This window comes from Enterobacter sp. 04-C-12-SI-ECC, from assembly GCF_047530715.1.
In the GTDB taxonomy this organism is placed as follows: Bacteria; Pseudomonadota; Gammaproteobacteria; order Enterobacterales; family Enterobacteriaceae; genus Enterobacter; species Enterobacter bugandensis.
Genome location: NZ_JBLKDI010000001.1, coordinates 570,398 through 625,891 on the forward strand (window position 1 = coordinate 570,398; position 55,494 = coordinate 625,891).

The 55,494-nt window shown below is 56.6% G+C and carries 58 protein-coding genes and 1 pseudogene (2 of these 59 only partly in view); 19 read left to right on the forward strand and 40 right to left on the reverse strand.

The genetic code is table 11. The features are described 5' to 3' along the window. Window positions 1–60, forward strand: partial view of an aldo/keto reductase gene (locus ACMWL8_RS02765; RefSeq protein WP_045260528.1) — the 3' portion only. 927 nt of this gene lie to the left of the window's left edge; only the last 60 of its 987 coding nucleotides appear in the window; the start codon falls outside the window, past its left edge; the stop codon is at window positions 58–60. A gap of 46 nt (window positions 61–106) precedes the next feature. After that, window positions 107–1,288, forward strand: a complete 1,182-nt coding sequence (locus ACMWL8_RS02770) for an aldo/keto reductase (RefSeq protein ID WP_045260683.1) — start codon at window positions 107–109, stop codon at window positions 1,286–1,288. Window positions 1,289–1,429: 141 nt separating this feature from the next. Here ACMWL8_RS02770 and ACMWL8_RS02775 read toward each other — a convergent pair whose 3' ends face one another. Then, window positions 1,430–2,467, reverse strand: a complete 1,038-nt coding sequence (locus tag ACMWL8_RS02775) for an aldo/keto reductase (protein ID WP_045260527.1) — start codon at window positions 2,465–2,467, stop codon at window positions 1,430–1,432. Window positions 2,468–2,849: 382 nt separating this feature from the next. Between ACMWL8_RS02775 and ACMWL8_RS02780 the strand changes: the two genes are divergently transcribed. Further along, a complete protein-coding gene (locus ACMWL8_RS02780) occupies window positions 2,850–3,293 on the forward strand; it encodes a PACE efflux transporter (RefSeq protein WP_045260526.1) in 444 nt (147 codons plus the stop codon). A gap of 99 nt (window positions 3,294–3,392) precedes the next feature. Continuing rightward, window positions 3,393–3,764 carry a VOC family protein gene (locus ACMWL8_RS02785; RefSeq protein ID WP_028013164.1) on the forward strand — a complete coding sequence of 124 codons (372 nt, stop codon included), beginning with the start codon at window positions 3,393–3,395 and terminating at the stop codon, window positions 3,762–3,764. A 57-nt stretch (window positions 3,765–3,821) separates the two neighbouring features. On the opposite strand, the gene ACMWL8_RS02790 is transcribed toward ACMWL8_RS02785, so the two are convergent. Then, on the reverse strand, window positions 3,822–4,577 hold the full coding sequence (locus ACMWL8_RS02790; RefSeq protein ID WP_045260525.1) for a DeoR/GlpR family DNA-binding transcription regulator: 756 nt from the start codon (window positions 4,575–4,577) through the stop codon (window positions 3,822–3,824). An 86-nt stretch (window positions 4,578–4,663) separates the two neighbouring features. Here ACMWL8_RS02790 and ACMWL8_RS02795 point away from each other — a divergent pair, with 86 nt between their 5' ends. Then, window positions 4,664–5,248, forward strand: coding sequence for an NUDIX domain-containing protein (locus ACMWL8_RS02795; protein ID WP_045260524.1), 585 nt, complete (start codon window positions 4,664–4,666; stop codon window positions 5,246–5,248). Between the two features lie 83 nt (window positions 5,249–5,331). Further along, window positions 5,332–6,090 carry a trans-aconitate 2-methyltransferase gene (gene tam, locus ACMWL8_RS02800; RefSeq protein WP_045260523.1) on the forward strand — a complete coding sequence of 253 codons (759 nt, stop codon included), beginning with the start codon at window positions 5,332–5,334 and terminating at the stop codon, window positions 6,088–6,090. A gap of 6 nt (window positions 6,091–6,096) precedes the next feature. Here the strand turns inward: tam and ACMWL8_RS02805 are convergent, their stop codons facing one another. From ACMWL8_RS02805 to ACMWL8_RS02830, 6 genes and pseudogenes are all read right to left on the reverse strand, one after another. Continuing rightward, window positions 6,097–7,287, reverse strand: coding sequence for a cytochrome c biogenesis protein/redoxin (locus tag ACMWL8_RS02805; protein ID WP_045260522.1), 1,191 nt, complete (start codon window positions 7,285–7,287; stop codon window positions 6,097–6,099). A gap of 136 nt (window positions 7,288–7,423) precedes the next feature. Then, window positions 7,424–8,722, reverse strand: a complete 1,299-nt coding sequence (locus ACMWL8_RS02810; RefSeq protein ID WP_045260521.1) for an ATP-binding protein — start codon at window positions 8,720–8,722, stop codon at window positions 7,424–7,426. Continuing rightward, window positions 8,719–9,459 carry a response regulator gene (locus ACMWL8_RS02815; RefSeq protein ID WP_028013158.1) on the reverse strand — a complete coding sequence of 247 codons (741 nt, stop codon included), beginning with the start codon at window positions 9,457–9,459 and terminating at the stop codon, window positions 8,719–8,721. Before ACMWL8_RS02815 ends, ACMWL8_RS02810 begins: the two co-directional genes overlap by 4 nt. A 44-nt stretch (window positions 9,460–9,503) precedes the next feature. Then, window positions 9,504–10,504: pseudogene (locus tag ACMWL8_RS02820) on the reverse strand (alpha/beta fold hydrolase). A 143-nt stretch (window positions 10,505–10,647) separates the two neighbouring features. After that, a complete protein-coding gene (locus ACMWL8_RS02825) occupies window positions 10,648–11,088 on the reverse strand; it encodes a GNAT family N-acetyltransferase (protein WP_041909975.1) in 441 nt (146 codons plus the stop codon). Window positions 11,089–11,100: 12 nt separating this feature from the next. Next, window positions 11,101–11,571 carry a GNAT family N-acetyltransferase gene (locus tag ACMWL8_RS02830; RefSeq protein ID WP_045260519.1) on the reverse strand — a complete coding sequence of 157 codons (471 nt, stop codon included), beginning with the start codon at window positions 11,569–11,571 and terminating at the stop codon, window positions 11,101–11,103. 144 nt (window positions 11,572–11,715) lie between these two features. On the opposite strand from ACMWL8_RS02830, the gene ACMWL8_RS02835 reads away from it, so the two are divergent. Beyond that, a complete protein-coding gene (locus tag ACMWL8_RS02835) occupies window positions 11,716–12,264 on the forward strand; it encodes a GNAT family N-acetyltransferase (protein WP_028013154.1) in 549 nt (182 codons plus the stop codon). Here the strand turns inward: ACMWL8_RS02835 and ACMWL8_RS02840 are convergent. The 8 genes from ACMWL8_RS02840 to sad all read right to left on the reverse strand — a co-directional run bounded on the left by ACMWL8_RS02840 (window position 12,252) and on the right by sad (window position 21,117). Then, complete coding sequence (locus ACMWL8_RS02840) at window positions 12,252–13,166, reverse strand: bestrophin family protein (RefSeq protein ID WP_045260518.1); 915 nt, start codon at window positions 13,164–13,166, stop codon at window positions 12,252–12,254. The genes ACMWL8_RS02835 and ACMWL8_RS02840 overlap by 13 nt on opposite strands. Before the next feature lie 199 nt (window positions 13,167–13,365). Then, window positions 13,366–14,817 carry a tagaturonate reductase gene (locus ACMWL8_RS02845; RefSeq protein WP_045260517.1) on the reverse strand — a complete coding sequence of 484 codons (1,452 nt, stop codon included), beginning with the start codon at window positions 14,815–14,817 and terminating at the stop codon, window positions 13,366–13,368. Window positions 14,818–14,933: 116 nt separating this feature from the next. Then, entirely contained in the window at window positions 14,934–15,461 is a 528-nt protein-coding gene (locus tag ACMWL8_RS02850; protein WP_045260516.1) for a GNAT family N-acetyltransferase, read from the reverse strand. Between the two features lie 83 nt (window positions 15,462–15,544). Further along, window positions 15,545–16,510: a sensor domain-containing diguanylate cyclase gene (locus ACMWL8_RS02855; RefSeq protein WP_028013150.1), complete on the reverse strand. Its 966-nt coding sequence runs from the start codon at window positions 16,508–16,510 to the stop codon at window positions 15,545–15,547. 170 nt (window positions 16,511–16,680) lie between these two features. Further along, the gene (locus ACMWL8_RS02860) at window positions 16,681–17,043 is read right to left on the reverse strand and encodes a DUF4186 domain-containing protein (RefSeq protein ID WP_045260515.1); all 363 of its coding nucleotides are present in this window, start codon (window positions 17,041–17,043) and stop codon (window positions 16,681–16,683) included. Next, window positions 17,043–17,969 carry a glutaminase B gene (gene glsB / locus ACMWL8_RS02865; protein WP_028013148.1) on the reverse strand — a complete coding sequence of 309 codons (927 nt, stop codon included), beginning with the start codon at window positions 17,967–17,969 and terminating at the stop codon, window positions 17,043–17,045. Before glsB ends, ACMWL8_RS02860 begins: the two co-directional genes overlap by 1 nt. Before the next feature lie 62 nt (window positions 17,970–18,031). After that, window positions 18,032–19,621: a methyl-accepting chemotaxis protein gene (locus tag ACMWL8_RS02870; protein ID WP_045260514.1), complete on the reverse strand. Its 1,590-nt coding sequence runs from the start codon at window positions 19,619–19,621 to the stop codon at window positions 18,032–18,034. Between the two features lie 107 nt (window positions 19,622–19,728). Next, complete coding sequence (sad, locus tag ACMWL8_RS02875) at window positions 19,729–21,117, reverse strand: succinate-semialdehyde dehydrogenase (RefSeq protein ID WP_045260513.1); 1,389 nt, start codon at window positions 21,115–21,117, stop codon at window positions 19,729–19,731. 98 nt (window positions 21,118–21,215) lie between these two features. On the opposite strand from sad, the gene ptrR reads away from it, so the two are divergent. Next, complete coding sequence (gene ptrR / locus ACMWL8_RS02880) at window positions 21,216–22,094, forward strand: putrescine utilization regulator PtrR (protein WP_028013145.1); 879 nt, start codon at window positions 21,216–21,218, stop codon at window positions 22,092–22,094. Here the strand turns inward: ptrR and ACMWL8_RS02885 are convergent. The 3 genes from ACMWL8_RS02885 to ACMWL8_RS02895 form a co-directional block, all read right to left on the reverse strand. Next, a complete protein-coding gene (locus ACMWL8_RS02885) occupies window positions 22,048–22,530 on the reverse strand; it encodes a GNAT family N-acetyltransferase (protein ID WP_045260512.1) in 483 nt (160 codons plus the stop codon). The genes ptrR and ACMWL8_RS02885 overlap by 47 nt on opposite strands. A gap of 90 nt (window positions 22,531–22,620) precedes the next feature. After that, window positions 22,621–23,415 (reverse strand): PhzF family phenazine biosynthesis protein, encoded by a 795-nt coding sequence (locus ACMWL8_RS02890; RefSeq protein ID WP_045260511.1) that lies wholly within the window; start codon window positions 23,413–23,415, stop codon window positions 22,621–22,623. Window positions 23,416–23,441: 26 nt separating this feature from the next. Then, window positions 23,442–24,230 carry a PhzF family phenazine biosynthesis protein gene (locus tag ACMWL8_RS02895; protein ID WP_045260510.1) on the reverse strand — a complete coding sequence of 263 codons (789 nt, stop codon included), beginning with the start codon at window positions 24,228–24,230 and terminating at the stop codon, window positions 23,442–23,444. 177 nt (window positions 24,231–24,407) lie between these two features. Between ACMWL8_RS02895 and ACMWL8_RS02900 the strand changes: the two genes are divergently transcribed. After that, entirely contained in the window at window positions 24,408–25,604 is a 1,197-nt protein-coding gene (locus ACMWL8_RS02900) for a sugar transporter (RefSeq protein WP_414751544.1), read from the forward strand. A gap of 46 nt (window positions 25,605–25,650) precedes the next feature. On the opposite strand, the gene ACMWL8_RS02905 is transcribed toward ACMWL8_RS02900, so the two are convergent. Beyond that, on the reverse strand, window positions 25,651–26,316 hold the full coding sequence (locus ACMWL8_RS02905; RefSeq protein WP_041909999.1) for a MarC family NAAT transporter: 666 nt from the start codon (window positions 26,314–26,316) through the stop codon (window positions 25,651–25,653). A 256-nt stretch (window positions 26,317–26,572) separates the two neighbouring features. Here ACMWL8_RS02905 and marR point away from each other — a divergent pair, with 256 nt between their 5' ends. The 3 genes from marR to marB are packed head-to-tail and all read left to right on the forward strand — an operon-like array spanning window position 26,573 to window position 27,660. After that, window positions 26,573–27,007: a multiple antibiotic resistance transcriptional regulator MarR gene (gene marR / locus ACMWL8_RS02910; RefSeq protein ID WP_028013139.1), complete on the forward strand. Its 435-nt coding sequence runs from the start codon at window positions 26,573–26,575 to the stop codon at window positions 27,005–27,007. Between the two features lie 20 nt (window positions 27,008–27,027). Continuing rightward, window positions 27,028–27,408: an MDR efflux pump AcrAB transcriptional activator MarA gene (gene marA / locus ACMWL8_RS02915; protein ID WP_008502237.1), complete on the forward strand. Its 381-nt coding sequence runs from the start codon at window positions 27,028–27,030 to the stop codon at window positions 27,406–27,408. Window positions 27,409–27,441: 33 nt separating this feature from the next. Continuing rightward, window positions 27,442–27,660 carry a multiple antibiotic resistance protein MarB gene (gene marB / locus ACMWL8_RS02920; RefSeq protein ID WP_045260509.1) on the forward strand — a complete coding sequence of 73 codons (219 nt, stop codon included), beginning with the start codon at window positions 27,442–27,444 and terminating at the stop codon, window positions 27,658–27,660. Window positions 27,661–27,698: 38 nt separating this feature from the next. On the opposite strand, the gene eamA is transcribed toward marB, so the two are convergent. Further along, window positions 27,699–28,598, reverse strand: coding sequence for an O-acetylserine/cysteine exporter (gene eamA, locus ACMWL8_RS02925; RefSeq protein WP_028013137.1), 900 nt, complete (start codon window positions 28,596–28,598; stop codon window positions 27,699–27,701). A 194-nt stretch (window positions 28,599–28,792) separates the two neighbouring features. On the opposite strand from eamA, the gene ydeE reads away from it, so the two are divergent. Next, window positions 28,793–29,986: an efflux MFS transporter YdeE gene (gene ydeE / locus ACMWL8_RS02930; protein ID WP_028013136.1), complete on the forward strand. Its 1,194-nt coding sequence runs from the start codon at window positions 28,793–28,795 to the stop codon at window positions 29,984–29,986. 46 nt (window positions 29,987–30,032) lie between these two features. Here the strand turns inward: ydeE and zinT are convergent, their stop codons facing one another. The 8 genes from zinT to ACMWL8_RS02970 all read right to left on the reverse strand — a co-directional run bounded on the left by zinT (window position 30,033) and on the right by ACMWL8_RS02970 (window position 38,051). Continuing rightward, entirely contained in the window at window positions 30,033–30,674 is a 642-nt protein-coding gene (zinT, locus tag ACMWL8_RS02935) for a metal-binding protein ZinT (RefSeq protein WP_028013135.1), read from the reverse strand. Window positions 30,675–30,726: 52 nt separating this feature from the next. Further along, on the reverse strand, window positions 30,727–31,425 hold the full coding sequence (gene urtE / locus ACMWL8_RS02940) for an urea ABC transporter ATP-binding subunit UrtE (protein WP_028013134.1): 699 nt from the start codon (window positions 31,423–31,425) through the stop codon (window positions 30,727–30,729). 9 nt (window positions 31,426–31,434) lie between these two features. Further along, entirely contained in the window at window positions 31,435–32,232 is a 798-nt protein-coding gene (gene urtD / locus ACMWL8_RS02945; protein WP_045260508.1) for an urea ABC transporter ATP-binding protein UrtD, read from the reverse strand. Next, window positions 32,232–33,305 carry an urea ABC transporter permease subunit UrtC gene (urtC, locus tag ACMWL8_RS02950; protein ID WP_045260507.1) on the reverse strand — a complete coding sequence of 358 codons (1,074 nt, stop codon included), beginning with the start codon at window positions 33,303–33,305 and terminating at the stop codon, window positions 32,232–32,234. Before urtC ends, urtD begins: the two co-directional genes overlap by 1 nt. Then, window positions 33,305–34,879 (reverse strand): urea ABC transporter permease subunit UrtB, encoded by a 1,575-nt coding sequence (urtB, locus tag ACMWL8_RS02955; RefSeq protein ID WP_045260506.1) that lies wholly within the window; start codon window positions 34,877–34,879, stop codon window positions 33,305–33,307. The genes urtC and urtB overlap by 1 nt, the downstream gene beginning before the upstream one ends. Before the next feature lie 24 nt (window positions 34,880–34,903). Beyond that, window positions 34,904–36,175, reverse strand: a complete 1,272-nt coding sequence (gene urtA / locus ACMWL8_RS02960) for an urea ABC transporter substrate-binding protein (RefSeq protein WP_045260505.1) — start codon at window positions 36,173–36,175, stop codon at window positions 34,904–34,906. A 202-nt stretch (window positions 36,176–36,377) separates the two neighbouring features. Continuing rightward, entirely contained in the window at window positions 36,378–37,481 is a 1,104-nt protein-coding gene (locus ACMWL8_RS02965) for a cobalamin-independent methionine synthase II family protein (RefSeq protein WP_045260504.1), read from the reverse strand. A 150-nt stretch (window positions 37,482–37,631) separates the two neighbouring features. Continuing rightward, window positions 37,632–38,051: a rhodanese-like domain-containing protein gene (locus ACMWL8_RS02970; protein ID WP_045260503.1), complete on the reverse strand. Its 420-nt coding sequence runs from the start codon at window positions 38,049–38,051 to the stop codon at window positions 37,632–37,634. 73 nt (window positions 38,052–38,124) lie between these two features. On the opposite strand from ACMWL8_RS02970, the gene ftrA reads away from it, so the two are divergent. Continuing rightward, window positions 38,125–39,132 carry a transcriptional regulator FtrA gene (gene ftrA / locus ACMWL8_RS02975; RefSeq protein ID WP_045260502.1) on the forward strand — a complete coding sequence of 336 codons (1,008 nt, stop codon included), beginning with the start codon at window positions 38,125–38,127 and terminating at the stop codon, window positions 39,130–39,132. Between the two features lie 156 nt (window positions 39,133–39,288). Here the strand turns inward: ftrA and ACMWL8_RS02980 are convergent, their stop codons facing one another. Further along, window positions 39,289–39,651: a hypothetical protein gene (locus ACMWL8_RS02980; protein ID WP_045260501.1), complete on the reverse strand. Its 363-nt coding sequence runs from the start codon at window positions 39,649–39,651 to the stop codon at window positions 39,289–39,291. A gap of 246 nt (window positions 39,652–39,897) precedes the next feature. Between ACMWL8_RS02980 and ACMWL8_RS02985 the strand changes: the two genes are divergently transcribed. Then, the gene (locus tag ACMWL8_RS02985) at window positions 39,898–40,128 is read left to right on the forward strand and encodes a DUF2554 family protein (protein WP_045260500.1); all 231 of its coding nucleotides are present in this window, start codon (window positions 39,898–39,900) and stop codon (window positions 40,126–40,128) included. Here the strand turns inward: ACMWL8_RS02985 and ACMWL8_RS02990 are convergent, their stop codons facing one another. Further along, entirely contained in the window at window positions 40,129–42,093 is a 1,965-nt protein-coding gene (locus tag ACMWL8_RS02990) for a peptidase U32 family protein (protein WP_045260499.1), read from the reverse strand. 80 nt (window positions 42,094–42,173) lie between these two features. Further along, window positions 42,174–42,701 carry a helix-turn-helix domain-containing protein gene (locus ACMWL8_RS02995; RefSeq protein WP_045260498.1) on the reverse strand — a complete coding sequence of 176 codons (528 nt, stop codon included), beginning with the start codon at window positions 42,699–42,701 and terminating at the stop codon, window positions 42,174–42,176. Window positions 42,702–42,793: 92 nt separating this feature from the next. Here ACMWL8_RS02995 and ACMWL8_RS03000 point away from each other — a divergent pair, with 92 nt between their 5' ends. Then, window positions 42,794–43,966: a benzoate/H(+) symporter BenE family transporter gene (locus tag ACMWL8_RS03000; RefSeq protein ID WP_045260497.1), complete on the forward strand. Its 1,173-nt coding sequence runs from the start codon at window positions 42,794–42,796 to the stop codon at window positions 43,964–43,966. On the opposite strand, the gene ACMWL8_RS03005 is transcribed toward ACMWL8_RS03000, so the two are convergent. After that, window positions 43,940–44,812: a helix-turn-helix transcriptional regulator gene (locus ACMWL8_RS03005; protein ID WP_045260496.1), complete on the reverse strand. Its 873-nt coding sequence runs from the start codon at window positions 44,810–44,812 to the stop codon at window positions 43,940–43,942. The genes ACMWL8_RS03000 and ACMWL8_RS03005 overlap by 27 nt on opposite strands. 174 nt (window positions 44,813–44,986) lie before the next feature. Between ACMWL8_RS03005 and ACMWL8_RS03010 the strand changes: the two genes are divergently transcribed. Next, the gene (locus ACMWL8_RS03010; protein WP_045260495.1) at window positions 44,987–45,883 is read left to right on the forward strand and encodes a DMT family transporter; all 897 of its coding nucleotides are present in this window, start codon (window positions 44,987–44,989) and stop codon (window positions 45,881–45,883) included. Window positions 45,884–45,917: 34 nt separating this feature from the next. Here the strand turns inward: ACMWL8_RS03010 and ACMWL8_RS03015 are convergent, their stop codons facing one another. Together ACMWL8_RS03015 and ACMWL8_RS03020 are read right to left on the reverse strand one after the other, a co-directional pair. Beyond that, a complete protein-coding gene (locus ACMWL8_RS03015; protein ID WP_028013119.1) occupies window positions 45,918–46,592 on the reverse strand; it encodes a DUF3313 domain-containing protein in 675 nt (224 codons plus the stop codon). Between the two features lie 134 nt (window positions 46,593–46,726). Then, window positions 46,727–48,322 carry an ABC transporter substrate-binding protein gene (locus ACMWL8_RS03020; RefSeq protein ID WP_045260494.1) on the reverse strand — a complete coding sequence of 532 codons (1,596 nt, stop codon included), beginning with the start codon at window positions 48,320–48,322 and terminating at the stop codon, window positions 46,727–46,729. A gap of 111 nt (window positions 48,323–48,433) precedes the next feature. Here ACMWL8_RS03020 and pepT point away from each other — a divergent pair, with 111 nt between their 5' ends. Further along, window positions 48,434–49,663: a peptidase T gene (gene pepT, locus ACMWL8_RS03025; RefSeq protein WP_045260493.1), complete on the forward strand. Its 1,230-nt coding sequence runs from the start codon at window positions 48,434–48,436 to the stop codon at window positions 49,661–49,663. Here pepT and tehB read toward each other — a convergent pair. Together tehB and tehA are read right to left on the reverse strand one after the other, a co-directional pair. Next, a complete protein-coding gene (tehB, locus tag ACMWL8_RS03030) occupies window positions 49,660–50,253 on the reverse strand; it encodes a tellurite resistance methyltransferase TehB (RefSeq protein WP_028013116.1) in 594 nt (197 codons plus the stop codon). The two genes, pepT and tehB, sit on opposite strands and share 4 nt — an antisense overlap. Then, entirely contained in the window at window positions 50,253–51,254 is a 1,002-nt protein-coding gene (tehA, locus tag ACMWL8_RS03035; protein ID WP_028013115.1) for a dicarboxylate transporter/tellurite-resistance protein TehA, read from the reverse strand. The genes tehB and tehA overlap by 1 nt, the downstream gene beginning before the upstream one ends. 122 nt (window positions 51,255–51,376) lie before the next feature. Between tehA and ydcK the strand changes: the two genes are divergently transcribed. Continuing rightward, window positions 51,377–52,357, forward strand: a complete 981-nt coding sequence (gene ydcK / locus ACMWL8_RS03040) for a YdcK family protein (RefSeq protein ID WP_045260492.1) — start codon at window positions 51,377–51,379, stop codon at window positions 52,355–52,357. On the opposite strand, the gene rimL is transcribed toward ydcK, so the two are convergent. From rimL to ACMWL8_RS03055, 3 genes are all read right to left on the reverse strand, one after another. Beyond that, on the reverse strand, window positions 52,352–52,900 hold the full coding sequence (gene rimL, locus ACMWL8_RS03045) for a 50S ribosomal protein L7/L12-serine acetyltransferase (RefSeq protein WP_045260491.1): 549 nt from the start codon (window positions 52,898–52,900) through the stop codon (window positions 52,352–52,354). The genes ydcK and rimL overlap by 6 nt on opposite strands. A 45-nt stretch (window positions 52,901–52,945) precedes the next feature. After that, window positions 52,946–54,601, reverse strand: coding sequence for a glucan biosynthesis protein D (locus ACMWL8_RS03050; RefSeq protein WP_045260490.1), 1,656 nt, complete (start codon window positions 54,599–54,601; stop codon window positions 52,946–52,948). Window positions 54,602–54,843: 242 nt separating this feature from the next. Next, on the reverse strand, window positions 54,844–55,494 hold the 3' portion of the coding sequence (locus tag ACMWL8_RS03055) for a transporter substrate-binding domain-containing protein (protein WP_025756391.1). It continues 123 nt past the right edge of the window; only the last 651 of its 774 coding nucleotides appear in the window; its start codon lies beyond the right edge, outside the window — the gene reads right to left on this strand; its stop codon occupies window positions 54,844–54,846.

Sequence of the window (55,494 nt, forward strand, 5' to 3'; positions counted from 1 at the left end):
TGTCTCGACGAAATCTGGCCCGGCCCCGGGGGAGAAGCGCCCCAGGCTTATGCCTGGTAATGACCAAATTAATGAATCCTTTCTTCGCTATAGGGAGTTCCAGTTTATGAGCAAGATGATGCATGACCAGCATTCTGCTTCCGTACCCGCTTCCCGGGATCGTCGCAATTTTCTGATCGCCGGCGCCGGTCTGGCGTTGGCCGCTACCACCCTTGGCAGGAGCGGTGCAGTGATGGCGAACCCGGCTGGTCAGGACTCGTCGAACGCCCCTTCGGATGCTGTTCCCGTCCAGAAGGAGACCTTAACCACGCGTAAACTCGGCTCGCTGGAGGTTTCCAGCATGGGACTAGGGTGTCTGCCCATGGTGGGGTATTACGGCGGTGGTCCGCGCGATCGCAAAGCCATGGTGTCGCTCATCCGGGCCGCCTTCGAACAAGGCATTACGTTCTTTGATACTGCCGAGGTGTATGGTCCCCATCTCAGTGAAGAATTTGTCGGGGAAGCACTGGCCCCCGTTCGCGATCGTGTGGTGATTGCCACTAAGTTCGGTTTCGGCGTGGAGGAGGGGAAGCCAACCTCCCTTAACAGCCATCCTGACCATATTCGCCGTGCCGTAGAGGGCTCGCTAAAGCGTCTGAAAACGGACCATATCGATCTGCTTTATCAGCATCGCCCCGATCCGAATGTGCCGATTGAGGATGTGGCGGAAACCGTGAAGGCGTTGATCCAGGAGGGTAAAGTGAAACACTGGGGGTTGTCGGAAGCGAGTGCCAGGACAATCCGCCGCGCACATGCGGTACTCCCTGTGACTGCAGTACAGAGTGAGTATGCCATGTGGTGGCGTGAACCGGAGACGCGGATATTTCCAACGCTCGAAGAGCTGGGTATCGGCTTTGTACCTTACTGCCCGACCGCCCGGAGTTTCCTTGCCGGGGCAGTCAATCCAGATCAGCGGTTCGACAGCACAGATCGGCGGCATAACCTGCCACGCTTCCAGCCCGATGCCCTGGCCAAAAACATGGTACTGCTTGAATTTGCGCAATCGTGGGCCCGCCGCAAAAACACCACTCCGGTTCAGTTCGCGCTGGCCTGGGTGATGGCACAACGGCCATGGATTGTCCCCATCCCGGGTACGACGCAATATCCGCACCTGATAGAAAATAGCGGTGCACCGCAAGTCCGGTTGACGGACAGCGAGTTACGCGAAATCGATGCAGCGCTTGCCAGGATCCCATTGCAGGGCGGTCGAGCAGATCCGTTTACCGAAAGTCAGTTTGATAAAAGTTAAACGGTGATGGCCACCTTTATACTTACTGTCACAGGGAGATTGTTGGTAAAGTCTCCCTGTCTGGCGATCCGACCCGGACATCAAGAGTTGTTCATTGTCACCAACAGCGGAACCGAACCAACGCCGGGCCAGGGTAGGGCATTAACAGTCCTGTATTGCTGAAGGAGGCGTGAGTGAAGGTGGCGTATCCGGAAGCGGGGGAATGATCCCGTCGACGGGGTGCGGCAGATAGCGTGCCTCGAGTTCCATGATTTCGGCGTCGCTAAGTGAAAAGTCCAGCGCGCTGATAGCCGTGGAAAGATGTTCTGGTTTCGTCGCGCCGATGATCGGTGCTGTGATGACCGTTTTTGATAGCAACCAGGCAATTGCAACATGGGCTCTTGGCACATGGTGCTTTTCAGCAATGCTGGCAACAACATCAATAACGGGCTTATCCAGAAGGGCTGCGTTCTCATACATTTTTAACGCAAAGGCATCGTTTTGCGTTCGTCGGGACGTGACACTCCAGTCGCGCGTGAGCCTGCCGCGTGCCATCGGACTCCAGGGGATCACACCAACGCCCTGGTCTTCACACAGGGGCAGCATCTCGCGCTCTTCTTCCCGGTAAAGCAGGTTGTATTGCGGTTGCATCGTAATAAATCGGGTCCAGCCGTTACGCTCTGCCGTATGCTGCATTTTTGCAAAGCGCCAGGCTTCCATAGATGATGCGCCGATGTAACGTACTTTTCCTGATTTAACGAGGTCATGCAGAGCCTCCATGGTCTCTTCAACAGGCGTGGAGTGGTCAAAGCGGTGAATCTGAAAGAGATCCACGTAATCCATGCCTAAGCGCATCAGGCTATCGTCAATAGACTGAAAAATGGCCTTGCGGGAAAGAAACCCGGTATTGGGGGAGTTGCGCCACGGAAAGAAGGTCTTTGTCGCCACAACGATCTCATCGCGTCTGGCCATTTCTCTCAGCGCTTTTCCAGTGATCTCTTCAGAACTTCCGCCCGAGTAGATATTCGCGGTATCAAAAAAATTAATGCCCGCTTCAAGCGCCTGACGAATGAGCGGACGTGACGCCTTTTCATCCAGGGACCAGGGTTGAGGCAAGCGTTCAGGTTCACCATAGCTCATACAACCGAGACAAAGACGGGAGACTTGCAAACCGCTACGACCCAGATTCACATACTTCATTCTGTGTTCCTTCTTTTATTGCCAGCAATTCTGTATGTGAAAGGGTATTGCACTGACATGAAGGGAACCAGCATGCGCCATCGAATGGTGTTATGAGTTTTTTTCACAGATGGGCGTAATCGTCAGTGGGTTTTACATACAAACTGCGTGGCCAACGGTGAATCCTCAAGACTGAGGAGGGATACCTCCTGAGGCACGGCAATAGTCTTATTTAACATAATATACATTATGCGCACCAACGTAATGCCAGTCAAAATCTGCCTTTCTACGGTCGTGATTGCCCCTGGTCATTGATAGCTTGTGAAATCCCAACTTCTACGTTTATCCAATGTTAAAAGACGTTTGATATACTCCTGGCTTTGACCACCGCTGCTGTAGACTTATGGAAATCGAACTCAATAAAAGCTTCAAAGAAAGGATTTTCCACGCTGTCATTTTTGAAGTGACGGCCAACGTTATCATCGCTCTGTCTCTTGCGTGGCTGATGAACGTTTCGGTACTCCAGTCGGGTTCGTTGTCGGTGATTTCTGCACTTACCGCAACGGTCTGGAATTTTGTCTTCAATAAGTTCTTTGACTCCCTTCAGAAAAAACATCAGTTTCAACGAACGTTTCTCGTTCGCGCCATCCATGCAGTTGGGTTTGAAACGGGCCTTATCATCTCCTTAATCCCTGTGGCCATGTTCATGCTGAATTTGACGATCGCGGAGGCATTTTTTGTTGAGATTGGCCTTGTACTGTTTTTCCTGCCATACACGATGCTTTTTAACTGGCTCTATGATTATCTGCGTTGGATATTCGTAGGGAGTAAACGGTCTGCTGTGTAGCGAGTATTGATATCTGTCACATTCGCAACCCCTTGATCGTGTTGGACTCCACTCTCTTTCTATACTTCTCATTTCACCATCACTTTTGAGGAGTCCATAATGTTTGATCATGTAAAATTCGGCGTCAGCGATTATGAGAAAAGTAAAACCTTCTTCCTCATGTCGCTTCAACCGCTCGGTGTCGAACTCGTCGATGAAGGCTCTCCTGACTATGGCGTCGAAATGAGTTCCGGCGATGTTTCTCTTTGCCTTTTTCAGTCGAATGATAAACCCGCTCCGCTTCATCTGGCCTTTGTGGCCACGACACGCCAGCAGGTTGATGACTTTTACCATGCCGCGCTGCGCGCAGGCGGACGCGACAATGGCGCACCGGGATTGCGCTCCTACGGTAAAAATTACTATGCCGCATTTGTCATTGCCCCTGATGGTCATAATATCGAAGCGGTATGCCATGCCCCCGAAGAAAGATAACTTAATTTCACCCGCTTGCGAGTACCCGCGCCAGCCAGTTTTCTGGCTGGCTCACGCTCAGGCCAATACGACCGATACCCCTTTTTCCGATACCGCATTGACCCAGTCGCGGTCGGTATCGCCTTCGACGACAATCGTATTCGCCAGCGCCACATCGCCAATAACAAATGATGACGCCGTATTTATTTTTTCCGGCGACGCCAGGACAACCGTCTCGGCGGCTCTGCCGGAAAATGCACGTTTGATGCACGCCTCTTCGAAATCTCCGGTCGTCAGCCCTGCTTCCGGATGGATACCGGTCACGCCCATAAAGAACAGATCCGCATGAATATTTTCGATACCTTCGATGGCCGCCGCGCCGACGGCGACAATCGAGTGTTTATATAAACGGCCGCCGATCAGAATCACCTCAATAAAAGGATGATTAACAAGCCCCAGGGCAATGCTCGGACTGTGCGTCACCACGGTAATACGCAGGTCTTGCGGTAAAAAAGCGAGCAATTCTGAAGTGGTCGTTCCACCGTCAACGATCACCACCTGGCCCGAAGAAATCAGCTGCGCCCCCTTCTGCGCCACCTTTCTTTTGGCATCCATTTTAACGAACTGTCGTTCCGCGAAAGGCACAGTGGCGGAAGACGACGGCAGCGCGCCGCCGTGAACCCGCTGTAAACGCCCTTCTGCCGCCAGCTCGCGCAAATCGCGTCGGATGGTGTCTTCAGAGACGTCGAAGAGAACGCTAAGCGCTTTTGACTGGACTTGACCTTCGGCACCGAGTTTTTCAAGGATCAACTGTTTTCGCTGACTGGTGAGCATGATGTATTCCTGATGTTGCATGTTTAATCTTGAAAATGCACGATAGTGCTGGTATTGATAGTTACTCTACGTAAGGAGGACGAAACGTGCAATCAAAACGTGCAGATGTGCGCATCATTGACAGTGAAACCCTGTCCGATAACTGGTACTTACTTAAAAAATATACCTTTGACCTGCAAAGACGCGATGGCGAATGGCAGCGGCAAACGCGTGAAGTTTATGACCGGGGGAACGGCGCTACGATCCTGCTCTACAACCGTGACCAAAAAACGGTGATTCTGACCCGCCAGTTCCGCTTCCCGGTCTTTATTAATGGCCATGAGGACAATCTGATTGAGGCGGCGGCCGGTCTGCTTGATAACATGGATCCGGAAAGCCGCATTAAAGCAGAGGCGGAAGAAGAGACCGGGTTTAACGTGTCGAGCGTGCAGAAAATCTTTGAAGCCTACATGAGCCCAGGCTCCGTCACGGAGAAACTCTATTTCTATCTTGCCGAGTATCAGCCGAAGGACAAAACCAGCGCAGGCGGCGGTATCAAAGCGGAGGGAGAAGATATCGACGTGCTGGAAATGCCCTTTGAAGAGGCCTTGCGGGGAATTGATACGGGCAAAATCGTCGACGGAAAAACCATCATGCTGCTCTACCATATTGCACTGAAAGGCCTTCTGTAACCTGCCGCTCGCCCGACGCCTGTCCCGGTGCAGGTGTCGGCCTGTGCTATCCTTGCTGAAACACGCAAAACGGAGATCTGAAGATGGCCGACTGGAACCCTTCGCTTTATCTGCAATACGGCGCTGAACGAACGCGCCCTGCCGCCGAGCTGCTTGCCAGAATTCCCCTGAGTGACGTTGCCACCATTGCCGATTTGGGCTGCGGGCCGGGAAACAGCACCGCGCTGTTGCAGCATCGCTGGCCAAAAGCGCAGATTGTCGGCGTCGATAACTCACCGGCTATGCTCGAAGAGGCGCGCAGCGCACTGCCCGACTGTCAGTTCGTTGAGGCCGATATCCGCCAGTTCAGGCCTGGCCAGCCGTTGAACCTCATCTATGCGAACGCATCCCTACAGTGGATACCTGACCATTACGATCTCCTGCCGCATCTGGCGTCACTGCTCGCGCTCAATGGCGTGCTGGCGATCCAGATGCCGGACAACTGGCTTGAGCCCACGCATGTGGCGATGCGTGAAGTGGCGCTGGAGCAAGGCTACCCGGACCGTGGGCGCGAGCCGCTGCCTGGCGTGCATGCCTATTACGATATCCTGTCGGAGGCCGGCTGCGATGTGGATATCTGGCGGACAACTTATTTCCATAAAATGAGTTCGCACCAGGCCATTATTGACTGGGTCAGCGCGACCGGTTTGCGCCCGTGGCTCCAGGAACTGAACGAGAGCGAGCAGCAACGTTTCCTGAAACGCTACCATGAACTGCTGGAAGAGCAGTATCCGCTCCAGGAAAACGGGCAGATACTGCTGGCTTTTCCTCGACTGTTTATGGTTGCCCAGCGTCAGCCCTGAATGGCGCTATGAACGGGCCTCTTTGAGCAGCTGCTGGATAACCTTTTCCTGCTGCTCATAATTCCCTTCGCCAAACGAGGTATAGCGTAGCTGACCTTTAGCATCGAAATAGTAGTGTGCGGGCCAGTACTGGTTGCCGAAAGCGTTCCAGATCTGATAGTTGTTGTCCGTCACAACCCGGTACGGCAGTTGCCATTTATTTACCGCGTCTTTCACCGAGGCGATCGGTTTCTCCCAGGGGTATTCAGGCGTGTGTACCCCTATGACGACCAGGCCCTGAGACTGGTATTTTGTTGCCCAGTCGCGCACGTGCGGAAGCGTATGCTGGCAGTTAATGCAGTCCCAGGTCCAGAAATCGATCAGAACCACCTTCCCGCGCAGTGATTCAGACGTGACAGGGTCACCATTTACCCACCCTGTTCCACCGCTTAATGAAGGCAGCTGGCTGCTGGGCTCGGTCATGACGACCGGTTGAAGCTTCGCCGGTTGCGCGGCGGGCTTTGCCAGATTCAGCAGCGCGGTTTCAAGACGATCCGCGACGCCGTTTGCGCCTTGCAGAACAGACGTCATCCCCGTTGCGTTAAAGACGACGGCCGCTAACATCACCACGCCTGCCCCCTGACGTAATTTTTCCATCAGCGCCGATCTTGCTCTCAGCGGCGCCATCAGCGTGCGGCCTCCGAAAACGAGAAGGCCCAGCATCAGCGCGCAGCCGCTACCATAGGCGGCCAGCAAGGCTCCTGTGGCAATGGCCGAGTGTCCGGCAATATTGATGCTGAAAATGGCGCCCAGAATCGGTCCCGCGCAGGGAGACCAGAGCAGCCCGACGGCAAGCCCGGCCAGAAAAGCCGATGCCATACCACGCGTTTGCCCGCTTCGGGTGTTGAGGACATTTCCCGCGCTGACTGCCGGCCCGGCGATACGCTGGGCAAAGGCCGGAAAAATTAAGGCCAGCGCGGCCGTGGCCAGGACGATAAGCGCGATCCAGCGCCCGACGATAGTTGCCTCTGCTATCCACTCGCTGGTGACGGTGACGACCATCGCCACCAGTGTGAACATGACGATCATCCCCGCGAGCAGCGCCAGAATATGTCGCCGCTGCCCCTGAAAACCGGCGAACAGGAGAGGAATTACCGGGAGCGTACATGGACTGAGCAGGCTTATCATCCCGCCCAGGAAAGCAATTATCAGAAACATAGACACCTCACAATACAAGTCCTGCGACGCTGCAGTGAGGCTATTTCATCGTGCGGATGTGTTCAGGATATGTGTAAAAGCGTGGGTTTTTGTCTGGCTCTGTATCGGCCACGCGGGGAGATACAGAACCGTACAATTAAAGGCGCGGGAGAGTAATCGAAACGTCCAGCCCGCCCTCTGCGCGGTTCTCCAGCTTTAGCTTTCCGTCCAGCTGAGCGGTGAGCTGCGCTGCGATCGCCAGGCCGAGCCCTGTCCCGCCGGTGTCGCGGTTGCGTGATGTTTCCACCCGATAAAACGGCTGTAATACCGCCTCCAGCTCGGCATCCGGTATCCCAGGCCCGCCGTCCATGATGTGAATCACCACCTCTCCGGCAGTCGAGTCATCAATGCTAATGGTGGCATAGTCGCCAAATTTCAGGGCGTTATCCAGCAGGTTGGTCATCACCCGGCGCAGCGCCTGTGGACGCGTGACGATGGGCAAACGGTTTTCGCCTGCCTGAAACTGCACGTTTTTACCGATGTCCTGATAATCGCAGGCGATGCTGTTTATCCAGGCGTTCAGCTCCAGCTTCAGCGAGGTCTCTTCCAGTGATTCTGATGACCGGGCATACGCAATACCCTCCCGCACAAGACGCGACATGTTATCAAGGTCGTTTAAGAGCTTGTCGCGCAGGTCAGGCTGATCCGCCATTTCAACACGAAGCTTCATGCGGGTAATGGGCGTCTGGAGATCGTGCGATATGGATGCCAGGATCTGCGCCCGCTCCCTGAGATAGGACTGAATGCGCGCCTGCATCGCGTTGAAGGCATGTGCTGCCCGCTGCACCTCGACCGGCCCCTTTTCCGTCATTGGCGTGTTGGCGGCCGGGTCCAGGGAGTCTACCGCGCGGGTAAACTGTGAAAAAGGCCGTATCACCTGGCGTACGGCGATCCAGGAGCAGGCAGCCAGCACGAGCAACTGCAGAATAAGAACAACGGGCAGCCAGCTGGCGACCGGCGGCATCCGAGGGATCAGGTCAATGGTCAGCGGCGCGCCATCATGTAGCGTGAGATGCGCCTGGATATGTGAAATGGCGCCGGGAACGGCGGTGAAACTTAGCGGGTACTGTTCCGCAAGCGTCGCTTTTAAGGTTCGGATGGCGTCCCGGGAACGCTTGTCCGTCGGCGCGTTCCCGGGCTCTCCCGGCCCCAGAATATAGCGGTAGTTACCCCGTTCAAGGCGCGGCAACCAGGCCGCGCGCTCGCTGGCGGGTAAGCGGTCTAAAATAGCCACGCTGGTCGCGACATCGTATTCCAGATTACCGAGCATCACCGTTCGGGCACTGTGCATTCGCTCTATCATAACCAGCGTCAGGCTCAGGGCATTGGCCAGTAACAGGCCGGGCAGCACGACGATCAGTAGGCGGGCCAGCAGCGAGCGAGGCCAGAGCGTCATTCGTTAGCCTCTTTGATGGTGACCGGCATGGTAAACACATATCCCTCGCTGCGCACGGTTTTGATATACGCGGGCGTGCGGGCATCTTCATTCAGACGCTGGCGAACCCGGCTAACCAGCAGGTCGATTGAGCGTTCAAACAGCTCGGCGTCACGCCCCTGCGTCAGGTTGAGCAGCTGATCGCGGGTCAGCACCCGCTGCGGGTGGTCAAGGAAAACGCGCAGCAGGCGATACTCCGCCCCGCTGAGCGCCACAATCACCCCTTCCGGGTCGATCAGGTGGCGGGCAACGGTGTCGAGCTGCCATTCGCCGAACGTCACCAGCCGCCCTGCTTCCGTCACCTGTAAATTGGGCGGCATCGTGCGAAAACGGCGTAAAATCGCTTTGATACGCGCCAGCAATTCTCGCGCGACGAAAGGCTTTACGACGTAATCGTCGGCTCCCATTTCCAGACCCAGGATCCTGTCCGTCTCCTCGTTGCGCGCCGTCAGCATCAGGATGGGCAGATCTTTATATTTCCCGACGCGTAATTGCCGACACAGCGTAAGCCCGTCGTCGCCGGGCATCATAACGTCCAGCACCACCAGGTCGATATGCTGCTTGTCCAGCACGACGCGCATCTCTTTCCCGTTTGCCGCGCCGGAGGCGCGATAACCGGACTTAACGAGATAGTCGATAATCAGTTCACGAATATCCCTGTCGTCATCGACGACAAGGATATGATCAATATGCTCCACCGAAATCTCCAGACCGAAGGGTAACGTACTGAAAATAGCACATTTCAGAGTTTGTCAGCGTCAACTACTGCCTTGACGAAATCCTGCGGATCTTCCTGAGGCGGATTGTGCCCCACGGTTGCGCCGAAGGTACGGTGTTCATACTTACCGGTGAACTTACCCGCGTAGGCCTGCGGTACCGGATGCGGCGCCCCGTTGTTTCCGCCTTCGATGGTGATCGTCGGAACGGTGATATTCGGCAGCGTGGCCAGTTTTTGCTCGTAGGCGTCGTATTTGCGCTCGCCTTTTTCCAGCCCTAAGCGCCAGCGATAGTTGCTGAGCGTTATCGCAACGTGATCCGGGTTATCAAGGGATTTGGCGCTGGCGTTAAAGACAGCGTCGCTAAATTTCCAGTCAGGTGAGGCCTGAGACCAGATCAAACGAGCGAAGTCATGCGTGTTTTTGGCATAGCCTTCAGCGCCGCGCTCGGTGGCGAAATAGAACTGATACCACCACTGCTGCTCCGCTTTTGGCGGCAACGGCTGTTTACCAATCTGCTGGCTGCTGATGAGATAACCGCTTACCGAAACGAGCGACTTAACGCGCTCTGGCCACAGCGCCGCAACGATATCGGCCGTACGGGCACCCCAGTCATAGCCTGCAAACACCGCCTGCTTGATATTCAGGGCGTCCATCAGGTTCACGATATCTTTCGCCATCGCGGAAGGCTGACCGTTGCGCGGCGTTTTTGCCGACAGGAAGCGCGTAGTACCGTAGCCGCGCAGAGAAGGCACAATCACGCGATAGCCTTTTGCCGCCAGCGCTGGCGCGACTTCAGCGTAGCTGTGAATATCGTAGGGCCAGCCGTGTAACAGAATGACCGGTTGGCCGTCTTTAGGACCAATGTCGACATACCCGACGTTAAGATCGCCGGCGTTAATTTGCTGTGGACGATCGAAAGCCGCCGCGAAGTTAGTGCCGGTGACTTCGGCCTGACATGACATGACATGACGGTGCCAAGGGAAACGGTGAGAGCAAGCGTTGAATAAGCGAGTTTGCTGAACATGTTGGTATCTCCGGTTGAGTACAATTCACGGGGATATAACAACAGTTCAATGTATAGCGGATATGTGCGGAAACGCGTTTATTGCAAGCCTGTGTATGTATCTGGAACACGGATACAGTGTGATACAAACACAGGCTGCTGCCTTAAAGGGAGAGACGATAGCGAACGTAATCGTCAGCGTCACCGTATCGATCGTAGAGTTTACGTGCCGGATTGTTCTCCCGGGTAACCCAGTAGAGCTTTGACCACCCTTCGCGCTTGCCTTCCGCTATCAAGGCATCAATCAGCGCCTTACCCGCTCCCGCGCCGCGCTCGGCTGCATCAACAAACAGATCTTCCAGGTAGCAGATGGGCGCGGTTGACCAGGTTCCTTCGTGCAGAACACACATAGCGAAACCGATGACCTTTGCGTCTTTCTCTACCACGCGGCAGAACATCGGTGAATGCGTTGAGAGCGCCCTTTCCCATGTCGATGCGGTAACGGACTCCTCAAGGTAGCAATCATAAAAATGGGTATAGCCATCCCACAGCGGTCGCCACTGGGGATAGTCGTCTTCGCGTAGAGGTCTTACCGTGACAGCCATGCGTTCCTCACATTACAAGTCGATTGCCATTTCAAAACAGCGTAAATCAGCCCCCGCCATACGCGAGTGATGATAGTTTTCGCGCAACGTCACAAACCCCAGCTTCTGATAAAAGGAGTGGGCGTTAGGCGTTGCATCCAGCCTCAGGCGGGTTATCCCCCGGCTGCGCGCCTCGTGTGTAAGCGCTTCGATAATTCGGGTCGCCATGCCTTTTCCGGTGGCTGAAGGCAAGGTGAATATGGCCTCCAGGCAATGAGTATCGAGATCCAGATAGCCGGTAGCCGCAATGACGCCCTTCTCGTCTTCCACCACGTAAAAAGGGTAATCGATGACCATTTGACGGTAATGCTCGGGCATAAGATCCGGCGTCCAGCGTGCAATCACGTCAGCGTCGTAGCTGGTTTTGCAGCCGTGACGAATCGCCTGATTGCGTATATTCCAGAGTATTTCGGCTTCCAGTGGATGAGCAGTTCGTAACGTCATATCACCTCTTCAATATTTCGCCATTAAAGAGACGTTGCCCATTTTTGGTAGTGAATAACCACAGCACGCCTCACCAGAATGTGATAGAGATGAAAATACCAGAACGCAAACAAAAACATAACGCTTAAATAAGGAGATCCGCAGATGACAATACCGACCCTCACGACAGAACGTCTCCTGCTGAAACCGCTGGTCGCCGAAGATGCGGTTCAGATTCAAAAGCTGTATCCGCGCTGGGAGATCGTTCGCTATTTGGTCTCTTCCGTGCCCTGGCCCTACCCGGATAATGGCGCGGAAAACTATGTGAATAACGTCGCGCTGCCGGATATGGCAAAAGGGATAGCCTGGATCTGGAGCATCCGCCGTCGTGAGGTGCCGGATGCGTTGATGGGGATTATCTGTCTGTACGATGTTGACGATAATAACCGCGGATTCTGGCTGGCGCCGGAGTTTCAGGGACAGGGATATATGCGTGAGGCCAGCATTGCCGCGACGGATTACTGGTTTAATACGCTCAACAAACCCGTTTTGCGGGCGCCGAAGGCCGCCGCGAACAGCCGCTCCCGTCGTATTTCAGACAGCAGCGGCATGCGGCTAATCAGAACGGAAAAGAAAGCCTACGTCAGCGGGATATTGGACTCCGAACTGTGGGAGATCACTCGCGACGAGTGGAACGCCCATCAGGTCAGCTGATAGTACTTATCCGGCATCAGCCTTTCCGGAATGTTCTCTTCATCGTTCATCTGCAGCAGATCGCGTTCCATCATGTTGCAGATGGCGTCCAGCGGAAGGTCGTTATCTTCTGTGCCAAACGGGTCTTCCAGCTCTTCCGCCAGGGTGTCCAGCGAGATAAAGGTGTATGAGATCAGCGCCGAGACAAACGGCGTCATGTAGTGCAGATCCACAACCAGCGCGAACGGCAGCATGATGCAAAACAGATACACCGTGCGGTGCAAAATCAGCGTATAGGCAAACGGCACTGGCGTTGTCGCAATCCGTTCACAGCCGGAAAGGACGATGGACATATCGTTCAGGCGGTTGTTAAGGCTGTGGAACAGGATGTCCGAAAGCTGCCCGTTACGCCGCCGCACGGCCAGCCACTCCCCCATGACCAGCAAAATACGGTTCGCCGGCGAGTTGGCGCCCATTACCTGAGCTAAAACGTCCGGGGCAAGATAGCGAGAGAGCTGGTCAGCGTTCATTTCCCGGCGCAGGGTCATGCGCAGGCAGTTGGCAAAGGCGATCTGCAGGCGGACAAATTCCCCCAGGTGCTTATCGTCCGGCAAGGTGTTTTTTACCTCGCGAAACAGCGAGCGTGCCGCTATCATCAGTTGCCCCCACAGCTGGCGAGCCTCAACGTAGCGTGAATAGCAGGCGTTGTTTCTGAAACCAAGAAAGATTGCGATCGCCACGCCGAGAATGCTAAATGGCGCCACGGTAAATTTGATGCCCAGCGAGGTATACCACGGCAGCATCAGGATAACGGCGATAGAAAGCAGGAAGTTGAGCAGCAGTCGGGTATAGATTTTGGGGAGTACCGAACCGTGCCAGACAAAAATCAGTTGTAGCCAGTGCTGTTTAGGACGAACAATCATAGTGAGTTTCAGGCAAGAAAAGAGCGTGGCTATTAAACGTGATCCCCATCACGGTTGCAAGCATGTTAACGGAACATTGCATTCTCTCACCTGAAGAACGAAAACCGCACGGTGCTGCATTGATTTTAAAAACAGGGTAAATAGTATGTTGTAACTAAAATAATGCCTGTTTAAACCCGGCCGAAGCCGGGTCACGTAATTAGCAAAGCGGCTTCACCGCTGCGCGCATGCCCTTCAGCAGAATGGCATCAAGATCCCGCGTCACCTGATCAACCAGACCGTCCACCTTCGTCAGGTCCTGCTCCCAGTGCGCTTCTACGCTCAGCACGGCGTGCACCAGTTCGCGGGTAGCGAGCTGATTATCGCGATGCTGCGCCCATAGCTGTTGATAACGTTCCAGCCAGAACGCATCATCCTGCACCGGATAGTTCTCTCCGTTACGCTCCGCGCGATAAAATGCGATCAGTGCCGCTAACGCAAACGTCAGACGCGCTGGCAGTTGACCTGAGGCCTTCTGCCCTGCCAGCAGCTGCGGAAGAATACGCGTGCGATACTTGGTCATGCCGTTGAGCGCGATGGAAAGCAGCTGGTGTCTGATGTAGGGATTTCGAAAACGCCCTGTTACCGCGCTGGCGAACGACTCCAGTTCGTCGCGGGGCAAATCGAGAACCGGAATAATCTCTTCATAAATTGCTTTTTCGACGAAAGCACACACGTCTTCATCATTCATCGCCTCGCCAACCGTATCCAGCCCGGCCTGATAGGCCACCGGTACCAGCGCCGTGTGCGCACCGTTAAGAATGGCGACTTTACGCTCTTTATAGGGCTTGATGTCGTCGACAATCAGCACGTTTAACGGGTACTTATCCAGGCGCAGTTCACCAGCCAGCGAGGCTGGCCCCTGAATGACAAACAGATAAAAGTGTTCAGCCGTGTCAAGGAACCCATCGTGATAACCCAGCTCGGCCTCTAGCGTGTCCACTTCATCGCGCGGGTAACCGGTCACGATACGGTCAACCAGCGTTGAGCAGAAATGGTTTGACTCGTTCAGCCACTGGATAAAGGCGGCAGGCAGCGCCCACTCCTGGGCATAACGCAACACAAGTTCACGCAATGCGTCACCGTTGTAGTCAATCAGTTCACACGGAATGATAACCCAGCCCTTGTCAGGCGCACCGTTAAAGTGGCTAAAGCGCTCAAACAGCAGGCGCGTTAGCTTCGCCGGGTAGCTGACGGCAGGCGCATCGTCGAATTTATCCCCCGCGTGATAGCTGATTCCGGCTTCGGTGGTGTTCGAGAAAACAAAGCGCATATCCGGACTGTGTGCCAGTTTCAGAAAGGCGTCGTAATCGTCGTAGACGCTGATTTCACGGTTAACAGAGCGGATAAGTCGGGCTTCACTCACCTCTTCGCCCTGCTCATTCAGGCCACGAATGATGGTGGTGTACAACCCATCCTGCGTGTTCAGCGACGGCGGGAAGTCGCTCTGAATAGGACGAACGATAACCACACCGGCGTTGAGATCGGTATGTTCATTCAAAAGGTCAATTTGCCAGTCGACAAACGCACGCAGGAAATTGCCTTCGCCAAACTGAATAATGCGTTCGGGATACTGCGCACCGGGAAAATCACGACGGTTGAGCGTGTTCACAAGAGGGTTCCTTTTATGATTAGTCATACAGCCTGATAAGATTGGTACGATAACTTATCAAAACTTTACGACCAGAAACCCTGTTTCGATCAATCCCCGGCGTGGTTGTGAAAAAATTATAAGAATTTATAGAACACCGACGTGGCCGTCATAGCGCCGTCCGGCATCAGGGCGTAGCGCGGGATCTCACCGACCTTTTGCCAGCCGGCACGCTGGTAGAAGGTTTCGGCGCCGCTGCCGGTGGAGGTATCGAGCACCAGAACCGAAATGTTTCTGGCCCGGGCCTCAGCTTCCAGCGCTTCCATCAGCGCCATTGCGGCCCCTTTTCGACGCGCTTTTTCATGAACCAGCAGCTTTGCCACGTCCGCACGGTGCGGCTGGTTTTCCGGCTGGTCGGTAATCAGTTGCACCGTGCCGATGACGCCCTCCTGCGGATCAATACTGGCCAGCACCACGCGCTCGTTGCGCCCTACGCTGTCAGCTATGCCGAGCCAGAATGAACGGGCCTTCTCCAGGTTAAAGGGCAGCATAAAGCTGACGGATGCGCCGCCGTTTACGCAGTTTTCGAGGATCCCGGCCAGCGCATCAAGATGAGTGAGAATGTCGTCGCGGGTGAGGTTTTTGATTTGCAGTGAGGTATTCATTTTTTTGTCCTTACGTTGAATACCCTCACTTTGCATTTAACATTTTATTAACGCAAACGGAACGGTCATATGCTTTTGTTATGTCATCTGGCCCGCTGCCGCTGTTGCTTCATGGCATACATTTTTTCATCGGCATCTTTAAGCCACTGCTGCAGGTCGTTGCCGTTATGATCGAATTCGCTCAGCCCCCAGGAGAACAGAAGCGACCACGGATGTAGCTTGCGTGCATTGTAGTTTTCGACCTGCTCGGCGAGATACTGCATGGCAATCCACGCGCCCTTCTCATCCGTATCAGCAAACAGCACGGCAAACTCATCGCCACCAAAACGAACCAGCATATCCGCTTCGCGGAAAGAGGCGCGCATCAGCTGCGCCATGGTCTTTAACGCCTTATCCCCCTCTTCGTGCCCGTAGCGATCGTTAATCTCCTTGAAACGATCCAGATCCAGCCAGCCGAGCGTTAACGGCTCCGCCCGGCGACGGGCGATGGAGAGCGTGAACCGCACGAGCTGGTTAAAGCCCCGTCGGTTGAATAATCCGGTCAATTCATCCGTGGTCGCCGCGCTGATTGCCGCAAACTCATCTTCAGCCAGCGCGCCCAAATCCCCCAGCACGGCGAGATCGGTCGCTGAGAACTCCCGCGGTGCGTAGTCAATCAGGCAAAGCGAGCCAACGCTTGCGCCGTTGCGTAAACGCAGCGGAAAGCCTGCGTAAAACCGCACGCGAGGTTCGCCGGCCACCAGCGGGTTATCCGCAAAACGATCGTCCTGAAGCATATCCCCGACGATCAGCGGTGCTTCGGTGAGGATGGTATGGCCACAAAAAGAGATGTTGCGCGGAACGGAATCGGGTGCCTGCCCATCCGCCGACTTAACGATCAGCGTATGCTCATCAATAAGGTTGACCATGGCCAGCGGTACCTGGAAAAAGCGTTTTGCCAGACGCGTTAAGCGGTCAAACGCCGGGGAACTGTCAATCTCAAGCAGACCCGATTCGCGCAGCGCGTTAAGTCTGTCAATTTCATTTTCAGGTGTTGCAGGTGCTTTCATAATGTCTCCTGACGTAAAGCGTTACTCAAAGCGTAGCTTAAACCGAGACATTGTCAGCGTTCGACGTCCTGTTAAGCCGCTATCCATTTCACGTCAATGCGTTATGACGATTTGCTCGTCCGCCAGCCGGGTACGAAGCTGCAGGCGGTAAGCGCAGAACGCATTAAATATCATTTTTGGGCGTTCATCTGTATCACCAGCCAGCGGTGGATCACGCTGACGATATAATGTTGCTGCTGCGCGCTCAGCTGCACGCCCTGGGGAATGTTATGCCATTTTGCCAGACAGCCCCGGCAGCAGGTCGCGGTGGCATGCTGGGCGATAAACACCGGGTGGCCACGCATGGGCGTCTGCTTGCCGTCGTTTGCGGGTTGCGCGGGTGCAAGGCGTTTAGCGACAAAATCGGCGGCATGCTGGTCAATGGTTTCGGGGCCTTTGTCCCAGCAGTACTGTCGTTCCTTATTTCCCAAGCGGAAGCGAGAGCGAAACGTCGATCGCGCCAGGCGGGAAAAGAGGGGATCCAGGTCTGACATCAGTATACAGAACGTCCCAGGCGTTGGGTCAGCTTCTCCAGAACCGCCACGCCGGCAAGTGAATTTCCCGTTTCATCCAGCTCCGGGCTCCAGACGGCAATCGCCATTTCATGCGGCACTATCGCCACCACCCCGCCGCCAACGCCCGATTTGGCCGGAAGGCCAACCCGCCAGGCAAACTCCCCGGCGTTCTGATACATGCCGCTGGTAGCCATCAGGGCGTTAACCTGACGGGCCTGAAGCGGGGAAACCACCTCCTGATCGAGATGCGGCGCGTGCCCCTGGTGCGCAAGGAACAGAAACGTCTGAGCCAGCTCAACGCAGTTCATCTTCAGGGCGCAGTAATGGAAGTAGTTTTGCAGCACGGTCGCCACGTCATTGTGGAAATTGCCGAAGGATTTCATCAGCCAGGCGATAGCCGCGTTGCGGGCCGAGTGTTCAAACTCCGAGCGCGCCACCACTGAATCATAGGCAATGTCGTCCACGCCAGAAAGCTGACGAACAATCTCAAGCATTCGCTGACGCGGTGCGCTGAGGCGGCTTTGCAGCATATCGCAGACCACCAGCGCCCCGGCGTTGATAAAGGGGTTACGCGGTTTACCCTGTTCGATTTCGAGCTGAAGCAGTGAGTTAAAGGGCTGGCCGGACGGATCTTTTCCCACGCGCTGCCAGATCTCTTCTTCCTCATACTGGCGCATCGCCGCGACCAGACTCAGCACTTTAGAAATAGACTGAATAGAAAAGCGTTCAGTGGCATCGCCTGCCTGGTATCGCTGTCCGTCTATGGTACAGATAGCGATGCCCAGCTTATTCCCGCTCACCGAGGCAAGGGCCGGAATGTAGTCGGCCACCTTCCCCTTTCCTAATAACGGACGAACCTGCGCCAGAATCTCGTCCAGCATCTCATTATGGATGACCGCAGCCACTCTTTGCTCCTTGCCCTCAGGCTAAAACGGGCTGCGAGTATAACAGAGGCTAATGTATTGCGTCAGGCGCTAAGACGAAAACGCGAAACGGCCTGCAATAAAAGATCGGACTGCTTTTGCAGGCGTTCAGAGGCCTCCGAGGCGTCAGAAACCAGCAGATCCGTCTGGCGCGAGACCTGATTCAGTGCCTGAAGCTGGCGCGTCATCTGGTGAATACTTTCTCCCTGACTGAGCGTGGCGGTCGAGATTTCATTCAGCAAACTGCTTAAATTGCCCACCAGACCGGTGACCTGCTGCAGGTTCTCTTCCATCAGATTCACGGCGCGGGAGCCGTCTTCAATGCCCTGCACGGAGCGGTTGATCAACTCCTGAATGGTCTGCGTCGAGTGGCTGCTCTTTCGCGCCAGGAGCCCGACTTCCCGGGCGACGACGGCAAACCCGCGCCCCTGGTTTCCGGCATGGGCGGCCTCAATGGCGGCGTTGAGCGCCAGAATGTTAGTCTGAAACGCCACGCTGTCGATCATCGCCACGATCCCGCACATCTCTGACGATCGCTCGACGATCGCCTGCATGGAGGCATTCACGGTCGACATCATCTGGTCGCCTCCTACGGCAGCCTGACGCGCTTCATCCGCGCGCGAGCTGGCGAGGCGGGCATAGCCGGTATTCCCTTCCACGTGGGTTTCCAGCGCCGCGATATGCGCTGTGACCTCCTCCAGCTCCTTTGCCTGACGCGCCGACTGCTGGTACAGCTTCTGGTTTCCCTCCGCGAGGGAGCCAATGTTCTCCACCATCGTGGCTGTGGCGTGGCTGACCTGCGTCACCAACTGCTGCAGGCCGCGCTGCATGGTGGCAATGCTGTCGCTGAGCTGCCCCGTCTCCCGGTTAAAGCGCATTACGTTCGGCGGCGTGCCGGAGAGATCTCCAGCGGCCAGCCGGTTAATATGTGCAATAAGCCGACGCAACGGCGTAATCACCCACCTGGACATGCCTAACCAGACGGCTGCGGCGATGGCGAGCAGCAGAACCGGCGCCAGCAGGAACAACGTTTGCAGACCGGAGAGCTGCGCCATTAAGGCCTGACGCCCCTGCATGGCCTGCTTCTCGCTGGCCTGCTGATAGCGCGCGAAGTTGTCGTTAAAGTCGGTCTGAAACGCCTGTGCCGGCACGGCAAAAAAGGCATCAATGGAGTTGGTTCTGACAAGCGCTTCCGATTGCTCCTTAATGGCATCGTAGAAAAGCTGGTAGCTGTTAATCAGCGCTTCATCTTTTGGCGGGCTGAGCGCCAGCCAGTCCTTCCATGCCTGCTGAGAAACCGCCAGCGACTTTTGTGCGTCGTCCATCAGGCTGTGCCAGCTTCCTTCCGAGCCGGTTTCTTTATCCTGCATAAACCAGACGCCGGAGCGGTTGAGCAGATCGCTCGCCGCCAGCAGGGAGACGCGTGCCAGATCCAGCTTGCTCTGCTGCTGATACGCCAGCAGGTTTTGCCGTTCATTGCGCTGAGCTTCCTTCAGGGAGGCGTTCAGCAGAAAGGATGAGGAGAGCTGCAGCGCGGAGAAAAGGCCAATAATACAAAAGATACCCGTCAGCAGGCCAAACTGGCGAGGGATAAGACGCTGCGCAATACGGCGAAAAATTTGCGTTAGGTTCATAATTTTCTTCAGTAACAAGACGTTAGACGCGTGCGAGTCTACGAAACGAAAATGACAGAACCATTGCAGATAAATGACAACGGCCCTCGTAATGAGGGCCGAATAAATTACACGCGATCCTTCCACACCGTCTGCACATTACAGAACTCGTGCAAACCAAAATGGGAAAGCTCGCGGCCAAAGCCACTTTTCTTCACGCCACCAAAGGCCACACGCGCGTCGCTGGCGCTGTATCCGTTGATAAACACCCCACCGCACTCCAGCTCGCGAGAGAATTTATCCGCAAGCGCTGCGTCGGCGGTGAAGACCGTGGCAGACAGGCCAAAGTCGCTGTCATTGGCAAGCGTCAGGGCGTGCGCCGCGTCTTTCGCAACGGTAATGGCCGCGACCGGACCAAACAGCTCCTGACGGAAGGCCGTCATCGACGGGGTGACGTTCGCCAGCACGGTTGGCGCGTAATAATTCCCCTCACCGCTGATTTTTTCTCCCCCCAGCAGCAGCGTTGCCCCTTCTGCCAGGCTCGCCTGCACCTGCTGATGCAGTTCATCGCGCAGATCATAGCGCGCCATCGGGCCAAGGTAGTTCTCTTCTTCATCCGGCGCGCCCATCTTTAACGCGGAGACGGCGTCAACGAAGCGTCGGGTAAAGGTGTCTGCAATACTCTCTTCCACAATGAACCGTTTGGCCGCCGCGCACACCTGCCCGGTATTCTGGTAGCGCCCTGCTACCGCCGCCTTCACGGCAAGATCCAGGTCGGCATCGTTGAGAACGATGAACGGGTCAGAACCCCCCAGCTCAAGAACGCATTTTTTCAGCGCCGCCCCCGCCTGCGCGCCAATGGCGGCCCCGGCGCGCACGCTGCCGGTGACGGTTACCGCCGCAATGCGACGATCGTTAATCGCCTGGCTTACGCCGTCATTGGTGGCGTTCACCCAGCCGAATACCCCTTCAGGGAAGCCGGCGTCCGCAAAAATCTGCGCGATAAGTTCCGCCGAGCCGAGCACGTTGGGCGCGTGTTTGAGCAGATAGCTGTTACCTGCCAGCAGGATCGGCACCGCGCCGCGCAGCACCTGCCAGAGCGGAAAGTTCCACGGCATCACCGCCAGAATTGGCCCCAGCGGACGATACTCGATGACCGCGTTGTCATTCTCGACCTGCGTAGATTCAGCATTCAGCATCGCCGGGCCATGTTCGGCATACCAGTCGCAAAGGCCCGCTGATTTCGCCACTTCCGCCCGCGCCTGCTGAATGGGTTTTCCCATCTCGCGGGACATCATCCGGGCCATCTCTTCCGCGCGACCGCGCAGCGCGGTGCCGAGATCGCGCAGCTTCTGCGCCCGGTGGGCTACGCTTTCGCACCGCCAGTGACGAAAGCCCGCATCAGCCAGCGCGATGGCACGTTCAACCTCTTCCTGCGTCGCCCACGGATACGAGGCGAGCGTTTCGCCCGTTGCAGGGTTAACGGACAGAGCATGTGTAGCAGATGAATATTTCATGATGTTCTCCACGCATTTCGGTTGATTAAGTGTGGCTCACTCTGCTATTTCTTAAAAATGAATAATACTGACCACCTTATTCACGAAACGAGAATGCTATGGACTTAACCCAGCTTGAAATGTTCAACGCCGTCGCGCTGACGGGCAGCATCACCCAGGCGGCGCAGAAGGTGCATCGCGTTCCTTCGAATCTGACGACCCGCATCCGCCAGCTGGAGGCCGATCTTGGCGTGGAGCTGTTTATTCGTGAGAACCAGCGTTTACGCTTATCTCCCGCCGGGCATAACTTCCTGCGCTACAGCAGGCAGATCCTGGCGCTGGTGGATGAAGCGCGCATGGTCGTCGCGGGCGATGAGCCGCAGGGGCTGTTTGCCCTCGGCGCGCTGGAGAGCACCGCCGCCGTGCGCATCCCTGAGACGCTGGCGCAGTTTAACCAGCGCTATCCGCGCATCCAGTTTGCCCTGTCTACCGGGCCGTCCGGGACGATGATTGATGGCGTACTGGAGGGAACCCTGAGCGCCGCCTTTGTCGACGGGCCGCTGTCGCACCCGGAGCTGGAGGGGATGCCGGTCTACCGGGAAGAGATGATGCTGGTCACCCCTGCCGGGCAGACAGAGGTAACGCGCGCTGCGCAGGTGAGCGGCAGTGATGTTTATGCCTTTCGCGCAAACTGCTCGTATCGCCGACACCTGGAGAGCTGGTTTCATGCAGACAGAGCCGCGCCGGGACGCATTCATGAGATGGAGTCCTATCACGGCATGCTCGCCTGCGTCATCGCGGGCGCGGGCATCGCGCTGATGCCGCGCTCAATGCTGGAAAGTATGCCGGGCCACCATCAGGTTGAAGCCTGGCCGCTGGCGGAAAACTGGCGCTGGCTCACTACCTGGCTGGTGTGGCGACGCGGGGCGATGACCCGCCAGCTGGAAGCGTTTATAGCGCTGCTAAACGAACGTCTTCAACCAGCGCCTTCTCCATAAAAAGGCTAAGCGGATCGTCCACATACGGGGCAAACGCCGGACGCCGATCGTAGCCGCTTCGTTCATAAAGACGAATCGCGGCATGCTGTTTGATGCCCGTTTCCAGCCGTACGGTATGGCAGTGACGGCTCAGGGCCTCATCTTCCAGCGCGGCCAGCAGCTTCTCAGCCAGATGTTGCCCGCGATGGGCCGGATCGATATAAACCCGCTTCATCTCCCCCGTTCCGTCGCCGTTGAGCACGATAGCTCCACAGCCAACGGCCTGAAGCTGCGGGTCGCGGACGATCATCAGGATAAGGGATGCCGCGGGCAGTTCTGAAAGATCGAGCAGATGGTTGCTTTCGGCGGGATAGAGTTCGCTCTGATAACGGTCGAGGGCCGCAATCAGCATAAGAATGTCCGGATGACGTGCAGATTCAGAGGTAATGGAATACATGGCAGGCTCCTTGCTTTATTTGTGAAACTCAATGTCAACATAGCGCAGGCCTGCCAGGCTGCTTCATAGTATTAACTTATCGCGCAGCCGCTAGCGTAAAAAGATCCGCCCTTTCAGGTACAGGGTGGCCTGACCGGCAATGAGTACCCGGTCGCCCTTCAGCTCGCAGCGAAGATCCCCGCCGCGGTACGACACCTGGCGGGCGTTAAGCGACGTCTTACCCAGCCTTTCACTCCAGTAAGGGATCAGCATGCTGTGCGTGGACCCGGTAACCGGATCCTCCGGTACCCCTTCGCCCGGGCAGAAAAAGCGGCTGACGAAGTCATATTCCCCTTCGCCCGGCGCGGTTACGCAGACCATTTTGCCCAGCGGAACCATCGCGCCAATATCCGGCATTAATGCCTCCACCTGCTGCTGGCTCTCCAGCACCACGCAGTAGTCTCGCCCGACGCGCACCTCTTTTGCCGCCGGGATGCCCAGCGCGCTAAACAGTGCAGGCGGTGGGTTATCGACGACCTCCGTGGACCATGCGGGGAAATTCAGCGTCAGCCAGTCGCCGCTGCGTTTGACCGTCAGCTCCCCCACGAAGCGCGTGGTAAAGTGGATTTCCGTATGCGGATAGTCCAGATACTCAAAAATGACGTGTGATGCCGCGAGGGTCGCATGGCCGCAGAGGTTAATTTCATGCAGCGTGGTGAACCAGCGCAGTTCAAATCCGCCGTCGGTTCGCACAAAAAACGCGGTTTCCGACTGATTATGCTGCTGTGCCATTTTGAGAAGCGTCTCGTCCGGCAGCCACTCTTCCAGAGGACATACCGCTGCCGCGTTGCCACCAAAGGTTTTGTCGCTGAAGGCATCCACCAGATAAAAATCAATTTCCCGCATTGTCTCTTCCTCTTTTGTTATCAGTTTTAGCGCAGATACACAGTGCCTTTCAGGTAGCACGACGCTTGACCGCTCATCAATACGCGCTCCCCTTTCAGCTCGCAGCGCACATCCCCGCCGCGCGCCGAAACCTGACGGGCAAACATTGCCGTTTTCCCCAGCTTTTCGCTCCAGTAGGGGATCAGCATCGTGTGCGCGGATCCGGTCACCGGATCTTCCGGAACGGCAACGCCCGGTGAGAAGAAGCGGCTGACAAAGTCATATTCCCCTTCGCCCGGTGCCGTCACGCTCACTTTATGCTCGCCCGGCGTCATCGCCGAAAAGCGCGGCGCAAGCGCTTCAACCTGCCGGGGATTTTCCAGAACAATCACCCAGGCGCGGCCTTTACGGGCTTCAACGTAATGGCGGATACCGAGCGCCGCGAGCATCTCCGGCGGCGGCGTCTCTTCACGGGTCGGACACGCCGGGAAGTCCAGCGTCATCCACTCTCCCTCCCGGCTGACCGTCAGTCGGCCAGAGGCGGTATCAAAGTGGATCCGCGAGTCGGGGTAATCGAGTTCATTAAACAGAACGTACGCGGCGGCCAGGGTGGCGTGACCGCAGAGATTGACTTCAGTGAGCGTGGTAAACCAGCGTAGCTCAATGCCGCCCTTAGTGCAGACGAAAAATGCGGTTTCCGACTGATTATGCTGCTGCGCCATTTTCAGTAACGTTTCATCCGGCAGCCATTCGTTCAGCGGGCAAACCGCTGCCGGATTGCCGCCGAACGAGGTATTGCTGAATGCATCTACCAGATAAAAATCAATCTCCTGCATTGTCTTACCGCCTGTTTTTGCTGTGTCGTACTTTTATATTCAATGAAAACAACGCCCCCGGCTACCGCTTTCATAAGGTAAATATTGAGATCTGCGTCACATAATGGTTGAGTTTTCGCCGTATGGCGTTTTAAGATCGCCTTCTCATCTTTCCAGCAACGAATCTCCGACATCCCTATGACAACGAACACAGTTTCCCGCAGGGTCGCGTGGCTACGCGTGGTCACGCTGGCCATTGCCGCATTTATTTTTAACACCACAGAATTTGTTCCGGTTGGGCTGTTGTCTGACATAGCAGAAAGCTTCCAGATGGAAACGGCGCAGGTGGGGATTATGTTAACTATCTACGCCTGGGTGGTGGCGCTGATGTCTTTGCCGTTTATGTTGCTGACCAGCCAGATGGAGCGGCGCAGGCTGTTGATCGGCCTGTTTGCCCTGTTCATTGCCAGCCATGTCCTGTCGTTTATGGCGTGGAATTTTACGGTGCTGGTCATTAGCCGCATCGGCATTGCCTTTGCCCACGCGGTGTTCTGGTCGATCACCGCGTCGCTGGCTATTCGGCTCGCGCCGGCGGGTAAACGCGCCCAGGCCTTGAGCCTGATTGCCACCGGTACCGCGCTGGCGATGGTGCTGGGGCTGCCCATTGGCCGCATCGTGGGACAGTACTTCGGCTGGCGTACCACCTTCTTTGCCATCGGCATGGGCGCGCTGGTGACGCTGGTGTGTCTGATTAAGCTGCTGCCCGCGCTGCCAAGCGAACATTCCGGCTCGCTGAAAAGCCTGCCGCTGCTGATGCGTCGCCCGGCGCTGCTGAGTATCTACCTGCTTACCGTTATCGTGGTCACCGCGCACTACACGGCGTACAGCTACATTGAACCGTTTGTGCAGGTGGTCGCGGGCTTTAGCGCAAACTTTGCCACCCTCTTACTGCTCATTCTCGGCGGCGCGGGCATTATTGGCAGCGTGCTGTTTGGTAAACTGGGTAACCAGCATGCCTCCTTGCTGGTGAGCAGCGCCATCGGCCTGCTGCTGGCGTGCCTGGTGCTGCTGCTGCCTGCGTCAGGCAGCGAAAGCCAGCTGGCGATCCTGAGCCTGTTCTGGGGCGTGGCGATCATGATTATTGGTCTCGGCATGCAGGTGAAAGTCCTGGCCCTGGCGCCGGATGCCACGGACGTGGCGATGTCGCTGTTCTCGAGGATATTCAATCTGGGGATTGGCGCGGGGGCGCTGGTGGGCAATCAGATTAGCCTGCACGTATCGATGTCGGCGATTGGCTATCTGGGGGCGATTCCGGCGCTCGTCGCGCTCGTCTGGTCGGTACTCATCTTCCGCAAGTGGCCGGTGGCGCTGGAGGAACAGGGGCAGCACGGGTGAGGTGCGTTTGTGCCGGGCAAGGCGTAGCCGCCACCCGGCAATGACATCAGTGGTAGGTCTTAATAATCTCCAGTACGCCGTTAATAATAAACTGCACGCCCATACAGACCAGTAAGAAGCCCATCAGACGGGAAATCGCCTCGATACCGCCCTTGCCCACCCAGCGCATGATCGCACCGGAACTGCGCAGAGACGCCCACACGATAACCCCAATAAGCGCAAAAATTAGCGGTGGCGCAACGGTGAGTACCCAGTCCGGGAAGGTAGAGCTGTCGCGCACCGTCGATGCAGAACTGATGATCATCGCGATGGTTCCCGGCCCGGCCGTACTCGGCATGGCCAGCGGTACAAAAGCAATATTCGCGCTCGGTTCGGACTCCAGCTCTTCAGATTTGCTGGTTGCCTCCGGAGACTCGTGCGCTTTCTGCGCCGGGAACAGCATGCGGAAGCCGATAAAGGCCACAATCAGCCCGCCCGCTATACGCAGCCCGGGAATTGAAATCCCGAAGGTGTTCATCACCAGCTGTCCGGCGTAGTAGGCCACCATCATAATGGCAAACACATACACCGAAGCCATCATCGACTGATGGTTGCGCTCGGCGCTGTTCATATTCCCTGCCAGCCCCAGGAACAGCGCCACCGTCGTTAACGGGTTAGCTAACGGCAGCAGTACCACCAGCCCGAGACCAATTGCTTTAATCAAATCCAACATAGTGCGTTGTTGTCCTTATCCATGTTTAACATCGCAATTATAGGGTGAAAGTGTGACGTTCAGCCATCGGCGCAACGTAACGATAGTTTTCCTTTGGGAACGATACTCATTAGTTATCTTCCTGATTTGAAAGGTTGCAAAAATCGTTCATGAAACGTTTTAGCAATTCGTGGCATCGGCTGATTCATTCAGTTGACTTATACTTGCCTGAGCAATAATATCTGCCGTGATTAAACTACTTGCCAGGGCAACCATTGTGAAAAGCACCAGTGATATCTTTAACGACGTTGTTCCGCTGGGTCGTCTTATTCATATGGTTAACCAGAAAAAAGATCGCCTGCTCAATGACTACCTGTCACCGCTGGATATCACCGCAACACAGTTCAAAGTGCTGTGTTCCATTCGCTGCGAAGTGTGTATCACGCCGGTTGAGCTGAAAAAGGTGCTCTCTGTCGATCTGGGTGCGTTAACCCGCATGCTCGATCGTCTCGTCTGCAAAGGATGGGTAGAACGAAGCCCTAACCCGAATGACAAACGCGGCGTACTGGTCAGGCTCACCAGCGATGGTGCGGCTATGTGCGAGCAATGTCATCAATTAGTAGGACAAACACTGCATCAGGAACTAACAAAAAACTTAACGGCAGATGAAGTGGCTACCCTTGAGCTTTTGCTGAAGAAAATACTGCCGTAAACAGAAAAAGAGGTATGACGATGTCCAGACGCAATACTGACGCTATCACTATTCATAGCATTTTGGACTGGATCGAAGATAACCTGGAATCGCCGCTCTCCCTTGAAAAAGTGTCTGAGCGTTCAGGTTACTCCAAATGGCACCTGCAACGGATGTTCAAAAAAGAGACCGGTCATTCATTAGGTCAATATATTCGCAGCCGCAAGCTGACGGAAATTGCCCAGAAACTGAAAGAAAGCAATGAACCGATCCTTTATCTGGCGGAGCGTTACGGATTTGAATCACAGCAAACCCTCACGCGTACGTTCAAGAACTATTTTGACGTGCCGCCTCATAAGTACCGAATCACCAGCGTGCCGGGTGAATCCCGTTACCTGTATCCGTTAAAACACTGTAGTTAATCATCGCCTGTAAAAGACGTAACCGAGGAAAAAATGAAAGTTACCGCCTCCGCCGCCCTCGCCTTGCTGGTGCTGTTTTCCAGCCAGACCTTCGCGGAGCAAACCCCAGGTGCAACGCAGCAAATTAATCATGACACGATGATTTTGCCGTCAGCACATGACCAGTCGCCTTATGATTTCAACCACATGGGTGCTGGTAGCGACAAATCCGACGAATTAGGCGTGCCTTATTATAATCAGCACGGCCTCTGATTCGTTTTTGCCCCGCAGCCGCGGGGCTTTTTTATGCCCTATCCCCTTACCCGCGCCGCCCGGCGAACCCGCAGGCCAAACACGTTGATGTACAGCCCGGCCATGATCAGCACGGCACCGAGCAGCTGCAGCGCGCTCAGCGTTTCATCCAGCAGTATCGCCGCACTGGCAAGCCCCACTACCGGAACCAGCAAAGACAGCGGCGCGACGCGCCAGGTCTCATAGCGCCCCAGCAGCGACCCCCAGATCCCGTAGCCCACGATGGTGGCGACAAACGCGAGATAGATAAGAGAAAGGATCGTGGTCAGATCGATCTCGACCAGGCTGTTCAGCATCACCTCCGGGCCATCCAGAATAAACGACGCCACCAGAAACGGGATTATCGGAATCAATGCGCTCCAGACCACCAGGGACATCACCTGAGGCCTCGCCTCGTGCTGCATAATCAGCTTGTTGAAAATATTGCCGCACGCCCAGCTCAGCCCCGCCGCCAGCGTGAGCATAAACCCGAGCAGCGCCACATCCTGACCGTTCAGGCTGGCTTCAATCAGCACCAGCACGCCAAATACCGCCAGCGTTATCCCCGCCAGCTGCTTGCCCTGCAGGCGTTCGCCAAACACAAATGCGCCGAGAATAATGGTAAAGAACGCCTGCGCCTGTAACACCAGCGAGGCCAGACCGGCCGGCATGCCGAACTTGATGGCGCAGAAGAGAAACGCGAACTGGCCAAAGCTGATGGTCAGACCGTAGCCCAGCAGCAGTTTTAACGGGATTTTCGGACGGGCGACGAAAAAGAGCGCCGGGAACGCCACCAGCATAAAACGCAAACCGGCCAGCATCAGCGGGGGCATGTTGTGCAATCCCAGCTTGATGACCACAAAATTGAGTCCCCATACCACGACCACCAGCAACGCCAGCAGTCCGTCTTTACGCGTCATACCCTGCCCCTGAATTATTAATAATTTGTTAACACTTCAAGGTAACAGAAAAAAGTGTGCCGCGAGAAGATCATTATTTCTGGCAGGCAGCTGAAGCACTTAGGGATAAATCGGGTGCTATACAAGCCCATTATGTCATGGTAATCCTGTTAACACTCGTCTAAAAAAAGCATAAGCAACCGTCGGGAAGGAATATGAAACCATCTCTCAGGCGCTCAACCGCAGCGCTGCTGGCATCGTCATTGTTATTAACCATCGGTCGGGGGGCAACGCTGCCGTTCATGACCATTTATCTCACGCGCGTGTTTAATATGAGCGTCGAGAATATTGGTTATGCCCTGACGATTGCGCTGACCGTTGGCGTGGTGTTCAGCCTGGGATTTGGCATTCTGGCCGATAAGTTTGATAAAAAACGCTATATGCTGATCGCGATCGTGGCTTTTATCGCCGGTTTTGTCGCGATTCCGCTGGTGGATAACGTCACCCTGGTAGTGCTGTTCTTTTCCCTGATTAACTGCGCCTATTCCGTCTTTTCGACGGTGCTGAAAGCCTGGTTCTCGGACGTGCTGACCTCCAGCCAGAAAGCGCGCGTCTTCTCGCTCAACTACAGCTTCCTGAACATTGGCTGGACGATAGGGCCGCCGATTGGCACCCTGCTGGTGATGTACAGCCTGCAGCTGCCGTTCTGGCTGGCGGCCTTCTGCGCCGCGCTGCCGCTCGGGTTTATACATTTCTTCGTGCAAAAAAGCGTCGCGCTGGATACCGCCGAGGAGAAGATGCCCTGGCAGCCGTCGGTGCTGCTGAAAGATCGCGCCCTGTTCTGGTTCACCCTCTCCGGCCTGCTCGCGTCTTACGTGGGTGGATCGTTCGCCAGCTGCATTTCGCAATACGTACTGGCCGCCAATGCCGACAGCGATTTTGCCCAGAAGGTGGTCGCCGTGGTGCTGCCCGTTAACGCCGCCGTGGTGGTAACGCTGCAGTACGCGCTGGGGCGGAAGATCTCCGCCAGCAATATTCGGCCTTTAATGACCGCCGCAACGCTGTTTTTTATCCTGGGGCTGGGAGGCTTTATGCTCTCCGGGGAGAACCTGATTTACTGGGGCATCGCCGCCGCCATCTTTACGCTGGGTGAGATTATCTACGCACCGGGTGAATACATGCTGATCGACAACATCGCCCCGCCGGGGATGAAGGCGAGCTATTTTTCCGCGCAGGCGCTGGGCTGGCTCGGCGCGGCGGCAAACCCGATGATCACCGGCATTATCCTGACCAACCTGCCGCACTGGTCGCTGTTTGCAATCATGATGGTTGCCATCGTCGTTGCCTGGCTGATGATTTTGCGGGGAATGAGCGTGAAGGCGTGGAACGAATCCCCCAAAGCGGCGTAAAAAATAGTGGCCGGGTAAGGCGAAGCCGCCCCCCGGCAATAACGCATCAGTGGTGCAGCATCTCCTCCACCACCTGCTCTTTGTACATCTCGTTTGGATAATAGGTCGGCCAGTTGTCCATCTCTTTTAGCAGCGCCTCGTGGGAGGTATTGCCCATAAAAATATGGAAGTGCGATGAGGCTTTCGGCCCGATGATGTGGTCGCTGAACTGCACGAACTTCGGCGCCTTGCTGTCGGCATCCTTACACTCAAACAGATAGCGAACGCCTTTTTTGCCCGATGCGTAGGTCAGAATTTTGTAGCCACTGTAGTCATACTGACAGCTGCTGACCGCCTTGCCTCTGTGGAATTCCATTACGTTATTTTCAATGCCGATGGCATCCACGTCCGTGGCATATCCCTTGCGGTAATACGCTTTCACCTCGTCAAAGGTTTTGCTTTTATCCTTCTGCGCTTTCTGTTTGAAGACCGGATCCAGCGAACCGTCCAGCAGGAACGGATACACCGACTGCCAGGTGCCGTCCCAGTCGGACAGCGTTCTGTCCTTCACGTCTTTATCCTCAAACACGCCGTTCGCCGCTTTCTGTTCCGCTTCGGTCATCTGATGGCCGTGCGAGTGAGCAAACAGCTGGCCGCTGACCAGCAGCGCCCCCAGAGTCATGGCAAATTTTCCAATATGTGCAGCCAAAGTAACACCCTCATTCCGTTTTATAAGAATGAGGATGTTATATTATAACATTTCAGATCGCAACCAGCCCGCGAACGCCCTCCTGCTCCATATTTTCGCCCCTCCCGCGCTGAATGATAGTGCCGCGGGACATCAGGAGATAGCTGTCGGCCAGCTCGGCGGCAAAGTCGTAAAACTGCTCGACGAGCAGGATTGCCATGTCGCCTCTGTTTGCCAGGGTGCGGATCACCTGGCCAATCTCTTTGATGACGGAAGGCTGTATGCCTTCCGTCGGTTCGTCCAGAATCAGCAGCTGCGGACGGCTCGCCAGCGCGCGACCAATCGCCAGCTGCTGCTGCTGCCCGCCGGAGAGATCGCCCCCGCGGCGGTGCTTCATCTCTTTGAGAACCGGAAACAGCTGCCAGATCTCGTCAGGAACCTGCTTTGCCTCGCGGGCGGAAAAACGCGACAGCCCAAGCAAAAGGTTCTCTTCCACGGTCAGGCGCGGGAAAATCTCGCGGCCCTGCGGGACATACGCCACGCCGGACTGCACCCGCTGGTGCGGCCTGCTGTGGGTGATCGTTTTACCCTGCCAGATGACCTCCCCGGTTTTCGCCGGGATCAACCCCATCAGGCACTTCAGCAGCGTGGTTTTCCCGACGCCGTTGCGGCCCAGCAGACAGGTGACTTCACCGGGAGCGGCTTCGAAGCTCACGCCGCGCAGGATATGGCTGCCGCCGTAGTACTGATTCAGTTCGTTAACCTGTAACATTATCGCTCCTTAGCGGCCCAGATAGACCTCAATCACCTGCTCGTTGGCCTGCACCTCGCGAAGCGAGCCTTCCGCCAGCACGCGCCCCTGATGCAGCACCGTGACGTGGTCAGCAATCGTTTCGACAAAGCCCATGTCGTGCTCCACCACCATCAGGGAATGCCTGCCCGCCAGGGTTTTGAACAGCTCGGCGGTGTATTCCGTTTCCGCATCGGTCATCCCGGCGGCGGGTTCATCCAGCAGCAGCAGGTGCGGGTCCTGCACCAGCAGCATGCCGATCTCCAGGAACTGTTTCTGCCCGTGCGAAAGCAGCCCGGCGCGGCGGTCGCGCTCGGCGCTAAGCCGCAGAAGAACCAGCATCTCGTCAATGCGGTCCCGCTGCTCGCCGTTGAGTTTTGCCCGCAGGCTCGCCCAGACGGATTTATCGGTTTTCATGGCGATCTCAAGATTTTCCCACACCGTCAGCGCTTCAAAGACCGTGGGTTTCTGGAATTTTCGACCAATCCCCTGACGGGCAATGGCCGCAGGCTCCAGCCCGGTCAGGTCGATGGACTGGTCGTAAATCGCTCTCCCGCTTTTGGGTCGGGTTTTGCCGGTGATCACGTCCATCAGCGTGGTTTTACCCGCCCCGTTGGGGCCAATCACGCAGCGCAACTCGCCCACGCCGATATTCAGGGAGAGATCGGTCAGCGCCTGGAAGCCGTCGAAACTGACGTTAATGGCCTCAAGCTGAAGCACCGGGTCAGTCTGGTCCCGGTAGCGATCGCCGGGCAACTGGCGGGTAAATAACTCTTCCGTTGGCTGCATTATTTCTCTCCCTTACGCAACAGACCGTAGACGCCGCGCGGCAGGAACAGCGTGACGGCGATAAAAATCAGCCCCAGAAACAGCTGCCAGTACTCCGGCATGGCAACGGTAAAGAAGCTTTTCGCCCCGTTCACCAGCGCCGCGCCAATCACCGGCCCCACCAGGGTGCCGCGCCCGCCCAGCGCCACCCAGATGGCGGCTTCTATCGAGTTGGTCGGCGACATTTCACCGGGGTTAATGATGCCCACCTGCGGAACGTACAGCGCCCCCGCCAGGCCGCACAGCACGGCGGAGAGCGTCCACACCAGCAGCTTGAACCCGCGCGGATCGTACCCGCAGAACGTCAGGCGGTTTTCCGCGTCGCGCACGGCGGTCAGGATGCGGCCAAACTTGCTCTTCGCCAGCGCAAATCCGGTGCCCAACGCCAGAAGCAGCAACAGCACCGTCGCCAGGAACAGCGCGATGCGGGTTGCCGTTTCCGTCACCGAAAACCCAAGCAGCGTGGTAAAACCGGTAAAGCCGTTATTGCCGCCAAAGCCGGTTTCGTTGCGAAAGAACAGCAGCATGCCCGCGAAGGTCAGCGCCTGGGTCATAATCGAGAAGTAAACCCCTTTGATCTTCGAGCGGAAGGCAAACCAGCCAAACACCAGCGCCAGCAAACCCGGCACCATCACGATCAGCACCAGCGCCCAGGCAAAGTGCTGGGTGCCCCACCAGAACCACGGCAGCTCGCTCCAGGAGAGAAACGACATAAACGCGGGCAGGCCGTCGCCTGACGCCTGGCGCATCAGGTACATGCCCATCGCATAGCCGCCCAGGGCGAAGAAGATGCCGTGTCCAAGAGAGAGCATGCCGGCGTAGCCCCACACCAGATCCAGCGCCACCGCAACGATGGCATAGCAGAGGATCTTGCCGATGAGCGTCAGCATCCAGGTCGACAGCGCCAGCGGATGCGTGGCGGGCAGCAAGGCGAAAAACGGTAATATCAGCAGACACGCCACCAGCAGGCTGCCTGCAATCTGTGTCGTGCGCGGCGCTTTACGCGCCAGCGTTAAGGTCAGCGGCTGGCTCATCAGTCAATCACCCTCCCTTTCAGCGCAAACAGCCCCTGAGGGCGCTTCTGGATAAACAGGACGATCGCCACCAGAATCACGATCTTGCCCAGCACCGCCCCCATCTGCGGCTCAAGGATTTTATTGAAAATGCCCAGCCCGAACGCGGCAGCCACGCTGCCTGCGAGCTGGCCTACGCCACCGAGAACGACTACGAGAAACGAGTCGATGATGTACCCCTGACCAAGCTCCGGCCCGACGTTACCCAGCTGGGATAACGCCACGCCGCCTAACCCGGCGATCCCTGAGCCCAGACCAAACGCCAGCATATCGACGCGCCCGGTCGGTACCCCGCAGCAGGCGGCCATGCTGCGGTTTTGCGTCACCGCGCGCACGTTCAGACCAAGACGGGTTTTATTCAGAATTAGCCAGGTGAAGAACAGCACCAGCAGCACGAAGCCCAGCACCACAATGCGGTTCCACGGCAGGGTAAGGTTAGCAAAAACCTGTACCCCGCCGGAAAGCCATGCCGGGTTTGCCACCTCGAGGTTCTGGGCACCAAAGGTCATGCGTACCAGTTGGATGAGCATCAGGCTGATCCCCCAGGTCGCCAGCAGCGTTTCCAGCGGACGACCGTACAGGTGACGGATCACGGTGCGCTCCAGCACCATTCCAATGCCCGCCGTCAGGCAGAACGCTACCGGCAAGGCGATAACGGGATAGAGCGCCAGCCACTGAGGCGCAAGCCCGGCCATTGCCTGCTGCACCATCCACGTGGCGTACGCCCCCAGCATCAGCATCTCGCCGTGCGCCATATTGATGACGCCCAGCAGACCGTAGGTGATCGCGAGCCCAAGCGCGGCCAGCAGCAGCACCGACCCCAGAGAAAGCCCCATAAACGCCTGGCCCAGCAGATCGCCCCACATCAGGCGATGCGTAATCTGGCTAAGGCTCTCTTCTGCGGCCGCGCGCACGCCGGCGTCCGGCTCGGTCTGCGCCTGGGTAAACGGAGTGAGTCTGGACTGTACGTCCGGATCGTCTGACTGGCCAAGCAGTTCGACGGCCCTGCGGCGCACCTCCGGCTGCGGGCTCGCCAGCTGGAGGTGCGCCACCGCCAGCAGCAGCGTCTGATGCGCCACAGCGTCCGCTTCATCCCCGGCGCGCTTTTCCAGAAAAGCGAGCATGTCGGGCTGAGCATCACGCTGGAGCTGACGGGCTGCAGCCCGTCTTTCGGTGACACTGTCACTAACAAGCTGATGCGTGGCAATGGCCGTTGCAGCCAGCACGCGCAGCCGGTTTGTCAGGCGTACAGCTTTGGTTTGCCCTACTGCCGCGCGGGCCTCACCGAGCGAAACCATTTCGCCATTACGCTTCGCAAAGGCGTGCTTTTGGCTGTCGGTATACAGGTTTTCCTTTTGCAGGGACTGAAGCAGCGGAAGCCTGGCGGCATCCGGCGCGGCGGCCCACTGCGTGAGGAGCTCCGCCTGCTGGCCGCGGCTGGCGGCAACAAAACGATCGGCATCCGATGCCTGCGCCATCCCTGGCAGCAGTCCGGAAAGCCATACAAGAGCGATGAACATGCGCATGGCGTTCATGACGTTTCTCCCTGAGGCAATGGCCTAGTTGCTGGCGGTTTTCATCGGCTGGTCGGGCTTTTTGTCATTCCCGGCGATGAACGGACTCCACGGCTGGGCGCGCACCGGCTGTTCCGTCTGCCAGACCACGTTGAACTGGCCGTTGCCTTCAATTTCACCGATCATGACCGGCTTATGCAGATGATGGTTGGTAGCATCCATGGTGAGCGTAAAGCCAGATGGCGCCTTAAATGACTGACCGGCCATCGCCGCGCGCACCTTATCCACGTCGGTGGTGCCTGCTTTTTCCACCGCCTGTGCCCACATATGGATCCCCACGTAAGTCGCCTCCATCGGGTCGTTGGTCACCACGGTATCGGCATTCGGCAGCTTGTGCGCCTTCGCATAGGCTTTGTAATCCGCGACGAACGCCTGGTTGGTTGGATTATCCACGGACTCAAAGTAGTTCCATGCCGCCAGGTTACCCACCAGCGGTTTGGTGTCGATTCCGCGTAGCTCTTCTTCGCCGACGGAGAATGCCACCACCGGCACGTCGGTGGCCTTCAGCCCCTGGTTAGCCAGCTCTTTGTAGAACGGCACGTTGGAGTCGCCGTTGATGGTCGACACCACGGCTGTTTTGCCGCCGGCGGAGAATTTCTTGATGCTGGCGACGATGGTCTGGTAGTCGCTGTGACCAAACGGGGTGTAAACCTCTTCGATGTCCTTATCCTCAACCCCTTTTGAATGCAGGAACGCGCGCAGGATCTTGTTGGTGGTGCGCGGGTAAACGTAGTCAGTACCCAGCAGGAAGAAGCGCTTCGCCCCGCCGCCGTCCTCGCTCATCAGATATTCCACCGCCGGGATGGCCTGCTGGTTCGGCGCCGCGCCGGTATAGAAGACGTTTGGCGACATCTCTTCGCCTTCATACTGCACCGGATAGAACAGCAGGCCGTTCAGCTCCTCAAACACCGGCAGCACGGATTTGCGCGAAACCGACGTCCAGCAGCCGAACACCACCACCACTTTATCCTGGCTCAGCAGCTGGCGAGCCTTCTCGGCAAACAGCGGCCAGTTTGAGGCTGGATCCACCACCACAGGCTCCAGTTTCTTACCCAGCACGCCGCCTTTGGCGTTGATCTCGTCGATGGTCATCAGGGCGACGTCCTTCAGCGGGGTTTCGGAGATGGCCATCGTGCCGGACAGAGAGTGCATGATCCCCACTTTGATGGTGTCGGCCGCCTGCACGCCAAAACTCATTCCCATCGCCACGACGGACGCGGATAACGCAAAGGCTTTTAATAAGGTACGACGCTGCATATTTTCACTCCTGAAAAAGAACGCTGTGCGAAAACGTCCGTTACGGCATGGACGCGGAAATAAAGGTGTCAGCGAAGCAGGAGCAAAAAGGATGCCAGAATGGAGGAAGCGCTATTGCAGGAGACAGACGGCAGGATGTAAAGAGAACGACTCAGAATGGCACAGCGCTGCACTTTTATAATGCAGCGCTGAGGAAGCGGTTTTACCAGACTTCGCTGGCGATCTGCGTCACCAGACGGACCTTATCCCACTGCTGGGACTCGCTCAGGCTGTTGCCCTCTTCGGTGGAGGCAAAACCGCACTGCGGGCTGAGGCAGATTTGCTCTTTCACCACGTATTTCGTCGCCTCTTCCAGACGGGCCTTCACGCCTTCCGGGTTCTCCAGCTCACCGTTTTTCGTGGTGATCAGGCCCAGCACCACCTGCTGCTTGCCAGGGCGAACGAAGCGCAGCGGCGCGAAATCCCCGCTGCGGTCGTTATCGTATTCCAGGAAGAATGCGTCAACGTTGACCGTCCCGAACAGCACTTCCGCCACCGGCTCGTAGCCGCCTTCGGAAATCCAGGTTGAACGGAAGTTACCGCGGCAGACGTGCAGCCCGATGGTCAGGTCCTCCGGCTTGCCTTCCAGGGCCTTGTTCAGTACGCGGGCATAGATTTGCGCCAGCTCATCGGCATCGTCGCCGCGCTCGCGGATCTGACGGCGCTGGTCGTCCGAGCAGAGGTAGGCCCAGACGGTGTCGTCCAGCTGCAGATAACGGCAGCCCGCGTCGTAGAATGCGCGTATCGCGTCGCGCCAGGTGGTTGCCAGATCGTCGAAATACTCGTTCAGATCCGGGTACACCGTCGCGTCGATGTCTTTGCGCCCGCCGCGGAAATGGAGCACGCTTGGGCTGGGAATGGTCATCTTCGGCTGGGCATTGCCGCTGATGCTTTTCAGATAGCGGAAGTCTTCCAGCATCGGGTGGTCGCCAAAGCCCAGCTTGCCGGTCACGCGCACGCCGTGGGCTTTGGTTTGTACTCCGTTGAACTGAATCCCCTGCTGGGAATCGTAACGCTCAACGCCCTGAAGACCGTCGAAGAAATCGAAGTGCCACCAGGCACGGCGAAATTCACCGTCGGTCACCACATGCAGGCCGCACGCGCACTGCTGCTCGACGACGTGGCGAATAGCCTCGTCCTCCACCGCGCGAAGCTGTCCGGCATCAATCTCGCCGCTGGCGAACTTCAGGCGAGCCTGCTTGATGGCATCCGGGCGTAAAAAGCTGCCGACTACGTCGGCGCGGTATGGGGCGTGCTGTCGTTGCATGGAAATCTCCTCAGTCTGCCGGTATTAATTGCCCGCAGTGATAATTCATCATTTGAATCTTTAGACTTCTGGATGTCTAAATGTCCAAAAAAGATGTCATACCTGATCGTTTCCGGCAAACGAGAAAATTTCACGGGTGTTGAAAAAAATTCATCTTAACAGCGCATCAGCGTGCGCCTGGCTGGCAAAGGCGTAGCGTTCATCTTCCCAGCCGGTGATACCGCCGAGCATGATTTTGACCGGCAGCCCGAGACGCGCCAGCTTCAGCGCCGCCCTGTCCGCGCCGTTACAGTGTGGCCCCGCACAGTAGACGACAAACAGCGTCCTTTCCGGCCATTGAGCCATGCGCTCAGCGGTCATCTGGCTCCAGGGCATATGCAGTGCGCCCGGCACATGGCGGCGGGCAAACTGCTCCGGGCTCCCCACCACGTGCAGCAGCACGAAGTCCTGCTCATTATTGGCGATGGCGTGATGCACGTCGGCGCAGTCGGTTTCGACGCTCAGGCGACGCAGAAAATGGGTAACGGCTTCCCGCGGCTCGGCAGCCGGAAATTCAGTAACATAGCTCATGATCCTTCCTCATCTTTGGCGTTTGTGTTAACACTACTCTATCCACAAATTCAGCCCGTGAATGCGCTCGCTTATGCCAGAAAACAGCAAAAAGATGACAAACTTAAGACAGGTTACCCGTCCGCAGGTGGTGGTGCTGGCGTATGACGGGCTATGTACCTTTGAGTTTGGCGTGGCGGTTGAGATTTTTGGCCTGCCGCGTCCTGAGCTGGGCGACGACTGGTATCGTTTTGCGGTGGCGAGCGTAGATAGCGGAGAATTGCGGGCGACCGGCGGAATCCGCATCGTTACCGATGGGGACTTGAGCCTGCTTGCGTCGGCGGACCTGATCGTGGTTCCCGGCTGGCGGGGGCTGGACTCACCGGTTCCTCCGGCGCTCTGCGAGGCGCTGCGCCAGGCCAGCGAGCGCGGATGTCAGCTGCTGTCCATCTGCTCGGGCGTGTTCGTGCTGGCCGCTACGGGGCTGCTGAACGGACGTAAAGCCACGACGCACTGGCGCTACATTGACGCGCTTAAGGTCCGCTACCCTGACATCGAGGTGGTTGAGGATGTGCTCTACCAGGACGAGGGCGATATCCTGACCTCCGCGGGCAGCGCGGCGGGAATCGATCTCTGTCTGCACATCGTCCGGCGGGACTATGGCATGGAAACCGCCAACAGCGTGGCGCGTCGGCTGGTGATCCCCCCTCACCGGGATGGTTCACAGCCGCAGCAGTTGAGCCGCCCAGTGGCGCAGCTGCGGGAAAGCCAGCGCCTGGGCCAGCTGTTTGATTTTCTGCACACGCATCTTACCGAGCCGCACAGCGTCGACTCGCTGGCGCGTCGGGTCGGCATGAGCCAGCGCACCTTTCTTCGTCGCTTCGAGGCGGCAACGGGCACGACGCCCGCACGCTGGCTGCTTAATGAACGCCTGCTGAGAGCAAAAGATTATCTGGAGAGCAGCCGTTTAAGCATCGACAGCATCGCGGAACAGACCGGGTTTGGTCAGGCGTCGACGCTGCGTCATCATTTTCGTCAGCAGTTTGCGCTTTCCCCGGCTCAGTATCGCAAACAATTTTCACGTTCTGATACTGCCCGCTAGCGGCAAAAGCGCAAAAAAAAACCGCCATTATCTGGCGGTAAATGCTTGCATGGATAGATTTGTATTTTGGTCTCTACGTCCCCGACGCTCCATGGTCGGGCAGCGGATCTCATACAAACTAACACTGGCTGTCTCAACGAAAGCTAAACAGCCTGATTAACTCGCGCTGGTGTTGATTTGCAAATAGCGCATCAGGCCCTGCTCAGCGCTCTGCCTGGCATCATCGTTAAGGGCCTCGAGATAAAACGATCGCGATACGCCATAGGGAGCCTTTTCAGAGGGATAAACCGCAAACTGGAATGTTTTTCCCCGTGCCGGATGGGTGCAGTCTAATTCCCAGCGCTGTTCATTTACTCTTTTACTAGTGCAGGCTACGCGTCCATAGTCGCTGGTTAAATAGGAACCAACGCGAATTTCAGCGGACTGAATATATTCTGGTTCGTCATTACCTGCATAACGAATCGCTGCAACGGCACCTACCGCAACAGCCAGAAGCGAAAACGCTATTATTTTTTTCATTTATGAATGACCCATTCCTTTGCCAGAGATTCACTATTATATAGGATTTATCCTTAAAGCGAACATCCAACTATGGACCAGAAATAGGAGGTTTACAAAAACGCACATATATTTTAAGAAAAATCCTAATCGGTATTATGAACCCACGTTATTTGACATTTTCTTTGCGCTATTTTGAAATATTGAATAATAACCCCAAACAATAATTGGCATGATTAACCCGCGCTGTTCTTATTGAGTGAATTTATGTTCAAAAAAGGGCTATCTTTTATCATGCTTATTTGTGCCCTCTTTTCTGGCCGGCTGATGGCCGGGCACAAAGGGCATGAATATGTTTGGGTAAAGAATGTGGAGCATCAGCTGCGGCATGAGGCCGACAGTGACGAGTTACGCAGTGTAGCGGAAGAGTCAGCGGAGGGTTTGCGCGAAAACCACCTGTGGCAGAAATCGCGCAAACCGGACACGCACGTAAGGTAATTAACTGCCCTTGCGTTTCGGAAGGGTTTTCATCAGATCGTCCGGGCTCACGGACGCAACGATGCTGCCCGGCGGTGGCATTTTGAAAATGTGGTTTTTCATTTTTCCGATAACATGCATTTCGCAAGGACGGCAGTCAAACTTCAGGGTCAGGACTTCGTCACCGTTGACCAGCTGCATGGGGGTGGCCTTCCAGCTTTTAATATTCCCTTTCGCCTGTTTCGGGCACAGGTTAAAAGCAAAGCGCAGGCAGTGCTTGGTGATCATCACCGGCACATCGCCCTTCTCTTCGTGCGCTTCATAGGCCGCGTCGATAAGCTGCACGCCGTGGCGATGATAAAATTCACGCGCTTTATGGTTGTAAACGTTGGCCAGGAACGATAAATGGGTGTCCGGATACACAGGCGCAGGAACGGATTCGGCCTTACGGCTGCCGCGCGGATACTGCGCCAGGCGTGCGGCATCCAGCATCTCTGCCGTTTCGCGGCGGAACTGGTTCAGCAGGCTGTTCGGCACGAACAGCGCGTCCGGCAGATTAACCTCGATGGCGCGCGCGTAGTAAATCGTCTGGCCCAGCTTCGCTACGCCGTCCTTCAGGCTGTTAAGCGCTTTATCCGCGTTGTTTGCCACCTCGAACAGACCATCAAGCGTATGCGTTACGCTGATGCCGTCTTCGCAGGTCATGGTCAGGATCAGCTGCTCTTCCCAGCCGCCCAGCTCAATGTCCACCGCGATGCGACGCTCGCTGGAGGTTTTCAGCAACGCCTGCTGCCAGTTATGATCCAGGTTACGGTTGAGCGGCGCGTTCGGCCTTGCCTTGTAGAGATCGGCAGGCATTTCATTCGGCCAGACGCGGTAGCGGTTCTCGCCGGTTTTTTCGACCGTGTTGGCGCGGAAGCCCACCACTTCACGCTTAATCATCACGTTCAGGCCGTCGCCGTTCGCCAGCGGCTCGGTCACTTCAACGTCCAGGTGATCTTTCGCCACTTTCAGCACCTCGCCGACCGGTAAACCGATAAACTTCGGTGAGTCAAACGCGCCAATATCCCCTTTGCGGGCGTTCACGAAATAGTCCGTGCTGCCGCGGTGGAAGGTTTTGTCCGTTGACGGAATAAAGAAATGTTCGGTACGACCGGCCGAGGCGCGCGCCAGGTCACCGCGATCTTCGATGATGGCGTCCAGCATCTGGCGATAGTGCGCGGTGATGTTCTTCACGTAGCTCATATCTTTGTAGCGCCCTTCAATCTTAAAGGAACGCACGCCCGCGTCGATCAGCGCGCCCAGGTTGGCGGTCTGATCATTATCCTTCATGGAAAGCAGGTGTTTTTCGAACGCCACCACGCGACCTTGATCGTCTTTCAGGGTATACGGCAGACGGCAGGCCTGCGAGCAGTCGCCGCGGTTGGCGCTGCGGCCCGTCTGGGCGTGGGAAATGTTGCACTGGCCGGAATAGGCCACGCACAGCGCGCCGTGGATAAAGAATTCGATCGTCGCGTCGGTTGCCTGGTAAATATCGCGGATCTGATTGAGGTTCAGCTCGCGGGCCAGAACGATCTGCGAAAAGCCCACGTCGGAGAGAAACTTCGCCTTCTCAACCGTGCGGATATCGCACTGGGTGCTGGCATGCAGCTCGATAGGCGGAATATCCAGCTCAAGCACGCCCATATCCTGAACAATCAGGGCATCGACGCCGGTCTGGTAGAGATCGGTAATCAGACGCTGCGCGGGCTCCAGCTCATCATCATGAAGAATGGTGTTCAGGGTCACGAACACTTTCGCCCCGAAACGGTGGGCGAACGGCACCAGATCGGCAATATCGCGCAGGCTGTTGCTGGCGTTATGGCGGGCACCGAAGCCAGGGCCGCCGATGTAGACGGCGTCAGCGCCATGAAGGATCGCTTCACGGGCAATGGCGGCGTCGCGGGCCGGGCTTAAAAGTTCAAGATGATGGGATTGCAGGCGCATACTTCGTCGTTATCCGTTATGGTCAAAATGGCGGCTATTGTAGTCAGAAGTATGCGCCAGCGAAACAGTTTTGCGTAGCCTCAGCGGGGATAATGGATCAGAGAGTGAAAATGCACCGGCCTGTCGCTGCTGTTGCGGTAGGCGTGCGGTTTATCGCCGGCAAAACGGACGCCAGAATCGGCATGTACCGTCTGCCACTCGTCGTTAATGTTCATCTCCAGCTCGCCGCTGATGACCACCACATGTTCAATCACGCCTGCCTCATGCGGCGTGGACTCGCTCAGGGCACCCGGTGCCAGCGTGATGGAGAAATGATCGAACCGGAGCGTCTCATCCCAGGGAAAGAGCGGTTTGACCACCATCGCCTGCTGCTGTGAATCAAACACAGCCGGCCTGTCCGCCTCAGGCGTAATGAAAGCGGAAAACGGGACGTTCAGCCCGGTGGCAATTTTCCACAGCGTCGACACCGTCGGGCTGGACTCATTGCGCTCGATTTGCCCGAGCATCGCTTTCGACACGCCCGTTTCGTCCGCCAGCTTCGACAAACTCCAGCCGCGCGCCTGGCGCAGCGTTTTCAGCGTTGCTGCAAGATGTTGTGTAATGTCCATGCTCCCTCCTGATGGCCCTGAGCATACCACTTGTACGCTATAGCGCACAGTGTTACCTTATCGCGGACGTTATAACGCACAGCGGAGTTTCTATGCGCCCTACCTCTCATCTCGTTCCAGTCGTACTGGCTGGATTTGTCGCCGTTCTGGTCGGTTACGCCAGTTCGGCAGCCATTATCTGGCAGGCCGCCGCGGCGGCAGGCGCCAGCGCGCAGCAGATTGCGGGCTGGATGACCGCGCTGGGGGTTGGGATGGGCGTCAGCACGCTGGCGCTCTCCTGGTGGTATAAAGCTCCGGTGCTGACCGCCTGGTCTACGCCCGGCGCGGCGCTGCTCGCCACCAGCCTGCACGGCGTGACGCTGGCCGAGACGATCGGCGTGTTTATCTTCGCCAACGCGCTCATTTTACTCTGCGGCATGACCGGGCTTTTCGCCCACCTGATGAAGCTGATCCCACACTCACTGGCTGCGGCCATGCTGGCAGGCGTACTCCTGCAGTTTGGGCTGCATGCGTTTGCCCATCTGGACGGGCACTTTCTGCTGTGCGGCAGCATGATTGTCGCGTGGCTGCTGGCAAAAGCGCTGGCACCGCGCTATGCGATCGTCGTTACGCTGCTGGTGGGCGGGATCGTGGCGTGGGCGGGAGGTGACGTTGTCACCGATAGGATCACCGTCTCCCTCGTGATACCTGAGTTTATTGCGCCCACGTTCACCTTCACCAGCCTGGTGAGCATCGGCTTGCCCTTCTTCCTGGTAACCATGGCCTCGCAAAATGCGCCCGGTTTCGCGACCATGAAAGCGTCCGGCTATCCGCTGGCGGTCTCACCGCTCATTATTTTTACGGGCGGGCTGGCGCTGCTGCTGTCCCCCTTCGGCGCCTTTTCCATCTGCATAGCCGCCATTACCGCCGCTATCTGTCAAAGCCCGGATGCCCACCCCGATGCCGGTAAACGCTGGCTGGCGGCCATCGCGGCCGGCGGGTTTTATCTGCTGGCGGGAGTGTTCGGCGGATCCATCACCGGGATAATGGCTGCGCTGCCGCTCAGCTGGATCCAGACGCTGGCCGGTCTGGCGCTGCTGGGTAGCATCAGCGGGAGTTTATATCAGGCGCTGAATCATGAAGCGGAGCGCGACGCGGCTATCGTCACGTTTCTGATGACCGCAAGCGGCGTCACGATCCTGGGCATCGGCTCGGCATTCTGGGGGCTGGTGCTGGGCGGCGTAAGCTATGCCCTGTTTTCACGCACTCGCCGCGCGCAGCTGTGACGGCGTGATGCCCATGACGCTGCGAAAACGGTTACTGAAGTGGCTGGCGGAGTTAAACCCGCAGGCCAGCGCGATATCCGTCAGCGGCGTCGAGGTATGCTGCACCAGGTTTTTCGCTTTTTCCATGCGCCGTTGCATAACGTACTGATGCGGCGCCAGCCCCGTCGACTGGCGGAACATGCGGGCAAAATGGTATTCGCTGAGTGCGGCCTGCGCCGCCAGCTCGGCCAGAGTCAGGGGCTGTCCGAGGTTTTCTTCAATAAATGCCAGCACGTTGCGCAGAACAAACGGCGATAGCCCGCCGGTAACGACCGGGAGCTTCCACTGAACGTTGGCGTAGTTTTGCAGCAGGTGGGTCAACAGCAGCGTAGAGGCCGTGCTCAGGGTGAGCTGGTTGGCCTGCTGCTGCCAGTCGCAGCCAAGCAGAAACTGGCGGTACAGCGCGGTGATCTTCGGGTCGCTGCCAAAAATGCGCTCATCCAGAGTCAGCGACAGGGGCCGCTTGTCCCAGATTTTTTCGCCCACATCGCGCAGGTGTTCATCGGTGCAGTAGAGATGGACAAACGACAGGTCATCGCGGATGTCCCACGTCGATTCGCTCTCTTTCGGCATCAGACAGAAACGGTCCGGTCCCCCGCCGTTCTTCCAGCCGCCCGGCGTCTTTTGATAGCTCTCGTAACCGTCGGCGACGTACAGACTAAGGGTATGATGATTGCTTTTAACCGTTATCGTATCGTGCTTGTTGTACCACGCCGCCAGCTGAATGCCGGAATTGAGCGCGACCGTTTCCCGCAGGATCGCATTCTGCTGGCGAAGCGTTTCAAAGGTATCGTAAGCGTGAGACATAACCGTTAGCGCGTTATTGAGTGAACTGTCAGTCTAAGAACTGTTTTCCCCCGTTGCCAGCCCCCGGAAAAGAAAAAAGCGCAAGATTTTACAAGTCTACCGCAAGCCGGTGAAAGCCCAAGAGCGATGACAGCGCCATACTGCGGGCTTCCGTGGTTTGAGAAGAGAAAAAATATGAACGCGTTATTATACGGACTGGTGGTGATCATCTGGGGAACCACCTGGATTGCCATTTTCCTGCAGCAGGGTCCCGTACCCGCCCCCGTCTCTATTTTCTGGCGTTTCGCGGTGGCCAGCGCCACGATGATGGTGGTGTTAATTGCCCTGCGCCGGTTGCGTAAGCTGGCGCTGCGGGATCATCTGTTCTGCATGCTTCAGGGATGCTGCGTCTTCTGCTTTAACTTCTGGTGTTTTTATACCGCGGCGGCACACATCAACACCGGGCTGGAATCGGTGATCTTCTCCATGGCGGTGCTCTACAACGCCATTAACTGTTTTATTTTCTTCGGACAGCGCCCGCCCGCGCGTTTCTGGACGGCGGCGGCGCTGGGTCTTGTGGGGATCGTGACCCTTTTCTGGGACGACCTGCTGGCCAGCGGCTGGAGCGTATCGCTCCTGACGGGCATTGGCCTTTCCGCCCTCGGCACGTACGGCTTCTCGCTGGGCAATATGATCAGTATGCGCCATCAGCGCAGAGGTCTGGAAACCATGACCACCAACGCCTGGGCTATGCTTTACGGCACGCTGGTGATGGGGGGTATTGCGCTCTTCAGAGGTGACAGTTTTACCCCGGAATGGACGGTCACCTACATGGGCGCGCTGCTCTATCTGGCCCTCTTCGGCTCGGTGATTGCCTTTGGCGCCTACTTCACGCTGGTGGGACGTATCGGCCCCGGGAAAGCGGCCTACAGTACGCTGCTCTTCCCGCTGGTGGCGCTCTCTATCTCAACGGTGTATGAAGGCTACGTCTGGCACATCAACGGTATCGTCGGTTTGCTGCTGATTCTGGGCGGGAATATGGTGATGTTCACGAAACCAGAGACCTGGTTCAGGCGCCTGCGTACGGCGTAAAAAAAACGGCCTGCGCAATGCAGGCCGCTTAACGTTATTTCGCTGTTTTATGCACGTCAAACATGGTGGCGTCCGTCGCCATGTCGTCAACAACCTGCTTCAGCGTCGCAAAGGTCATCGGCGTACTTTCGTTATTCAGCTCTTTACCTTCACCTTTACGAACCACCTTCATCACCGGTTTATTGGTGGCCGCGTCGATCAGCTCACCTTCAAAATAGAGATGGGTATCCATGGTGCGATGGCCGGTAGCCATCTGCGTACCTGCTACCACCAGCGCGACCGGCACCACTTCATAGAACTGCAGGCCTTCTTTCTGCGAACTCACCCCGGTGATAGCACCGCGGAAAATCAGGCTGTGTTTACCCGGCGTGGTCACAATCGGCTTACGGGTACCAATAGCCGTTTTCATTTTGTTATTGGTGTAATTCAGCAGTTCATCAAGGGTTTGTTTCCCGATCTGAGTCGTCGGTTTTGGCGTTGGATAATAGGTGATTGGCGTCCAGATAATGCTGTCATAGTTGGCTTCGTTATAGGAAGGGTCAACCCAACGCAGCGTTGGTTTACCCGTTGCAGACGTCGTCTGCTGCAAGCCGGAATAATCTTTTAAAAAGCCTGAATATTGTTCTGGAGCCGCGACTTTTGAAGAACAGCCCGCCACTGCCAATAAACCAGTAAGCACTGCAACTTTAAAAAAAGTTTGAGTACGCATGATAGTTTTCCATGTAATCTGCAAGTATGCATTTGAAGTTATAGCAAAAGTTCGGTGGGTTTGTTGTGACAAAAAATGACGTGGGGAGCACAAATTGCGAAAAGAATGCCCGGCAGCGTACCGGGCAGAGAAAATTACTGATTAATATCCACCTGCCAGAACAAATGTTTACCAAACGGATCGATTTCGTAACCTGTCACCTCTTTGCGCACCGGTTCGAAGATCGTTGAATGCGCAATCATGACCGCCGGCATCTGGTCATGCATGATCTGCTGCGCCTCTTTATACAGCGCCACGCGCTTGTCGCGATCGGTGGTTGATTTTGCTTCCGCGATAATTTTATCAAACGGCTTATAGCACCACTTCGCCGAATTCGAACCGCCGTTGGCCGAGGTGCAGGTAAACAGCGGGCCAAAGAAGTTATCTGGGTCGCCCGTTGCGGTCGTCCAGCCCATCAGGGCAGCCTGATGTTCACCGTCCTTCACGCGCTTGAGATATTCGCCCCATTCGTAGGTGACAATTTTTGTCTGCACCCCCACCTTCGCCCAGTCAGCCTGAATCATCTCCGCCATCCGTTTGGCGTTCGGGTTATAGGGCCGCTGGACGGGCATCGCCCACAGGTCAATACTCATGCCGCCGGCTAAACCGGCCTCTTTCAGCAACGCTTTCGCTTTTTCAGGATCGTAATCGTAATCCTTCAGCTCGCTGTCAGCGCTCCAGACGCCCGGCGGCAGCAGATTTTTCGCCGCGGTGCCGGTGCCGTGGAACACCGCGTCGATAATGGCCGGCTTATTGATCGCCATCGCCAGCGCCTGGCGAACCTTCACATTATCCAGCGGCGGCTTTTGGGTATTAAACGCCAGGAAACCCGTGTTCAGCCCGGCCTTGCTCATCAGCGTAATATCTTTATTGGCCTTCATGCGCGGCAGATCCGCCGGGTTCGGGAACGGCATCACCTGGCATTCGTTTTTCTCAATTTTGGCAAAACGCACGGAGGGATCCGGGGTGATGGTAAAGACCAGCCTGTCCAGCTTTGATTTCCCCTGCCAGTAGTCGGCAAACGCCGTAAACAGAATGCGGGAATCCTTCTGATACTGCGCCAGCTTAAACGGCCCGGTGCCAATGGGCTGCATATCCACCTTCTCCGGCGTGCCCGCTTTCAACATTGCATCGGCATACTCAGCGGAGAGGATCGAGGCAAAATACCATGCCAGATCCGCAACAAACGGCGCTTCAGGGTGCGCCAGGGTAAAGCGCACCGTGTGGTCATCGACTTTATCAATAGCGGTAATCAGGCTGCCAAACTCCAGGCTTTCGAAGTTGGAATAGCTGCCGTTTGAGACGTTGTGATAGGGATGGTTCACGTCCTTCTGGCGCATAAACGAGAAGATCACGTCATCGGCGTTAAAATCGCGGGTCGGCGTGAAGAATTTATTGCTCTGAAACTTCACCCCTTTACGCAGATGGAAGGTATAAACCTTGCCGTCGTCGCTCACCTCCCAGCGCTCTGCCAGGCTCGGCACCAGCTCCGTGGTGCCGGGTTTGAAATCGACCAGCCGGTTGTAGACCGGCACTGCGCTGGCATCCACGCTGGTGCCCGAGGCGTATAACTGGGGATTAAAGTTTTCCGGTGACCCTTCGGAGCAATACACCAGCGTTTTCGCGGCTACGGTGGAACTGACCGTGAGCGCAGCGAGTGCCAGCGTTAACGTTGTGCGTTTGCTTGTCATCATTTATTCCTGTCTTTTTAATTCGACGGCTAATTAATTCTTTTGCCATTTCATAAATAACATTAAAGTGAAGTGGCAAACACCCGAAAAATAAATAAGGAAGAAAACACTATGGGCTCGCCGCTTTCCAGACAATTAACGCACCGTTTTTTCCGCTATCTTGCGATTACCAGCCAGAGCGATCCGAAAGTGAAAACTCTGCCCTCGACGCCGGGCCAGCACGACATGGCGCGAGAGCTGGCACAGGAGCTGGCGCAGCTGGGGTTAGACGACATCGTGATTGACGAATTCGCGACCGTGACGGCAGTGAAAAAAGGCAACGTGCCCGGCGCGCCGCGCATCGGCTTTATTACCCACATTGATACGGTAGACGTCGGTTTATCACCGAATATTCATCCGCAAATATTAACGTTTAATGGTGAAGATCTCTGTCTGAATAAGGAAAAAGACATCTGGCTGCGCGTGAACGAACACCCGGAAATTTTGGCTTATCCGAATGAGGAGATTATTTTCAGCGACGGTACCAGCGTATTGGGCGCAGACAATAAAGCGGCGGTGACGGTGGTAATGACCGTACTGGAAAACCTCACCGCTGCGCATCAGCATGGCGACATTGTGGTCGCGTTTGTGCCCGACGAAGAGATTGGCCTGAACGGCGCCAAGGCGCTGGATCTGAAACGCTTCGACGTTGACTTTGCCTGGACCATCGACTGCTGTGAGCTGGGAGAAATTGTTTACGAGAATTTTAACGCGGCAGCGGCAGAGATCCACTTCACCGGCGTGACGGCGCACCCGATGTCCGCCAAAGGGGTACTGGTGAACCCGTTATTGATGGCGACCGACTTCATCAGCCATTTCGACCGCCAGCAAACCCCGGAGTGCACCGAGGGCCGCGAGGGCTATATCTGGTTTAACGGCATTCAGGCCGGACAGAACGACGCCGTGCTAAAGGCTAATATTCGCGATTTTGATAAAACCAGCTTTGACGCCCGCAAGCAGCAGATTGCGGACGTCGCCGCGCTGATTGCTGCCCAACACCCGACGGCGAAGGTCGACTATCGCATTGAAGATACCTACAGCAATATCAGCAATGCGATTGGTGAAGACCGGCGCGCCATCGACCTGATGTTTGAGGCGATGGAATCGCTCGGCATCACCCCAAAACCGATCCCTATGCGCGGCGGCACGGACGGTGCGGCGCTGTCGGCAAAAGGGCTACTCACCCCGAACTTTTTCACCGGCGCGCATAATTTCCACTCGAAGTTTGAGTTCCTGCCGCTGTCGTCGTTCGAGGCGTCTTACAAGACTGCCCTGCAGATCTGCCTGCTGGCCGCCCGTTAAGCGGGCTTGCGCGCCAGCATGGTGGCAAAGCGCAGCTTGATGCGGTTGCCGTTTTCATCGGTGCGGTGCAGTTCGCCAACCTCTTCGTTGTATTTGAGCAGCTCCCAGCCTTCGTAGTAGCTGCTCAGCTCTCCGCTTTTGAATGCAAACGGGAAGCCGACGGTGCACGGGTAATCCGCCGTGTCCATCGCGGCAACGATCAGGTTGTAGCCGCCGGGTTTGGTGCAGCGCTGCATGTTGGCGATAAGGCCCGGAATGGTTTTCGCCTCCAGGAACATCAGCACCACGGTGGAAAGAATAAAGTCGTACTCGCCGTCAAAGCTCAGGCTGTTAAGATCTTTGACGGCAGTGTGCAGATTCTCAATCCCTTCTGCCGCCTTGATGCGCTCAATGTTATCAACGCTCATCGGGTTTTTATCCCAGGCGGTCACCTCGTGGCCGTTGGCCGCCAGGTAAAGGCTGTTGCGGCCATTTCCGCAGCCCAGATCCAATGTCTTGCCGGGCTTTACGATCCCCGCGCTGTACAGCACCTCTGAATGCGTACGGGTTAAGCCATATTTCTCTGTGAAGTAATTTTCATCGACAGCCATTATTTTTCCTCAGATTGCATAAGCAGTGCCTTATCAGTGCGCACCAGAAGTTTGCCCTGAATCAGCAGAATAAACGTACGGACCAACAGCATCCCAATGATGAGATTGGTAAAGATAAACAGCGGCACGGCAATGGCGTGGAAGAATCCAGACGAACTGCCGTGACCCAGATGCAGCCCGGTGGTAGCCAGAGCCGACACGCCAAACGAGAAACTCCAGAAGGAGGCGTTAAACGGCTGAGACACATACCACGGCAGCAGGCGCAGCATAAAGAGCAACTGCAACAGGCCGTAGCCGAACAGCATTTTGGCGAAGGTGTCGGCTTCCCCACCGTTGACGCTAAACCAGGCGCTGCACGCCACCAGCGCGGGCGCCAGCTGAATGCCTAAAGCGGTGCGCTGCGCGGTGGGAAGCTCCCCGGCGCTGCGAAGACGCTGGAGGATCACCGGCTCCAGGCTGAGCCAGGAAAAGACGCCCGCGCCGAGAAAAACGAGCCCTGCATCGTTGAACCCCAGAGCACCGCACGCCATCGCGCTGATGAAATTATTCGCCACCGTCGGCAGATACAATCCGGGCGTGGTGGCCTCCTGCGGGTGCCTGCCTCGCCAGAGCCCGGCGCTTTGCCAGGCGGAATAAGCAAGCTGTAACACCACGCCCACGCCGAACAGCGCCAGCGATACCGGGCGGAACCAGGGCACAAAACCGATGGCGACCAGCATGGTGGTGGCCGGAAAAAGGCTGACGAAGCTGCTCATTACCGGGTGGCGCATCTCTGCCAGCACGCTGTGCGGGAAACGGATCGCACGGGTAATAAACGCCGTCGTCAGTAAAAACCAGCAGGCAACTGCGAGAGCGACCAGAATCTCACCCGGCCAGCGCGTCACCGGCCACAGGGTGCTGGCGTATCGCCAGGCGAAACCCATGCCGATGATGCCCAGCACCATGCCAAAATAGCCTGCGGGAAGGTTAAGCGCCTGTTCAGGTTTGTTTAATTTATTCATTAATTTGAATTTTTAAAATGTATTTTAAATGTCATTTTAAGGGGTTTCAGCAACGGATGCCAGCACAACGGAAAGCCGAAAGTTTGCTACGTTTAGTGAAGACGCATATCAGGGACCCCACGATGAATAAGTATCGGCTCAGCGATGAAACCTGGCTCTGGCAATGGAAAAATGGCGAAACATCCCATTCAACGACGCTGCGGCAGATTATCGCTACGGTGGACTTTAACGATGTGAAGGCCGGCACGAAAGGCGGCTGGATTGACGATGAGCGCGCCCTTGCGCAGGACGGAGACTGCTGGCTCTACGATGAAAACAGCGTGGTATTCGCTGGCGCAACCGTGTCCGGCAACGCGCGCCTGACCCTGCCGTGCACCGTCAGCCATGACGCGCATATCGGCGATAACTGCTGGCTTGACGCCGCAGAGGTCAGCCACGGGGCGCGAATAAGTGACAACGTCACCATTCAGCACTCCTGCGTGCGGGGTGAGTGCCATCTCTACGGCGATGCGCGCGTGCTGCACAACAGCGTCATCATTGCCGCTAAAGGACTCACGCCGGACCACGACCAGATCCTGCAAATCTACGGCAAGGCGACGGTAAGCCGATCGCGCATTGTGCATCAGGCACAAATATACGGCGAGGCGATGGTGAATAACGCGTTTGTTGAGCACCGCGCCGAAGTGTTCGACTGCGCGATCCTTGAAGGTAACGAACTCAACAACGTCTGGGTGTGCGACTGCGCCAAAGTGTACGGCAACGCCCGCGTGATAGCCGGTTTCGACGATGACGCCATTCCTACCGTGCGCTACAGCTCTCAGATTGCCGAGAACGCCGTGGTGGAAGGAAACTGCATCATCAAGCACCACGTCCTGATCGGCGGTCAGGCATGGCTGCGCGGCGGGCCGATCATGCTGGATGATAAAGTGGTGATTCAGGGACGCGCGCGGGTCAGCGGCGACGTACTGATTGAGCATCGGGTAGAAATCACCGACGATGCGGTGATAGAGGCCTTTGCTGGTGAGAGCATTCACCTGCGCGGTGAAAAGGTGATCAACGGCGACCAGCGCATCACCCGCACGCCGCTGCTGGGGGCGCTATAGGGTATAAATTTTGCCGTAGATGTTCACATCGTCATAGGCGCCATTGAGGTATTCCGCTTCCCGCAGGCACCCTTCCAGCGTAAAACCGTTGCGCAAGGCCACGCTGTTGCTGTGCTGATTCGCCACCCGACACTTGATCACAAATCGGCGGATCTCACCGCGCTCAGCGTAGTAGCGCATAAACGCCTGCAGCGACTGCGAGAGGATCCCCTGCCCCTGATGTGCTTCATCCAGCCAGTAGCCGATGTACGCGGCTTTGTTGGCAGGCTCTATCGCATTAAACGACAGTACGCCGACCAGCGCATCCTCCCTGAAGATCAAAAACATTTTGGCGTAGCCGCGCTGGTGCAGCATCTGGTTACTCTGCACGTTGCGTCGGGTGTCATCTTCAGTCCCCACGTGCTGCGCCCAGTCAAAAGCGGTTTGCAGATAGGCTCTGTTTTTGACGACGAGGTTATGCAGTTCGGCGGTGTAACGCTCTTCGACGGCGCGAAGCTCGAGCGCGTCAGATACGGGAATAGTTTCGGATTGTGTTGCGGTCATTGCCCCTCACCCTAACCCTCTCCCACAGGGAGAGGGAATCGATCGTTAACGCATTACCCGGTCATCAACGTAATGACGTTTATCCGGCGCTGGCGGGAAATACTGATACAGCCAGGTTTCGCTGATGGCATCGCCCTGGCAGCGCAGGAACAGGCGCATATCCACCGGCTCCGTCGAATCCGACGTTGGGTACCAGTCAAACAGAATGCGATACCCGTCAAACGGCTCAACGTAAAGGATCTCAACCTGCTTCGCTTCACCGCTGGAGAGCGTAATCACCGGCTCGATGCCCTTCGGCGCAGCGGCCTTCAGGTCACCGCCGACGAAATCAATCGCAAAGCGACGGGCCCACACTTTCGGATAGTGTTCGCCCGGCGCCCAGCCCTCCGGGAAGCCGCCCATGCCGGTACGGGTCGCGTAAACGTTGGCCAGCGGGGAACGCACCGGCGGCTGCGCGCTCCAGTAGAGACGATATTTAAAGTCCAGCTCGTCGCCCGCTTTCACCGGTTTTTCCGGCTGCCAGAAGCAGACCACGTTATCCAGCGTTTCACCGGTGGTTGGGATCTCCATCAGCGCGATAGATCCTTTCCCCCAGTCGTTGCGCGGCTCAACCCACAGGCTCGGGCGCTTGTTATACCAGCCCATCACGTCCTGATAGTGGGAGAAATCGCGATCGAGCTGCAGCAGGCCGAACCCTTTCGGGTTTTTGTCCAGATAGGCATTAAACTGCAGCTTCTGCGGGTTATTGAGCGGACGGCAGATCCACTCCCCGTTGCCGCGCCACATTGCCAGGCGGTCGGAGTCGTGGATTTGCGGGTGAATGGTGTCGCACATGCGGCGTTCGTTGTTGCCGCAGCTGAACATGCTGGTCATCGGCGCGATGCCCAGCTGCTTAATGTCCTTACGCGCGTAGAGATGGTTTTCCACCTCCATGATCACCTGGCTCTTCTCGCAGTGGATCACGAATTTATAGGCACCGGTGACGCTCGGGCTGTCCAGCAGCGTATAGACGGTAAAGGTGGTATCGCCAGGCTTGACGGTTTCAAACCAGAAGGAGGTGAAGTCCGGGAACTCTTCCGGGGTGTCGGTAAAGGTATCTACCGCCAGACCGCGCGCGGAAAGCCCGTACTGGTAGGTATCGTCCACCGCGCGGAAATAGCTCGCCCCGAGGAAAGAGACAATATCGCGGCGCGCCAGCTCAGGCGCTTTAAAGGCGCGGAAGCCCGCAAAGCCGAGATCGCTTTGCCCTTCCAGCTGTTTGGTATCGACACCCGTGTCACCGTAGCTGAACAGCTCAGGGCGGAAGTGGATCTCGCGCGCCATAGAGGTAGACTGGTCCAGCGAGAACATCCGCACACGGCGGCGGAACCCCATTCCCATGTGGAAGAACTGCACGTCCAGCTGACGCCCTTCAATGTTGTTCCACAGAGACTGTTTTTCATCGTAGCGGATGGCGTTATACGCCTGCGGCGTCATGGTCGCCAGCGTCTCCGGCAGCGGACGCGGCGCGCCACCCCACGGGGTTTTCGCCAGGTCATGCGCCATGGATTGCAGTACGGAGAAGTCAAACCGACGGCTCTGACCGTCAGCGATGTCAGAGTCAGCCGCATATGCCGCTTTGGAAAACAGGGAAGCAAGGCCGGAGGTGCCGCTCAGGGCTGCCACAGCCAGCGAGCCTTTTAGAAAACGTCTGCGATTCATGCCTGGAAAAACGTCCTTATGGTCGTGTGAATGTGTTTCGCGCTCGGCGAAATGACGGCAAGAAAGAACGCACAGCCTAAACAAAAATGGTTAAGAATCCAATTGTTGGCCGGTGATTATCTGAACAAAGTGAGAAATATTTTCTGTCGACCAGAACGGCCCGAAAGTGGTGTAAAGAAAGCCTGGAAAATGTGTAGAAAAATGCCCCGTCAGGACATCAGCTGACGGGGCCAATGAGGCGGTTATTTTACGCTGACATCGATACCCGGGAAGTACTTATCAGCGAGTTTGGCGATCGTGCCGTCGGCACGTACTTTATCAATGGCGGCATCAAGCTGCTTTTTGGTGGCCTCGTCACCTTTGCGCAACCCAAAGCCGATCCCACTGCCGAGGATAGTGTCGTCAGACACCGGTTTGCCGATGAAGCCAAACCCTTTTCCCTGCGGCTTGCTGAGGAAACCCGCCTGCCCGGCCGCGGACATGACCAGCGAGGCGTCAATGCGGCCATTCAGCAGGTCACCCCAGGCCATATTCTGATCTTTATACGACACCACGGTGACACCCTGCTTTTCCCAGTGCTCTTTGGCATAGGTTTCCTGAATCGACCCCTGCAGCACGCCGATGGTTTTCCCCTTCAGCCCTTCAGGCGTTGCTTCGACCGCCGTACCGGCCTTGCCCACCAGCTGAGACGGAATGCGGTAGATCGGCTGGGTAAAATCGATGCTCTTGCGGCGCTGCTCGGTAATGTTCATCGCCGAATTGATGGCGTCAAACTTCTTCGCCACCAGCCCCGGGATCAGCGCGTCAAACGAGGTTTCGACCCAGCTGCACTTCAGCGCTGCCGCTTTGCAGATGGCATTTCCCAGCTCTACGTCAAACCCTTCCAGTTCGCC

Coding starts and splice junctions, on each gene's coding strand:
- sad (WP_045260513.1), bottom strand. CDS start 21,117: ATGAAATATTCATCTGCTACACATGCTCTGTCCGTTAACCCTGCAACG.
- tehB (WP_028013116.1), bottom strand. CDS start 50,253: ATGGCTGTCGATGAAAATTACTTCACAGAGAAATATGGCTTAACCCGT.
- eamA (WP_028013137.1), bottom strand. CDS start 28,598: ATGACGCGTAAAGACGGACTGCTGGCGTTGCTGGTGGTCGTGGTATGG.
- ACMWL8_RS03005 (WP_045260496.1), bottom strand. CDS start 44,812: ATGTCTCACGCTTACGATACCTTTGAAACGCTTCGCCAGCAGAATGCG.
- ACMWL8_RS02905 (WP_041909999.1), bottom strand. CDS start 26,316: ATGTTGGATTTGATTAAAGCAATTGGTCTCGGGCTGGTGGTACTGCTG.
- ACMWL8_RS03010 (WP_045260495.1), top strand. CDS start 44,987: ATGAACGCGTTATTATACGGACTGGTGGTGATCATCTGGGGAACCACC.
- tehA (WP_028013115.1), bottom strand. CDS start 51,254: ATGAATAAATTAAACAAACCTGAACAGGCGCTTAACCTTCCCGCAGGC.
- ACMWL8_RS02855 (WP_028013150.1), bottom strand. CDS start 16,510: ATGAAAGCACCTGCAACACCTGAAAATGAAATTGACAGACTTAACGCG.
- ACMWL8_RS03000 (WP_045260497.1), top strand. CDS start 42,794: ATGCGCCCTACCTCTCATCTCGTTCCAGTCGTACTGGCTGGATTTGTC.
- ACMWL8_RS02890 (WP_045260511.1), bottom strand. CDS start 23,415: ATGCGGGAAATTGATTTTTATCTGGTGGATGCCTTCAGCGACAAAACC.
- ACMWL8_RS02965 (WP_045260504.1), bottom strand. CDS start 37,481: ATGCAACGACAGCACGCCCCATACCGCGCCGACGTAGTCGGCAGCTTT.
- ACMWL8_RS02835 (WP_028013154.1), top strand. CDS start 11,716: ATGACAATACCGACCCTCACGACAGAACGTCTCCTGCTGAAACCGCTG.
- ACMWL8_RS02810 (WP_045260521.1), bottom strand. CDS start 8,722: ATGACGCTCTGGCCTCGCTCGCTGCTGGCCCGCCTACTGATCGTCGTG.
- urtA (WP_045260505.1), bottom strand. CDS start 36,175: ATGCAGCGTCGTACCTTATTAAAAGCCTTTGCGTTATCCGCGTCCGTC.
- ACMWL8_RS02805 (WP_045260522.1), bottom strand. CDS start 7,287: ATGTTTCTGATAATTGCTTTCCTGGGCGGGATGATAAGCCTGCTCAGT.
- ACMWL8_RS02885 (WP_045260512.1), bottom strand. CDS start 22,530: ATGTATTCCATTACCTCTGAATCTGCACGTCATCCGGACATTCTTATG.
- ACMWL8_RS02850 (WP_045260516.1), bottom strand. CDS start 15,461: ATGAATACCTCACTGCAAATCAAAAACCTCACCCGCGACGACATTCTC.
- ACMWL8_RS02775 (WP_045260527.1), bottom strand. CDS start 2,467: ATGAAGTATGTGAATCTGGGTCGTAGCGGTTTGCAAGTCTCCCGTCTT.
- ACMWL8_RS02860 (WP_045260515.1), bottom strand. CDS start 17,043: ATGTCAGACCTGGATCCCCTCTTTTCCCGCCTGGCGCGATCGACGTTT.
- ACMWL8_RS02990 (WP_045260499.1), bottom strand. CDS start 42,093: ATGCGCCTGCAATCCCATCATCTTGAACTTTTAAGCCCGGCCCGCGAC.
- ACMWL8_RS02995 (WP_045260498.1), bottom strand. CDS start 42,701: ATGGACATTACACAACATCTTGCAGCAACGCTGAAAACGCTGCGCCAG.
- ACMWL8_RS02900 (WP_414751544.1), top strand. CDS start 24,408: ATGACAACGAACACAGTTTCCCGCAGGGTCGCGTGGCTACGCGTGGTC.
- ACMWL8_RS02985 (WP_045260500.1), top strand. CDS start 39,898: ATGTTCAAAAAAGGGCTATCTTTTATCATGCTTATTTGTGCCCTCTTT.
- tam (WP_045260523.1), top strand. CDS start 5,332: ATGGCCGACTGGAACCCTTCGCTTTATCTGCAATACGGCGCTGAACGA.
- ACMWL8_RS03020 (WP_045260494.1), bottom strand. CDS start 48,322: ATGACAAGCAAACGCACAACGTTAACGCTGGCACTCGCTGCGCTCACG.
- urtD (WP_045260508.1), bottom strand. CDS start 32,232: ATGCAGCCAACGGAAGAGTTATTTACCCGCCAGTTGCCCGGCGATCGC.
- ACMWL8_RS02870 (WP_045260514.1), bottom strand. CDS start 19,621: ATGAACCTAACGCAAATTTTTCGCCGTATTGCGCAGCGTCTTATCCCT.
- ACMWL8_RS02785 (WP_028013164.1), top strand. CDS start 3,393: ATGTTTGATCATGTAAAATTCGGCGTCAGCGATTATGAGAAAAGTAAA.
- ACMWL8_RS02840 (WP_045260518.1), bottom strand. CDS start 13,166: ATGATTGTTCGTCCTAAACAGCACTGGCTACAACTGATTTTTGTCTGG.
- ACMWL8_RS02825 (WP_041909975.1), bottom strand. CDS start 11,088: ATGGCTGTCACGGTAAGACCTCTACGCGAAGACGACTATCCCCAGTGG.
- pepT (WP_045260493.1), top strand. CDS start 48,434: ATGGGCTCGCCGCTTTCCAGACAATTAACGCACCGTTTTTTCCGCTAT.
- ydeE (WP_028013136.1), top strand. CDS start 28,793: ATGAAACCATCTCTCAGGCGCTCAACCGCAGCGCTGCTGGCATCGTCA.
- ACMWL8_RS02780 (WP_045260526.1), top strand. CDS start 2,850: ATGGAAATCGAACTCAATAAAAGCTTCAAAGAAAGGATTTTCCACGCT.
- ACMWL8_RS02970 (WP_045260503.1), bottom strand. CDS start 38,051: ATGAGCTATGTTACTGAATTTCCGGCTGCCGAGCCGCGGGAAGCCGTT.
- ACMWL8_RS03050 (WP_045260490.1), bottom strand. CDS start 54,601: ATGAATCGCAGACGTTTTCTAAAAGGCTCGCTGGCTGTGGCAGCCCTG.
- ACMWL8_RS03015 (WP_028013119.1), bottom strand. CDS start 46,592: ATGCGTACTCAAACTTTTTTTAAAGTTGCAGTGCTTACTGGTTTATTG.
- marB (WP_045260509.1), top strand. CDS start 27,442: ATGAAAGTTACCGCCTCCGCCGCCCTCGCCTTGCTGGTGCTGTTTTCC.
- urtB (WP_045260506.1), bottom strand. CDS start 34,879: ATGAACGCCATGCGCATGTTCATCGCTCTTGTATGGCTTTCCGGACTG.
- ydcK (WP_045260492.1), top strand. CDS start 51,377: ATGAATAAGTATCGGCTCAGCGATGAAACCTGGCTCTGGCAATGGAAA.
- ACMWL8_RS02895 (WP_045260510.1), bottom strand. CDS start 24,230: ATGCAGGAGATTGATTTTTATCTGGTAGATGCATTCAGCAATACCTCG.
- ACMWL8_RS02790 (WP_045260525.1), bottom strand. CDS start 4,577: ATGCTCACCAGTCAGCGAAAACAGTTGATCCTTGAAAAACTCGGTGCC.
- ptrR (WP_028013145.1), top strand. CDS start 21,216: ATGGACTTAACCCAGCTTGAAATGTTCAACGCCGTCGCGCTGACGGGC.
- urtE (WP_028013134.1), bottom strand. CDS start 31,425: ATGTTACAGGTTAACGAACTGAATCAGTACTACGGCGGCAGCCATATC.
- urtC (WP_045260507.1), bottom strand. CDS start 33,305: ATGAGCCAGCCGCTGACCTTAACGCTGGCGCGTAAAGCGCCGCGCACG.
- ftrA (WP_045260502.1), top strand. CDS start 38,125: ATGCCAGAAAACAGCAAAAAGATGACAAACTTAAGACAGGTTACCCGT.
- ACMWL8_RS02770 (WP_045260683.1), top strand. CDS start 107: ATGAGCAAGATGATGCATGACCAGCATTCTGCTTCCGTACCCGCTTCC.
- marA (WP_008502237.1), top strand. CDS start 27,028: ATGTCCAGACGCAATACTGACGCTATCACTATTCATAGCATTTTGGAC.
- rimL (WP_045260491.1), bottom strand. CDS start 52,900: ATGACCGCAACACAATCCGAAACTATTCCCGTATCTGACGCGCTCGAG.
- ACMWL8_RS02980 (WP_045260501.1), bottom strand. CDS start 39,651: ATGAAAAAAATAATAGCGTTTTCGCTTCTGGCTGTTGCGGTAGGTGCC.
- ACMWL8_RS02830 (WP_045260519.1), bottom strand. CDS start 11,571: ATGACGTTACGAACTGCTCATCCACTGGAAGCCGAAATACTCTGGAAT.